The sequence below is a fragment of the Nocardia acididurans genome, assembly GCF_016741815.1.
Taxonomy (GTDB): Bacteria; Actinomycetota; Actinomycetes; order Mycobacteriales; family Mycobacteriaceae; genus Nocardia; species Nocardia acididurans.
On the sequence record NZ_JAERRJ010000009.1, the window covers coordinates 400,847 to 442,192 of the forward strand.

Consider the following 41,346-nt stretch of genomic DNA (forward strand, 5'->3'; position numbering starts at 1 on the left):
GCAGGGCGACGAAGGCCGCCACCACGATGCCCGAGGCCCACGGGGTGGGCTCGGAGTAGCCGTATCCGTACGGTCCGTCCGGCGGATGGGTCACTGTGCTGGTCCTTTGCTGGCGCGGGTCCGCGATCACTGCGCGCGCACCCGTTCGTAGAAGGCCATGGCGGCTGCGGTGGCTACGTTAAGCGAATCGGTGCCCGGTGTCATGGGGATGCGGGCGCGGATGTCGCTGGCCGACATGGTCTCCTCGGTGAGGCCGGGGCCCTCCGCGCCGAGCAGCAGCGCCACCCTCTCGCCGGTCATGGCGGTGGCGAGGGTGTCCGCCTTCGGGTTCGGGGTCAGCGCGATGATCTGGAAACCGTTGTCGCGCAACAGGTTCAGACCCTCCGGGAATGGTGGCAGGGTGGCGAAGGGGATCCGCAGCACATGTCCCATGGACACCCGCACGGCGCGCCGGTACAGCGGGTCCGAGCAGCGGTCCCCGAACAGCACCGCGTCCGCGCCGAGCCCGGCCGCGTTGCGGAAGATCGAGCCGATGTTCTCGTGATCGTTCACGCCCTCCAGCACCGCGACGGTCCGCGCGCCGGTGAGCACCTGCGCGGCGGAGAGCTCGGCGGGGCGGCGCGCCGCGGCCAGCACGCCGCGATTCAGATGGAATCCGACGATCTCGGCCATCACCTCGGCGCTCGCGCGGTAGTACGGCAGGTCGACGCCCGCGAGGTCGTCGGTCAGCTGCTCATAGCGTTTGCCGACCCCGAGCAGTGCGGACGGGGTGAATCGCGAGGTCAGCATGCGTTGCACCACCACCACGCCCTCGGCGATCACCAATCCTTTTCCGCCCGGCAGGTCGGGTCGGCGGTCGGCGTTGTTGAGGTCGCGGAAGTCGGCGACCCGCGGGTCGGCGGGGTCGTCGATGTCGATCACTACAGCCACGAACATCCATCCTGCCGTTGTCGCCGTGCACGCCCCGCCCCGGGCTGTGCCACGCTGCGAGATTGCAGGGCCTAAGGTGATCTCGACCCGATTCCCGTAATCGAAGGACAGCGAGGACAGCCCATGACCAAGCCCGTGATCGAGATTTCCGAGGGCCCCGCCCCCACCGAGCTGGTGGTCGAGGACATCATCGTCGGCGACGGCGCCGAGGCCAAGCCGGGCGATCGCGTCGAGGTCCACTACGTGGGCGTCGAGTACGGCACCACCGATGAGTTCGACTCCTCGTGGAAGCGCGGCGAGTCCATCACCTTCCCGCTGAGCGGCCTCATCCAGGGCTGGCAGGACGGCATCCCCGGCATGAAGGTCGGCGGCCGCCGCAAGCTCACCATCCCGCCGCTGCAGGCCTACGGCCCCGCCGGCGCCGGCCACCCCCTCTCCGGCCGCACCCTGGTCTTCGTCATCGACCTGATCAACGTGGGCTGACGAAGCCCCACTCTCGGGAGGGCTCTCAGGGGCTCCGCCCCCGAACCCCCGTGACCCGGGCGGGTTCGGGGCAGAGCCCCATCCTCCGAAGACACGTGCCCGCCGCGCGATTCGCGCGGCGGGCACGGTCGTTTCCGGGTGTTCTAGGTTCGCACCACGATGGTGTTCATGATCTTGTCGGCGAAGGTCTGCTTCTTCGCGTCCCAGATCGGCCAGAAGTAGCCGATGTAGCAGGGGAGACTGTCGACGATGTGGCAGAGGCGGCGCAGGAAGGCGTAGCCGAAGCCGAGGGGTTGGCCGTCGGCCTCGCGGACCAGGCGGATGTTGACGAACTTCTTGCCGGGCGTCTGGCCGGTCTTGCCTTCCAGGTAGATGAGGTAGAGGCCGCCGGCGAGCGCGACCAGAGCGCCCAGCGTGACCAGGAGGACGCCCGCGCCGGACAGCCCGCCCGAGCAAGAGGTGCTGGAGTAGCCGGGGCCGGAGTCGGTGACGCAGTCCATGTCCTCGGAGCCGACGATGAAGCCGAGGGCGTAGAGGATGCCGGCCGGTATGCCGACGATGACCGTGTCGATGAGGAAGGCGCCGACCCTGGTCAGCCAGCTCGCGTAGGGCGGGCTGACATAGGGGTGCATGGGCGCCTGGTAGCCGCCGGGAATATTGGAACCAGGCGGTGGCGTGGGGTATCCGGGTGGTGTCTGTGGGTAACCACCCGGGTTCGGGTATTCGGGCGGTCGCTGCTGCGAGTACGGATCGTTCGGGTTGCTCATGGTTTTCTCCGATGCGAACTCGGGTGTTCTGCTTCCCGATTGTCCGCGTGACCCATCGAATTCGGGCTGGAAACGGGCTAACCCACCACGGCGTTCATGATCGTGCCCGCACTGGTCGCCGTCGCGCCGCCGATCATGGCGTTGGCCACCATCTTGGGTGAAGCGGACCCGCCGCCCCATTTCTCCCAGGCGAACCGCCCGCCGCCGTAGGTGATGGCCGCGATGCCGGACATCTGGGCGAACCAGGTGAAGTACCGGAACATCTTCATCATTTTGTCGGCCATGGGCGGTGTTTCCGCGGTGGGGTTGCCGATCTGGGCCAGAACCGTGCCATACATGTCGTGCGCGGCCAGCATCATGCTCACGATCGTTTCCTCTCCCGTACCGAAGGTCGCAGATGGTGAAAACGGGTCGATTAGAGCAATTCGGGCATCATTTTATCCCGGCGAACCGCCGATTGTTGCTGATTATTTGCGAACGATGTCGACCGGATCCGTCAGCGCCGTCGCGATCACCGACTGCTGCGCCACCCCGCGCTGCGGGATCGTATTGAGCGCCTGCGTGGCCTGCTGCCCCAGCGTCGTGGTCACCGACTGCAACTGCGACACGCCCGAGGTGAGCGCCGTCATGGCCGCCAGCAACTGCGTGCTCGCCTGATCCGCGATGCTCGGAATGCTCTCCGCCAGCGCCGCACCCTGATTCAGCTGCGCCGCCGCGTCCCCGAGCCGGCTCGCGGCGTCCCGCAGCAACTGCCCGATCTGCGTGTCGTCGGTGACCACGGTCCCGGTCAGCTCCCCGAACCCGGCCAGCTGCGAGGTGGCCTGATTCGCCACGACCTGCAAGCCCTCCAGCTGCCCGATGGCATTGGCGAGCTGCGGATCACCCGCGAACGGCAGCCCGCGCAGCAGCGGCAGCACGATATTCAGCCCGCTGCTCAATCCGTTCGCCGCCTGCGAGACCTGCCCGATCGTCACCCCGGTCGAATCCAGCGCCGTGGCAAGCTCGTTCGCCTGCGTGGTGGCCGCCGTCAGCGTCGCGTTCAGCGCGTCGATCCCCGAAGTCAACTGGCTCGCACCGGATTTCGCCGATTCCAGGAAGGCCAGCATCTGATCGGCCCCGGACTCGAACTGCCCCGCCCCCTCGGCGGCCGCGTTCACGCCCGCGCTGAGCAGTTGCGAGGTGAACGCCACCTGCGAGATCGACCCGCGCGCCGAATTCATGGTGGCGAACAGCGAATCCAGTCCGGCCGCGCTGATCCGCCGGGTCACCTCGTTGACCGCGTCGTTCACCAGGTACGGGTCGGCCCGGTCGTTGGTGGCGACGGTGACCTGCGCCCGCTGCGGCTGGTCGGTGGCGAGCGAGGTGATGGAGCTGGACAGGTCGGTGGGCAGGGTGATGACCGCGGCGTAGTCGGCGGTGCTCGCCTCGTCGACCGCCTCCCACTCCCGGCTTCCGCTGTCCTGCAACGCGGTCACGATCTTCGCCCCCATGGGCCCGGTGTCGCCGTTGATGAGGGCGATACCGGTCGGCGCGTCGGCCGCCCACCGCAGATAACCGACGGCGCCCGCGCCGACCGCGGCCGCGAGCAGCAGAACGAACAGGGCCCAGCGGGTACGTTTTCCGGTCACCCCACAGACCGTACGGGTACGGATTGACGTGGGCGTTGGCGTTTCTCTGAGAGTTCGATAAAGAGCGGGGCGGTCGGACTCAGTGCTGCCGCAGGTCGAGCGGTTCGGTCACAGGCGCGCTGCGATCCGGCAGCACCAGTACCAGTCGCACGCCGCCGAGCTGCCCGTCGTCGAAATAGGCGCGGCCGCCGTGCAATTGAGCCTGCTGCGCCACCAGCGCCAGGCCCAGTCCGGAGCCGCCCTTGCTGGCCCGGCTGCCCCGGAAGAACCGCTCGAACACCGCGCGCCGCTCCCCGGGCGGGATGCCCGCGCCGTTGTCGTCGATGGATATCACTATGTACCCGTTGGGATCTCGATGCGCGGACACCAGCGCCTCGGTGGCCTTGCCGTGCCGCGCGGAGTTGGTGAGCGCGTTGTCCACGGCCAGCCGCAGCCCGGTGGGCAGCCCGCGCGTGACCAGTTCGCCCTCGACGTTCAACCGCACCTTCAGCTCCGGGAAGTGCCGCATGGCGTCGTGCGCGGCGGCATCGCAGAGTTCGGCCACATCGGTGTCCACGTGATCGCGTTCGCTGGTGAGGTCCCCGCGCGCCAGGCGTTCCAGCGCCGAGAGGGTGGACTCCACGCGATTCTGGCTGCGATGCAGGTCGGCCAGGATTTCGGTGCGCTGCGCCTCGTCCAGGTCCAGGGTGCGCAGCACCTCGAGATCGGTGCGCATGGCGGTGAGCGGGGTGCGCAGTTCGTGTGCGGAGACGGCGGCGAAATCCCGCGCGGTCTCCAGCGCGGCCGCGGTCTGCGCCTGCGCGCGGTCGAGCCGCTCCAGCATCATATTGACGGCCTCGGCGAGTTTCTCCGCCTCCATGACGCCTGAACCGTCAACGGGCAGTGGGGTTCCCGAGTCCTCGGTGGGATCGCGCCGGTCCACCTGGCGGGTGAGGTGCACGATGGGGCGGACGGCCCGGCCGCCGAACAGCCAGCCGAGTCCGGCCGCCGCGGCCACCGCCGCAACCGCCGACAGCAGCACGAAGCGCCGCTGCGCCGCGGTCTGCTCCTCGGTCTGCGTCATCGAAATACCCATGGACACAACACGTCCCGCGGGCTGGTTCTCGCTGGTGGTGAGAACCCGGTAGGTGTCCCCGTCCACCGTGACGGTGTGGTTTCCCTCCGGAAGCACCGGCAGCTGCACCGAGGTGCTCGCCATGGAGCCGTCCGCGTTGCGCACGGTCATGGCCATGCTCTTGTGCGGCACCACGCCGAGCACGGTCACCGAGATCACCGGCTCGATGAGCGCGATCTGTGAGGCGACCCGGAGCTGCTGGTCGGCCTGGGTCAGATTGTTGCGTTCGATGGCGTAGATGGTGATCCAACTCAGTACGGCCACAATGATTGTCGCGCCCAGCGCGGCCGCGGCCGCGACGCGCGTGCGCAGTGAATAGGAGCGCCGCCGCCTGGATTCTTCGCGAGCGTTCATGGCCGCGTCTCCCTCGGTGTGAAATCACCTGCGGTGTAAGTCATTTGGGTGCGCGCAAAACGAATCCCACGCCGCGGATGGTGTGCAGCAGGCGCGGCGTTCCATCCGTCTCGAGTTTGCGGCGCAGATAGCCGACGAATACGTCGACCACATTCGTATCGGCGGCGAAGTCGTAACCCCACACCAATTCGAGCAGCCGTTCCCGGCTCAACACCACTCCGGCACTGCGCGCGAGAGTGGAGAGGAGTTCGAATTCCCTTTTGGTGAGCTCGATTTCGCGTCCGTGCAACAGTGCGCGATATCCGGCGACATCGACGTCGAGCGGTCCGACGCTGATCGCGCCCGGAATGGCGGTCGCGGGTGTGTCGGTGCGTCGCCGCAGCAGCGCCTTGATCCGCGCCACCAGTTCCGCGAGGACGAACGGCTTCACCAGATAGTCGTCGGCCCCGGATTCGAGTCCGGCGATCCGGTCGTCCACCGAACTGCGCGCCGACAGCACACAGATGGGCACCTCGTTGCCCATGGCCCGCAGCGCGGTCACCACGCCCGCCCCGTCCAGGACGGGCATATTCATATCGAGGACCACCGCGTCCGGCGACTGTTCACTCACACAGCGCAGTGCCGCACCGCCGTCGCGGGCGATCAGAACCTTGAAACCGGACAGCCGGAGCCCGCGCTCAACCGACGCGAGCACATCCTCGTCATCATCGACGACGAGGACAGTGGGTAGCGCTGTGTCCAATGTGCCCTCCGCTTCGCTCCGGTCAGGTTCGCGGCCCTGCAAGCTCGGTCTTCCCTCCTCCGCTCCTCCGCTTCGCTCCCCCGCTCCGTCAGTCCAGACCGAGCCGGGCCGCGAACTTGGGAGTTGTCCTCCCAAGTATCGCGCTACCTCCGTCAGTAGTTGTGGCAGGAGTCGGCGACCTGCTGGATGGCCGCGGCGATTCCATTGGCGTTCGGGTTCGTGTTGGCCTGGTCGGCGACGCCCGGGTTGTCGCGCAGGTAGGCCTGGAATTCGGCCTGGCGCTGTTCGACGGGCTGATCGAACTTCGCCTTCAGTTCGGCCTTCTGATCCGGGTTCTGGTCGAGGATCGACGCGAGCGCCGGGGCCTTGTCGTGCAGTGCGGCGTCGACCTGCGCGAAGCTGCACGTCGAATTGAGCAGCGGCGCGGCCAGATCCAGCGGTCCGGCGGAGGCGGTGGCGGGGACCAGCGCGAATGCGATGGTGGCGAGGGCACCGGCTCCGAGAGCGGTGGCGATCCGGCGATTACGGACGAGACTCATGCATCGGCCTTTCATCAGGGGACCCAGTCGAGTGGGTGGCGCGGAATCCGCGCCCGCCCGACGCTAAAGCACCCGCATGGGATACCCGTGTGTGATGTCTGAGAGTTCTTTGAGGGTGGCCCGACTCGGCCGCGATGCCGGAGATATCAGTCGGTGGCGGCGGGGTCGCCGGTGACCTTGGGGATCGATCCGGTCGGCGGCTCGATGCGCCGGATCGGCATGGTGGGGACCGACGCGGCCTCGGCGGCGGCGATCCTCTCCTTATCTTCTATGAGGGTGACCGCGTCGCGGATCTGTTTCTCCAGGGTGGGCAGCATGCCCGCGTCCTCGATGGTGGGCGGCACCTCGAAGGCCTCACCCGCGGCGATCTGACGCATGGTGCGGCGCAGGATCTTTCCGGAGCGGGTCTTGGGCAGCGCGGTCACCGCGACCACGTCGTAGAGGGTGGCGATGGCGCCGACCCGTTCGCGCACCCGCTGGATGACCTCACTGCGCAGCTGTTCGGCGTCCATGTCGATGCCCGCCTTGAGCACCACGTATCCGATGGGCCGTTGGCCCTTCAGTTCATCGGGGATGCCGATGACCGCGGTTTCGGCGACCGCCGGATGCCCGGAGATGGCGGCTTCGATTCCGCCGGCCGAGAGCCGGTGCCCGGCCATATTGATGACGTCGTCGCTGCGCCCGAGGACATAGAGGTACCCGTCCTCGTCGAAGTATCCGGAGTCGCCGGTCAGGTAGTGGCCCGGATAGGCGGAGAGATAGGACCTTTCGAACCGTTCGTCGTCGCGCCACAGTGTGGTCAGCGTGCCGGGCGGCAGCGGCAGCCCGATGACGATATTGCCCTCGGTATTGGGCGCGACCGCATTGCCCTCCGAATCCAGCACCCGCAGCCGGTAGCCCGGCACGGGCACCGAGGCGGATCCGGGCTTGATCGGAAGTTGTTGCAGCCCCAGCGGGTTCGCGCAGATCGGCCAGCCGGTCTCGGTCTGCCACCAGTGGTCGACCACCGGGCAGTCGGCGCGGTCGGCGAGCAGGGTGCCGGTGGCCCACTCGTAGGTGGCCGGATCGAGGCGTTCGCCCGCGCAGAACAGTGCGCGCAGGCTCGAAAGATCGTGGCGGCGTGCGGTTTCGGCCTGCGGGTCGGCGCGGCGGATGGCGCGCAGGGCGGTCGGCGCGGTGAACATGACGTGCACCTTGTAGTCGTCGATCAGCCGCCAGAAGGTGCCGGCGTCGGGGGTGCCGATCGGCTTGCCCTCGTAGAGAACTGTCGTCGCGCCCACCAGCAGTGGCGCGTACACGATGTAGGAGTGCCCGACGACCCAGCCGATATCGGAGGTCGTGCACATGACCTGTCCGGGGCCGACGTCGTAGATATTGCGCATGGACCAGGCCATGGACACCGCGTGCCCGCCGTTGTCGCGCACCACGCCCTTGGGTTTCCCGGTGGTGCCGGACGTATAGAGGATGTACAGCGGATCGGTGGCGGCCAGCGAGACCGGGTCGGCGGGTTCGGCGTCGCGGACGGCGTCGTCCCAGTCGAGCCAGCGGGCGGCCACGGTCGCCGAGGAGGCGGGCAGGATCTCGGTGGCGGGCTGTTCGGCGGAGAAGCGGATGGCCGGAAAGCCGTCGCGCTGTTTCACCAGGACCGTGCGGGGTGCGGTGGTGGTGGCGAGGTCGAGGGCGGCCAGCACGATGGGCGGGTATTCGATGCGGCGTCCGGGTTCGAGGCCGCCGGAGGCTGTGATTATCAGCACGGGCTGGGCGTCGTCGATGCGGGCGGCGAGTTCGTGGGCGGCGAATCCACCGAAGACGACGGAGTGCACGGCGCCGATGCGGGCGCAGGCGAGCATGGCGATGACGGCTTCGGGAATCATCGGCATATATATGACGACGCGATCACCGGTCTTGACGCCCAATCGCACCATGGATCCGGCAAATCGGGCGACTTCGTCCAGCAACTGGCGATATGTGTAGATCCGCCTGGCGCCCGTCATAGCCGAGTCGTATATTAGGGCGGGCTGATCGGCGCGACCCCCCTCTTGACCGGTGGATCGGTCCTCCGGGGATGTGATCTCGCGCACATGGCGATCCAGTGCGTTGTAGGAGGTGTTGAGGCGAGCATCCGGAAACCAGCGAGCAGTCGGGCGCGGCGCGGGGTCGAGAATCTGGGTCGGAGGCACGTCCCAGCTGATGTATTCGGCCGCGGTGCGCCAGAACTCCGAGGGATCGACCAGGCTCAGTTGATACGCCGGTCGGTACTCCTGCTTCGCGTTCAACCCGGTGACTCCCTAGCTCCGCATCGATGCCCGCCTCGATAGATCAGCCTGATTGTGGCAGACTTCACGCGACGTCCGGGCGGACGCCGCGACCTTTGATTTTGCCTGGAATTGGCAGGTCAGCGACCGGTGGTTGCCAAGAAGTCACACAAGAAGTTATTGATCCGTTAGAATCGCATGTCACATATTTCGGCCGTCATGGACGCAATTTCTCGGCCAGCCGCAGTTCTCGGTCAGCTCTGCCTGTCGAGCCCCGCGTGCGATCGCGGAGGCTCGCTGTTGGTTCGTGGCTGGGGCCAGTTTGGAAAGTGAGTGGGAGATGCGTGACGCCGCTAGGTCCGGCAGCACGAAGCGCTGGGCGCTGAGCAATTGGGACCTGCGATGGAAGGTGACGGCGGTTCTCGCCGTGCCGCTGCTGGTCGCCGTCGTGCTGGGTGCGTCCAGGATCTCGGCCGAGTTCGCGGAGTCGAGCCGTTTGTCGACCGCGGTCGACCATGTCGGGGTGATCCCGGCGATCACCGGTCTGTCCGCCGCGGCCGCCCAGGTCGCCTCGGGTCAGTCGGTCATGCTCGGCCCGACCCAGTCGATCACCTCCGAACCGGAGCTCGCCAAGCTCGACTCCGCCATCGGATTCGCCGAGAAGGCCGCACCGCGGCTGAGCGATATCCCGAGCGCGCGCGCCGCGCTGGACAAGATGATCGTCACCGCCAAGGCCATCCGGGCACAGGGGCTGGCCCCGTCCAAGACGGTCGCCGACGCGATCAATCAGGTCGAGGACATCCGCAGCAACTCGGTCCGCACCGTGGAACAGATCGTCGCCACCGTGTCCGACCGCCAGGTCGACGCCTCCAAGCTGAAGATGGTCGACTCGCTCAACACCCGTGCGGTGATGGTGAGCGAGATCGGTGGTTTCGCCGAGGCGCTACGCGGCAACGCGAAGGACGGTATTCGCGAGATCCAGATCGCGGTGGCCGCCGAGCGTCAGATGCTGGGCGTGCTGCAGCACCGCTTCAACGACGGTGACCCGATCATCGCCGAGCTGTTCCGTCAGGTGGACACCCGTATCCAGCTGACCTCGGGCGCGCAGTCGAGCGCCGGCGCGCTGCCGGTCTCGGAGTTGAAGGACTCGCTCGAGGCGAGCCTGAACAAGTACCAGTCGATCGTGAACGACACCACCAAGGAGATCACCGGCCGGGTGGACGATCTGGCGAGCACCGCTCGCTCGGACGCGATCCGCTACTCGATCATCGTGGTGGCCACCATCCTGGGCGCGCTCGCACTCGCCGTGCTGATCGCGCGCGCCATGATCGTGCCGCTGCGCCGCCTGCGCCTTGCCGCGCTGCGCGTCGCCGAATACGACCTCGCGCAGGAGGTCTCCGCGCTGCGTGACGGCGCCGACCCCGAAGACGTGCCGCTGGAACCGATGCCGGTGCACACCGAGGAGGAGATCGGCCAGCTCGCCCGCGCCGTCGACGACATCCACGGGCAGGCGCTGCGCCTGGCCGCCGACCAGGCCGCCATGCGTAGCCAGGTCAACGACATGTTCGAGACCCTGGCCCGGCGCTCGAAGTCCCTTGTCGACCATCAGCTCTCGCTCATCGAGGCGATGGAGTACGACGAGAAGGACCCGCGCCTGCTCGAAAACCTGTTCCGCCTGGACCATCTCGCCGCGCGTATGCGCCGTAACGGTGACAACCTGCTGATTCTGGCCGGTACCACCAAGCAGCGCCGCGGTAAGGCCGCGCCGGTCGAGATCGCCGACGTGCTGCGCGCCGCCATCTCCGAGGTGGAGGACTACGAACGCGTCAAACTGGGTGCGACCCCGCGTGGTTCGCTGGTCGAGCCCGCCGCCTCCGATCTCGCGCACCTGTTCGCCGAGCTCCTCGACAACGCGCTCCGGGCCTCTCCGCCGGAGACGGACGTGAAGTTCACCTTCGCGCAGGCGCACGATCAGGGTCTGCTGATCGAGGTCTCCGATCGCGGTATCGGTATGCCGCCGGCCGAGATGGCCGAGATCAACCGCAAGCTGGAATCCGCCGCCGAGGTCGGTCCGGACACCGCCCGCCACATGGGTCTGTTCGTGGTCGGCCGCCTCGCGGAGCGGCACGGTCTGACGGTGCGGCTGCGGCCGACCCTGGACTCGGCCCGCGATCCCGGCGTCACCGTGACGGTGCACGTGCCCAAGCCGCTGATCGTCGCCGCGGGCGGCGGTCTGTCGGTGCCGCCGCAGGCGGCCCCGCCCGCTCCGGCGCCGCAGGGCGCTCCGCAGGGTGCGGGCACGCAGGCCGGTGCGCCGTCCTCCATGCAGATGCGTGCGGTCACCCGCACCGCCACCGGCAATGTCATGGTCACCGTGGATCCGGGTGTGAGCGGGCCGATTCCGGCTCCGGGCACCCCGGGTGCGCCGTCCGCGCCCGCTCCGGCGGCCGCGAGCGCCGCCACCGGTCTGCCCCAGCGGCAGGCGGGCGGGGCAGCGCCCACCGGTCTGCCGCAGCGGTCGCCGGGTGATGCCGCGGCCCAGAGTGGTCTGCCGGTGCGGCAGCCGGGTGTGAACGGTCCGACCGTCAAGCACACGGTGGCCGGTCCGGGTGGGGCTCGTCCGGGCCTACCCCAGCGGGATCCGGGTGCGAATCAGCCGGTCGCCCTGCAGGGGCAGCCGGGTGGCGGTGGTCTGCCGCAGCGTGCGCCGGGCGAGGGCCCGGCCCAGCCTCGGGGCGGTCTGGCCGCCAATATGTTGAAGCGTCAGCAGGGTCAGGGTGGCGGTCTGCCGCCACGGCCGGGTGCGCCCGAGCCGGGTCTGCCCCCGCGTGGTCCGGGCGGTCTGCCGCCGCGCGATCCGTCGGGTGCGCTGCCGCAGCGTGATGCCGCCGAGGGCGGTCTGCCCTCGCGTGATGGCGCCAATGGTCTTCCCGCACGCGGTGATTCGGCGGCCGGTGGCCTGCCGACCCGTCAGCCGGGCGCGAACGGCGCCCCGGGCCGCGAGCCGGGCGTGGGTCAGCCGCCGCGTGGCGGTTCGGCGCCGCGGACGGCCGCCGGTGGGCTGCCGACCCGCGAGCCGGGTGCCAATGGCGCTCCCGCGCGGGGCGACTCGGGCCGCAACGGCGTGCCGCCACGTGACGCGGGCGCTCCGGGTGAGGGCCTGCCGCAGCGCGGTGCCCTGCCGCAGCGTGGCGACGCTCCCGCGGGCGGTCTGCCGCCGCGCGGCGAGGACGCCGGTGGTCTGCCGCCGCGGGGCGCGGGTCGCGATGCCGCGGGTGGCGGTCTGCCGCAGCGGGATTCGGCCGGTGGCCTGCCGCAGCGCGGCGGCGCGGCGCAGTCGGGTGCCGCCTCGGGCGGTCTCCCGCAGCGCGGTGACGCCGCGAACGGTCTGCCGCAGCGTGACGGCGGCGCGGCCGGTGGTCTCCCGCAACGTGATTCGGCCGGTGGCTTGCCGCAGCGCGGCGATGCTCTGGGTGGTCTGCCCCAGCGTGGCGAGGCGGCCGGTGGTCTCCCGCAGCGTGGTGATGCCCTGGGTGGTCTGCCCCAGCGTGGCGAGGCCGCAGGCGGTCTGCCCCAGCGTGGTGAGGCCGCGGGCGGTCTGCCGCAGCGTGGTGACGCCGCGAACGGTCTGCCGCAGCGTGGTTCGGCTGCGAACGGTCTGCCGCAGCGTGGTGACGCCCCCAATGGTCTGCCGCAGCGGGATACGGGTCGGCACGGTTTGCCGCCGCGTGAGGGTGCCAATGGTCTGCCGCAGCGCGGTGAGGCCGCCGGTGGCCTGCCGCGTCGGGCGCCGGGTGGAAACGGTGCGCCGCAGCCGGATTCGGCGCTGGGTGGCGGTCTGCCGCAGCGCGGCGCGACCGGGCTGCCGCAGCGGGATCCGGGTGCGGGTCTGCCGCAGCGGCCCGAGCCGCTGCCGGGTGTCGGTCTGCCGCAGGGTGATTCGAGTGCCGGTGGTGACCCCCGTGATCGCGGGCGGCACAGCTTCCGCTCGAATCCGCAGAAGGCCGCGTCGTTCTTCCAGACCAGGCTGCAGCCGGCCGGTGAGTCGGAGGCCACTTTGGGCACACCGATTTTCGCTGAGATGATGTCGGCGTGGTTGTCCGATCCCAATGCCGACCGGTCCCAAGTGGCCGCTTCCTTCGAATCACCGGGAGATGAGGGCTGGCAGGCCGCGCAGCGGGTCAACGAGACGCGCGCCGAGAAGCGTACGGCGGCAGGTCTGCCGCAGCGCGATCCCGGTAACCGACTTGTGCCCGGCGGTGTGACCGGTTCGGCTGACAGAACACCCGCTCGCGACCCAGAATCCATCAGGTCGAGTTTGAGTCGCCATCAGCAGGGCGTCCGGGACGGCCGCGCAATGAAAGCTATGAACCTAACCGGAGATAAAGGAGACCGATGAACCCCGATCTAGGTGGTACGAAGCGTCAGCTGGATTGGCTGGTTTCGAATTTCGCCAATGAGGTTCCCGGCGTCGCGCACGCCGTGCTCGTTTCGGCGGACGGCCTTTTGATGGCCGCGAGCGCACAGCTTCCCGTTGACCGTGCAGAGCAGCTGTCCGCGGTGACCGCGGGCCTGGCGAGCCTGTCCGTCGGTGTCTCGAACCTGTTCGAGGGCGGCACCGTCCTGCAGTCGGTGGTCGAGATGGAACACGGCTACCTACTGCTGATGGCGGTCGGCGACGGCTCCTACCTCGCGGTGCTCACCAACACGTCCTGCGATATCGGACAGGTGGGCTACGAAATGGCGTTGTTGGTCGAGCGAGTGGGCCAGACAGTTCAGGCCACACCTCGCGTCACGATGGGTTCCTGATGGCGGGATGGACATAGACAACGAACGCGTTGGGAGCGCTGAACCCAGCCTGGTTCGCCCGTATTCACTGACGGCCGGTCGGACCCGGCCGAAGGTGGAGCTGGCGTTGGAGGCGCTCGTCGCATCGCATCCGGTCGCCCTCGAGCGGCAGTTCGAACTCACCAACATCGAGACGTCCATCGTTGAGTTGTGCAGAGAATCGCCGTCTGTCGCCGAGGTCGCCGCGCGCCTGGGCATCCCGATCGGGGTGGCTCGGGTGCTGGTCGCCGACTTGATCGAAGCCGGCCACGTGAGGGTTTCGGCGACTTTGAAAGACGATTCCAGCGACGATGAACGTCGCGAGCTGATCGAAAGGGTTCTCAGTGGACTCCGGCGTATTTGATTCGACGACACAGGTCGACACACGCACGAGCAAGCCGACTTCGGCGAAGATCGTGGTGGCCGGTGGCTTCGGTGTAGGCAAGACCACGTTGGTCGGTGCCGTCTCGGAGATCGTCCCGCTGCGCACCGAAGCTTTGGTGACCAATGCCAGTGTCGGCGTGGACTCCCTCACGGGAGTTCCGTCGAAGGCCACCACCACGGTGGCCATGGACTTCGGCCGTATCAGCCTGGCCGATGATCTGGTGCTGTACCTGTTCGGCACCCCGGGTCAGTACCGCTTCTGGTTCATGTGGGACGACCTGATCCGGGGCGCCATCGGCGCGGTGGTGCTGGTCGACACCCGCCGGTTGGAGGACAGTTTCGCCGCCGTCGATTACTTCGAGGCGCGGAACCTACCCTTCCTGGTGGCCATCAACGAATTCGATGATGCGCCACGGTATCCGGTCGAGGACATCCGCCAGGCCCTGGCCATTCCGGCCGATGTCCCGATCATGTCGATCGACGCCCGCCGCCGGGATCCGGTGAAGCAGGCGCTGGTCGCGGTAACCGAGTACGCGCTGCGCAAGGTTGTGCAGGGCTACTGAGTTGAATTGCGGCGGCTTCGCCGCCGCGGTTCGCGGCCCTGTAACCTCGGTTCTTCCCTCCTCCGCTCCTCCGCTTCGCTCCCCCGCTCCGTCAGTCCAGAACCGAGGGCGGGCCGCGAACTCGAAGGTGGATCGGTCCGACGCGTGAGCGCGGCGGGAGTGCCGAAGGTACAGGCCGGATAAGCTCGCGCCCGTGAAGATGTCGGCGCGTGAGCTGTTGGGCGAATTGCTCGATCCCGGTTCCTTCGTGAGCTGGGATCGCCCCCCGGTCGCTGTCGACGCGGATCCCGAGTACGCGGCGGAGTTGATGGTCGCCGCGACAGCGGCGGGCACCGACGAGTCGGTGCTCACCGGTGCGGGTCTGCTGCGCGGGCGGCGGGTTGCCGTCATCGCGTGTGAATTCGCTTTTCTCGCAGGATCGGTGGGCGTGGCCGCCGCGGAGCGCATCGTCGCCGCGGTCGAGCGCGCCACCGAACTGGGTTTGCCCCTGCTCGCGTCGCCGACCTCCGGCGGTACCCGAATGCAGGAGGGCACAGTCGCTTTCGTGCAGATGGTGAAGATCGCCGGTGCGGTGGCCGCGCACCGGGCAGCCGGGCATCCGTATCTGGTGTACCTGCGCAATCCGACCATGGGTGGGGTGTTCGCCTCGTGGGGTTCGTTGGGGCACATGACCTTTGCCGAGCCCGGCGCGTTGATCGGATTCCTGGGTCCGCGGGTCTACCGGGCGCTGTACGGCCGAGATTTTCCGGAGGGCGTGCAGACCGCCGAAAACCTTTACGCGAGTGGGGTTATCGACGGCGTGGTGCCCGTGCCGGTGTTCCGTCGCATCGCGCACCGGGCGCTCAACGTGCTCTGCGGGTCGCCCGCGGAGCCGCCGATGGCCGAGCGTGATCCCAAGGAATTCGGCAGGGGCACAGGAGTATTCGCTGCCGGTCACGAACTGTATGGGCCTGCCCTGCGAGAGGGCGGCGATGTTCCGGCGTGGCAGTCGGTTCTGATCTCCCGGCGTGCCGACCGCCCCGGTATCCGCGAGCTGCTGCGCCATGTCACCGATCGAGTCCCGTTGTCCGGCACCGGTCAGGGCGAATCCGATCGCACCGTGGTGCATGCCCTGGCCATGCTGCGCGGTCAGCCCTGCGTGGTATTCGGTCACGACCGGGCGGGCCAGTCGCCCGACAACACCATGGGCCCGGCCGCCCTGCGCGAGGCCCGCCGCGCCATGGCGCTGGCCGCCGAGCTGCACGTTCCCCTGGTCCTGGTGATCGATACCGCCGGGGCCGCGCTCTCGCGCGAAGCGGAGGAGCGGGGTCTGGCTCCCGAGATCGCCCGCTGCATAGCCGATCTCGTCACCCTGGACACCCCCACGGTCTCGGTCCTCCTCGGCCAGGGCACCGGCGGCGGCGCGCTCGCCCTGCTCCCCGCCGACCGCGTGCTGGCCGCCGCCAACGGCTGGCTGGCCCCGCTCCCGCCCGAGGGTGCGAGCGCGATCGTCCACCGCGACACCGGGCACGCCCCGAAACTGGCCGCGTCGCAGCGTATTCGTGCGGTGGATCTCCAGGAGGACGGCATCGTCGATCGCATCGTCCCCGAGTATCCGGACGCCGCCGACGAGCCCATCGACTTCGCCCGCCGCATGGTGGCCGCGATCGCCGCCGAGGTGGCGACCCTGCGCACAGAGCCTGCCGAGACCCTGCGCGCCGCCCGGCACCTGCGCTATCGCCGTCTCGGCCTGAACTGATCGGTCCTATTGCCCACCGGCCGGTTCACGCCTTCGGATCGGGCGGGCAGAGCTCGAGCACCAGCCCCGGCATCTCGGTGAAGGCGTGGGTGCCCTCCTGCGTGCGCAGTGCGGCGATGAGTTCACGCATGGCCGGCCCGCCGGGCACGCCCACCTCCAGCAGGGTGTCCTGCATCAGTGCGGGCCGCCGGAACTGGGTGACCGCCACGAAAAGCACGGCGTGATCCCCGGATTGAACGACGAGGGGTTCGCTGTGTGGGAGCCGCCCGGGCAGCACGTCGGCGATGGCGGTCGCCCGCCGTGCGTCCAGGCGCAGCACGGTCGAGTCCGATTCGAGCTCCCATTCGACCAGGGACACACCGACCCAGCCCGTGCTGGACCCGTCACGTTCGCTTCCGGCCGCCACCGCGGCGGCCGTCTCCGGATCGTCCAGCAGGGATGCCCGCTCGATATCGCTGACGTACAACGGAATTCGCGGCGCGAGGGTTTCGAGCAGCCGTTCGGTGTTCCACAGGCTCGCGGCCCGGTGTTCGTCGGTGGTGAGCCCGACCACCTGAAGGAACCGCACATAGCCGTGCGGCGTCGCGATGGTGCCCAGTTCGGGATCCCGCGTGAAGGCGATGGGCTGCACTGCCGGGTCCTCGGCGGCGTGCGGCCCGTTCACGGTCATGATCTGGCCCGGCTCGAACTGGTGGCCGGTGCGGCACGTATGCCATCCCAGGTCCTGCAGCATGGTCATCGCCCACTCGGGCGGGGTGGTCTCGTCCGCAGCCCGGGCGAGCCGGAAGGTGAATTCGTATCCCCACCCGGACCATTCCGGGTTCCGGGATCGCTTGTCGTACAGCTCGCTCATGCCGTACGAGACGAAATGCCAGTGCGGTACCGGTTCGGTGCGGGCGTACACGCTGATCCCGTCGAGCGGATCCGGCCCGCGGTCCCTCCACTTCACCTCCGCCCGCCACCGGTGCGGTTCGGCGTCCCCGTAGATCTGTGCCAGCGCGTTGTCGATGGCCGCCCAGCCGGGCGCGTCGTACTGGATGGTCTCTTCTCTCCCCATGGTTGAAAGTTATCCGATTCACAGCGGATTGACCTCGGTCGATGGTGGTCCGGTGCAGGTTGACGTGCCCGTCGTGCGCTTCTACTTTCGATGTAGTGACCTACCGCCAAGAATCCAGCGATATTCCAGCAATCGTCCTAGGTGACGGACATGTCATGCCCAAGCTCGGATTCGGCGCGTACAAGGTTGCCGGTGCGCAGGCCGAGGGGATCATCACCAAAGCGTTGGAGGTCGGGTACCGGAGTATCGATACGGCGTCGCTGTACGAGAACGAGGAGGAAGTGGGGCGGGCCATCCGGGAATCGGGGTTGCCGCGCGATGAGGTTTTCGTCACCACCAAGCTGTGGAATTCGGATCATGGCTACGACTCGGCAATGCGTGCTTTCGATGCCAGTCTGAAGCGGCTGGGGCTGGATTTCGTGGATCTGTATCTGATCCACTGGCCGCTGCCCGCGACCGATCTGTATGTCGACACGTTCCGGGCGTTGCAGTCCCTCAAGCGGCAGGGACGGGTGGTGTCGATCGGTGTCTCGAACTTCAATCGCTCGCATCTGGAGCGGGTGATCGGTGAGACCGGGGAGATCCCGGTGGTCAATCAGATCGAGTTGCACCCGTATTTCGCGCAGAACGAGCTACGCGCCTTCCACGCCGCGCACGGCATCGTCACCGAGGCATGGAGTCCGCTGGGCCGCGGCGCGGAGTTCAACGACTCCGTAATCATCGCTCTCGCGGACAAACTCGGCCGCACCCCGGCACAGATCATTCTCCGCTGGCATATGCAGCTCGGCAACGTCGCAATTCCCAAGTCCGCCACGCCTTCTCGGATGAAGGAGAATCTCGCGGTCTTCGATTTCGAGCTCACCGGCCGCGAGATGACCCAGATCACCACCCTGGACAAGGGCGCCCGGCAGGGCGGTGACCCGGACACCCTCGATCTGGACGCGCCGGCCTGAGGCCCGGTCTCAGCCGATGATCTCGCCGGTTTCCTCGCCGTACTGATCGCGCATGGCGGTGGGCTGGATGTCCACCGTCAGCGCGGGCAGGGCGCGGAAGGTTCGCCGTCCTGCCACGGAGGTCAGCGCGGCGGTGAACTCTTCGATCGCGGCGGCGGGAATACCGAGTTCCAGCGCGTGGTCCTCGACGAGGGTCGAGTGGAATTCGGCCGCGGGGACGAAGCGGAGCAGCCGGTCCTCGCCCTCGAGCACCAGTGGTTTGCCGTGCGGGAGTCGCCCGCGCAGGGTGTCGGCGATGGCGGGAGCCTGAAGGGCGCCCAGCCGCAGGATGGTGTGGTCGCCGGTGCGTTCCCACTCGACATTCGGCACGTAGAGCAGTCCCGCGCTGGACCCGTCCCGCTCGACGCCGGCGTGCACCGCTGCGGCGACGGCCGGGTCCGCGAGCAGGGACTCGCGGTGAATATCGGTGACGTACAGCGGGATTCGCGGTCCCAGCACCTCCAGCAGCTGCTCGGTGCGCCATTGCCGGGCGGCTTCGTACTCGTCGAAGGTGAGTCCGGCGATCTGCAGGAATTCGACGCGCCCGTGCGGTGTCTCGATGGCGCCGAGTTCGGGGTCGGTGAGGAAGGCGAGGGCGCGGATCGTGCAGTCCTCGCGGTCGGCGGCGATGGGGCCGTTGGTGTTGATGTGGTGTCCGGCTTCGAACCAGTTGCCGGAGTTGAAGACGTAGCGGGCGAGGTTCTGCAGCATACTGGCGGCCCAGACCGGCGGCGTCTGTTCCTCGGGATCGCGGGCCAGCCGGAAGGTGAATTCGAAGCCCCAGCCGGACTCGTCCGGGTTCTCCGATTCCTTGCTGTACAGCTCGCTCATGCCGTAGGACACGTAGTGCCAGTGCGGTACCGGTTCGGTGCGCTCGTAGGCGCTCACGCCGTCGAGGGGGTCGGGTCCGCCCAGCGCGAAGCTGATCATGGTGCCCCAGTGGTAGGGCTCGGCGTCGCCGTAGAGGCGGGCGAGCGCGGTGTCGATCGCCGTCCAGCCGGGGGACTCGTCTTCGATCAGTTCGTCTGTAGCCATGGAAACCGACCCTAGGGTGGCCCAAACACCTTGTCATCCTTGATTTTCGGGACGAGGCCCTCGGGTGGCGCGCAGGCCGAGGTGGGTGGCGAGTTCGACGGCGGCGGCGCGGCCTGCCCGGTTCGCGCCGATGGTGCTGGAGGACGGGCCGTAGCCGATCAGATGGATGCGGGGGTCGGCGGCGACCTGGGTGGCGAGCTGTCCGGTCATGGTGATGCCGCCGCCGGGGCCGCGCAGGCGGAGCGGGGCGAGGTGGTCGAGGGAGCTGCGGAAGCCGGTGGCCCAGAGGATGACGTCGGCGGGCTGGAAGCTGCCATCGGCCCAGCGGATGCCGTCGGGTTCGATGTGGTCGAACATGGGTTTGCGGTCGAGGACGCCGCGCGCGCGGGCGGCTTTGACGCGGTCGTCGTTGCTCAGGCCGGTCACCGAGACCACCGAGCCGGGGGGCAGGCCGCGCCGGACGCGGTCTTCGACGATGGCGACCGCCGCGCGGCCGTCCTCGGGCGCGAATTGCCCGTCGCGGAAGAGGGGTTCGCGCCTGGTCACCCAGGTTGTGGTGGTCACCTTGGATATCTCGTCCAGGAGTTGGATCGCGGTGATGCCGCCGCCGACCACGACCACGTGCCTGCCCGCGAACTCGGCTGCCGTGCGGTAGTCGTGCGCGTGCAGTTGCCGTCCGGCGAAGGTGTCCGCGCCGCGGTAGTACGGGATGAATGGTTTGTCCCAGGTGCCGGTCGCGTTGATCAATCCGCGCACGCGGTAGGTCTCGCCCGGCCCCGTGGCAGGCGTGGGCTCGGCCTCCCCGTTGGCGGCGGCGTTGCTGTCGGGCCGGGTTTCGGCGTGCAGCAGCCCGTCGACGGCTTCGTTGGGGCAGGTGGCGGGGGTGGCGCGGTCGCAGACCACGGTGACCGATACCGGCCGCTGCACGCGCAGGTCGAAGCGTTTCTCGTAGAGGTCGAAGTAGTGCGGGACCGCGGTGGCGGCCTGCGCCTGCTCGGATCCGGGCGGCAGGGTTTCGGCGAATTCCATGCCGGGCAGGTCGTGGATCCGGTTGACGGTGTCCAAAGTCAGTGAGGGCCAGCGGAATTGCCAGGCGCCGCCGGGTGCGGGGGAGTGGTCGAGGATGAGGAAGTCGCGTTCGGGTTCGAGCCCGAGGCGGCGCAGGTGGTAGCCGACGGAGAGGCCGGCCTGGCCCGCTCCGATGACGAGGATGTCCACATCGGGTGTCGCACTCACGTGGCCGACAGTACCCAGCGTGCACCGGGGTATTTGTTGACCGGTCGGTAGGGAACGCCGCGTCGGATCGGGAGGTCCTGGTCGGTCGCGCTTACAGTGAATGCCGACAATCAGCACGGTGGAGGGGCAGGGACATGCTCGGAGTGAGCCGCGATGGCGATGTGGTCACCATCGAACTACAGCGTCCGGAGCGCCGGAACGCGCTGAACGACCAGATGGTCGTGCGGATCAAGGGAGCGGTCGAGGAGGCCGCCGCGTCGGCGCGGGCGATCGTGCTCACCGGTCAGGGCCCGATCTTCAGCGCGGGCGCGGACCTGGACGGCATCTATTCGGACAATTTCCTCGAAGCGCTGCTCAGCATGCTGCGCACCATCGAGGAGGCCCCGGTGCCGGTGATCGCCGCCGTCAACGGCGGCGCGCTGGGCGCGGGCGTACAGCTGACCCTGGCCGCCGACCTGCGCGTCATGGAGGAGGACTCCTTCCTCGCCATCCCCGCCGCGAAACTCGGTGTCACCGTTGACCCTTGGACGGTCCGCCGCCTCTCCGCCCTGATCGGCGCGGGCCCCGCCCGCACCATTCTCCTGGGCGCCGAACGGGTTTCCGCCAAGGACGCCTACTCCTACGGTTTCGCCAACAAGATCGGCGACCTGGCCGACGCCCAAGCCTGGGCCGCCCAGATCGCCCAGCTGGCCCCCCTCACCCTGAAGCACCTCAAACTGGTCTTCAACGACGACGGTTCCCGGGGCACCGAAACCCCTGCCCAGCAGGCGGCCCTGGCCGCCGCCTGGTCCAGCGCGGATGCCCAGGAGGCCCGGGTCGCCCGCCAGGAGAAGCGAACCCCCAGGTTCGTGGGACGATGAAGAACACACGGCGCGCGTCCGCGATTTCGCGGAAACTGGTGGGTATGGGAGCTGGTGCGTTCGGAATTTCCTGGGTGGTGCGGGCGGCGTGGGGCATCCCGTCCGCGATGGGCGCGTCGATTTCGGCGATCGCGCCTACCGCCAGAGGTGCCACCACGTATCGGAACAAGCAGTTTCACAACACCGAGCCGAGTAGTCAGATCGCTGCCGGGTCGGGGGCGGGGCTGCTGTATCAGCTGGTGACGCAGCGGAACAATGGGCGGCCGCCGGGGCCGATTCCGCTGGAGACGCCGGTGCTGCCGGAGCAGGCGGCGGATCTGGCGGTCACCTGGTACGGGCATGCGTCCTGTCTGGTGGAGGTGGACGGGTATCGGGTGCTGACCGATCCGGTGTGGAGCGAGCGGGTTTCGCCGTCGCCGCTGGTGGGTCCGGCCCGGTTGCATCCGGTGCCGACGCCGTTGGACGCGCTGCCGTCGATCGACGCGGTGCTCATCTCGCACGATCACTACGACCATCTGGATCGCGACACCGTCACCGAGCTGGTGCGGTTGCAGGAGTGCGTGTTCATCGTGCCGATCGGGATCGGCGCGCATCTGCGGCACTGGGATGTCCCGGTCGAGCGGATCGTCGAATTGGATTGGGCCGCTTCGGTTTCGCTGTCCGAGCTGGAGCGCGATCGCGGTGACGGCACCGATCTGGTGATCACCTGTTCGGAGGCCAGGCATTTCTCCGGGCGCGGTCTGGTGCGCAACACCACGCTGTGGGCGTCCTGGTCCATCACGGGTCCGACGCGGCGGGTGTACTTCGGCGGCGACACCGGCTACACCAAGGCGTTCGCGGAGGCGGGTGCGCGGCTGGGCCCGTTCGATCTGACGCTGCTGCCCATCGGCGCGTACGACAAGGCGTGGCCGGATGTGCACATGAATCCGGAGGAGGCGGTGCGCGCACACGCCGATCTGTGTGTCGGCGACGCGGGGTACGGCCTGCTGGTGCCGATTCACTGGGCCACCTTCAATCTGGCCTTCCACGGCTGGTCGGAGCCGGTGCGCCGGATGGTGGCGGCGGCGCGCGAGGCGGGCACCGAGGTCGCCGTGCCGAAGCCGGGACAGCGGATCGACCCGATTGGCCTCCCACCACGGGATACGTGGTGGGAAGATGTTCGCCATTGACCGAGGACCGAGTGTGAAGGAGCACGGCTGTGAGCTTGTTGGACACGCTCAAGGGATTGGTTGGCAAGGGCAAGGATGTCGCGGCCCAGAACGCCGAGAAGATTGAGCAGGCGGTAGACAAGGCCGGATCGGTCATCGACCAGAAGACCGGCGGGAAGTACTCGTCCCAGATCGAGAAGGGCACCGAGGCGGTCAAGAACGCCATTCCGGAGAACACCCCCGCCGCTGCGGCTCCGGCGGAGGCGGCCCCGGCCGAGCCCGCGCCCGCGGAACCGGCCCCCGCGCCGGAGCCCGCTCCGGCGGAAGCCGTGGCCGAGCCCGCCCCGGAGCCGGCTCCCGAGCCGGCCCCGAATCCGGAGGACAAGCCGCAGGCCTGATCTCGTATCGTCGGCGCGGGCCGTCCGGTCCGGTGGATTTCCGCCGGTCGCCGGGTGGCCCGCTCTTCTTTTGGGGGACCGGGTATTTCGGTGGATGCGCCGAGCTCCCGGAAGTTGTCGGCGCTCGCAACTAGACTGCTGTCATGAGTTCCCGGCGTAGTTTCGGGGGTATCGAGGTTGGGCTCACCAACCTCGACAAGGTGCTGTATCCCGCCACGGGAACCACCAAAGGTGAAGTGATCGACTATTTCACGGCCATCGGCCCGGCCCTGCTGCCGCATATCGCGCAGCGCCCGGTGACGCGCAAACGCTGGCCGAATGGTGTCGAGGAGTCCTCGTTCTTCGAGAAGCATCTGCCCGATCACGCGCCGAAGTGGCTGGCGCGCCGCACCATTGAACATTCCGACCGGACGGTGGTGTACCCCCTCATCGACAACGAGGCGGGTATGGCCTGGCTCGGCCAGCAGGCGGCACTGGAACTGCATGTGCCGCAATGGCGTTTCGACGGCGCGGAGATGGGGCCGATCACCCGCCTGGTCTTCGATCTGGATCCCGGTCCGGGCGCGGGTCTGCCGCAGTGCGCGGAGGTGGCGCTCATCCTGCGCGATGTGGTGCGCGAGGTGGGGTTGGAGGCGTATCCGGTCACCAGTGGCAGCAAGGGAATTCACGTCTACGTCCGGCTCGATCGGGAACTCGGCCCGAACGGCGCGTCCGCCATCGCCAAGCAGGTGGCCACCAGCCTGCAGACCTTGCACCCCGAGCTGGTCACGGCCACCATGGCGAAATCCGCTCGCACCAACAAGGTTTTCCTGGACTGGAGCCAGAACAACCCCGCCAAGACCACCATCGCCCCGTACTCCCTGCGCGGCCGCGCCGAACCGTGGGTGGCGGCCCCGCGCACCTGGGACGAGATCGAGTCCCGGAAGAAGCTGCGGCACTTGCACTTCGAGGAGGTGCTGCGGCGCTGGCACGAGCAGGGCGATCTGCTCGCGGGGTTGGACGAGCCGCTGCCCGAGCCGAAAGAGGCTGAGCCGGAAGAGGCTGAGCAGGCCGGGGCCGAGCAGGGGACGGACGGATCCCGGGCCGGGCCGGATCGCCTCGACACCTACCGCGCCAAGCGGGACGCGGGCCGCACACCCGAACCCGTTCCGGCCACCGCGCCCACCCCCGGGCCGGGCAATCGCTATGTGGTGCAGCAGCATCGGGCGCGCCGCCTGCACTGGGATGTGCGTCTGGAGCGCGACGGCGTCCTGGTGTCCTGGGCCGTGCCGAAGGGTCCGCCCACCGACACCCACGAGAACCGCCTGGCCGTGCACACCGAGGATCATCCGCTGGAATACCTGGAGTTCCACGGCACGATTCCCAAGGGCGAGTACGGCGCCGGTGAGATGACCATCTGGGATTCCGGCACCTACGACACCGAGAAGTGGCGCGACGACGAGGTCATCGTGCGCTTCCACGGCGAGCGGCTGGACGGTCGCTACGCGCTCATCCAGACCAATGGCAATCAGTGGCTCATGCACCTGATGAAGGACCAGTCGGTTCCGGAAGGCAATGGCGCGCAGACCTATTCGGCGTCGAAGGGGAATGCGCCGTTCCCGCACGGGCTGAGCCCCATGCTCGCGACGCCCGGCGACGTCTCCACCCTGTCCGCCGACGACTGGGCCTTCGAGACCAAGTGGGACGGCTTCCGCCTGATCGCCGAGATCGAGGGCGGCGCGGTCACCCTGCACAGTCGCGCCGGTCATGTGGTGACGGGCCGCTATCCCGGCGTCGCGAGCCTGGGCGAGGAGCTGTCGGATCACCGTGTCGTGCTCGACGGCGAAGCGGTGGTGTTCGACGATCACGGCGGCGCGAATCTCGGTCTGCTGCGCGCGGATTCGAACAATGCGGTGTTCGTGGCCTTCGACATCCTCTATCTGGACGGCACCTCGCTGGTGCGCAAGCGCTACGAGGACCGCCGCCGGGTGCTCGAGGCCCTGGCCGCGCGCGCCCCGTCGCTGGAAGTGCCCGCGCGCCTGGAGGGTTCGGGCGCGCAGGCGCTGCGCTTCAGCCAGGAGCACGGCATGGAGGGCGTGGTCGCGAAACGCCGCGACTCGGTGTACCTGCCGGGTAAGCGCGGTCAATCCTGGCTCAAGACCCGCAACTGGCGCACCCTGCAGGTGGTGGTGGGCGGCTACCGCAGTTCGCGGAATCGGCAGTTCGCCTCGCTGCTGGTGGGTGTGCCGCACGATGGCGAGCTGTACTACCTCGGCCGGGTCGGCACCGGTTTCAGCGAGCAGGAGATGACCGAGCTGTCCTCGCGACTACGCCGCTTGGAACGTAAGACCAGCCCGTTCGGCAACGAGCTCAGCGTCGAGGAGCGCAAGGAGGCGGTGTGGGTGACGCCCAAACTCACCGGCACCGTGCGCTTCATGAACTGGACCGAGGCCGGACGCCTCTGGCATCCGGCGTGGATTCCGGCCTCGGACTGAGGGTTTCGGCTAGGCGGGCTTCTCCAGCAGCGGCGTGATGGTGTCCACGTCGGTGACCAGGGTGTGCCCCTGGAAGGCGAAATCGTCCCAGGCGCGGGCCATCGCGGGTTCGTCGCGGCCACCGACGGCGTCGCGCACCACGATCGGAATGAACCCCAGATCGGTGCCGTGGGTGACAGTCGGCGCGATGCCGATCTCTAGTGCGACGCCGGTGATGGCGTACGCCCCGATGCCCAGATCGCGCAGGGTGGAGGCGAGCGGTGTGCCCTCGAAAGCCGACATGGACGTCTTGTCGAAGACGATCTCGCCTTCCTGCGGCTGGAGTTCGGGCACCAGCTGGAACCCGGGCGTATCCCGCTGCAGGATGGGATGCACGGCCTCTACGGAGTCCACGCCCTGCCAGCTCATGGCCATCCGCAGCGCGAACGTGCCCATGAGCCGCTTGGGCAGGAACATGTGCCGCAGGAAGATGATCGGGTACCCGCCGCGCCGCGCGGCCTCCACCACTTTGACGACCTGCTCGATGATCTGCGGCCCATGCTCGAGCTGCCCGAGTACCCCGACCTGCATGTCATAGACGATCAGTGCCATGCGCCCCGGCGCACACACATCCTCGAGCGTTTCCGGAATGTCCAGTCCGTTTCCGCGCCGCATCACACGCTCCTCCGCCTCTCCGTGACTTCAGCGCACAGCTGAGAGCCGTTCACCGCCATGCACGCGTGCCGCGGGCATCGACCTGATCCATTCAGGGGGTACCCGGCGAGTTACCCGGATCCATGCGGAGATCAGTCGTCACCTTCCCGAATCCGAGCACGGTGGTCGTACCGGCATATCCTATGTCCGATTTTCATTGCGCGGCAGTCGGTTTCGCCCGCAACGCTCCGGCTACGACACGCGCAGGGCGTTGACCTGGAGTGATAGCCGCAGTAACTTGGGTGATCCGATGCGCCGGAGTAGAGGTCGGCGCGATCTGCGAGCCCGTAGTGCCTGGAGCGTCGGTGATAGGACGCTGGAGGCGTGATGCGGCGGGATGGCGCATGGTTCGGGGGATTCGCATGGAATTTTGCGGGAGGTTCGCCGAATTTCGGAGTGCAGCCGACCCTTCGATCCCGCTGGCGCATAGGGCTCATCGCGCTGGTGATGCTGGCCGCGGCGGTGCTCGTCATTCCGGTGACCCGGGCCGACATCCCCTATCCCGACGATGACCCGTTCTACGCGCAGCCCGCGAATCTGAGCGCGTACGCCGAGGGCGCGGTGCTGAATTCGCGTCCCATCTCGGTGCTGGGGTTGCCGCTGCCGGTGGCGGGCTGGCAGGTGCAGTACCGCACCACGGATTCGGCGGGCGATCCTGTCGCCGATATGACCACCGTGCTGTCCCCGCTGCTGCCGTGGCTGGGTCCGGGTACCCGGCCGCTGGTCACCTATCAGGTGGCCGAGGACAGTCTGGGCACCCGCTGCGCGCCGTCGTTCGCGCTGCGCGGCGGCCGCGACTGGTCCATTGTGAACACCCTGCTGGATGTGCCGTTCCTGGCGGAGATGCTGCGTCGCGGCTGGGCGGTGGTGGTCTCCGACTACGAGGGCCCGCAGTCGCGTTTCTTCGACGGCGTGAATTCCGGCCGGGCCGTGCTGGACGGGGTGCGGGCCGCGAAATCCTTCCCGCCGCTGGGGATCACGGATTCCAGCCCGCTGGGCGCGTGGGGGTATTCGGGTGGCGCGTTCGCCACGCTGTGGGCCATGCAGCTGCGGGAGGACTACGCGCCGGAGCTGTGGTTCGCGGGTGTGGCCTCCGGCGGGGTGCCGTCCGATATCCCCGCCATCGCCCGGGGCGCGGACGGCAGTGTGCAGGCGGGGCTGACCATGCTGATGGTCATCGCCATGGCGCGCAACGAATATGGCGTCGGCATTCCGGATCTGCTCAACGATGCCGGACGCGAGATGCTGGTTCGGGAGTCCGCGGCCTGCGGCTCGGATCTGGTGGCGCGCTACGCCTATCGGCAGGTGGACGAGTTCGCGGTGGATCCGGGCCTGCTGTGGCATCCGGTGTTCACCGCCGCCGTGGCGCGGCAGGAGTTGGGCGGCAATGCCCCCGATGTGCCGCTGTACCTGTATCACAGCACCACCGACGACGTCATTCCCATCGCGGGTTACGACGGTCTGGTGGCGCGCTATTGCGCTCTGGGAGCGAATGTTTCGGCGCTGCGTTCGGCGGTGCCGGGGCACAATCCGGCCGCGGTGCTGGAGTCGGTGGGCGCGATGAACTATCTGGGTGATCGGTTCGCGGGTGTGCCCGCGCCGTCCGGCTGCACCGTGCGGTAGTCGCAAGGGGGCGCGTCATCCCACTGCTGGGATGCGCGCCCCGCTTATGGCAACCGATTGGCTACCTTACTATTTGGCCCACTGGGTGGTTCCCGGCGCGGCCAGCAGCGTGCCGATGAGGCCGAAGCCCGCGATGACCAGAGCCGGGCCGCCGACCACGAGGGTGCCGATGATGCCGCCGAGGGTGGCGCCGGCGATGACGGTTCCGATTCCGGCGGGTCCGCCCGCGAAGCCGAGCAGCCCGACCACCGCGCCGATGCCGAGGCCGAGCAGGCTGCCGATGGCGGTGGCGATGCCGAACTGGCTGGCGAAGTTCTCCTGTGCGGCGAGATTCTCGGCGGGCGAGGCGACCTCGCGCACGGCCGGGCGCGCGGTGGAGGCGTCGCGGACGGCGGTGATCTCGAGCGTGCTGCCGTCACCGCTGACCGCGTACGGCAGCGCGTACTCCAGGTCGCCGTCGCGCAGCGACAGCGGCAGGGTGACCAGGGTGTTGCCGGCGTTGTCGTTGACGCTCACGGCGCCGCCGGAGACGGCGAAGCTACCGTTGGTGAGCTTGGTGACCACGGTGTTTCCGACGAGCTTCGATTCGTAGCTCACGTCCGGGGTTTCGGCGTGTGCGGTGCCCGCACCGGCGATTGCCACGGCCGTGACGACGGGCGCGGCAATGGCAGTGATCTTGCGCAGCATGGTGTTTCCAATCTTCATCAGGTTTCCGGCGCAACGCATTGCTCACACGAGCGATTCCCTCCCTGTGAGCCGTGTCGGCCGGATGAGGAAAGGCTGCTTGACCCCCTCGACCACATACGTTAGCGCCAGGTACCGACTTGTCGGAAAATTTTCGACTCGAGTGTCGATCAAATCAGCAGGTCGACACCGACGCCCAGCACGCACACCAGCGCCACCACGGTGAGCGCCACCGCATCGCGCCGGCCGGGCGACCACGGGCGTGCTGTCAGTTCGCCGGTGCCGCCGCGGGTGGTGATGGCCTCGCCGAGTTCGCCCGCCCGCCGGGTGGATACGGCCATGGCGGCGGTGAGGATGTCCACGAGCGGGTTCTCGGTGGCGAGCGCGAGCAGTGAGTCCTTCGGCCGCAGTTTGCGGGCGGCGCGCAGGATCCGCATCTCCTCGAGCAGCAGCGGCAGCCCGCGCAGGGTCAGCGCCACCACCACCGCCCATTCGTCCACCGGAATCCGATGCCGGACGCCGTTGCGCGTCCACCCGATTCGCTTCAGCGGCGCGGCGAGCTTGGCCAGCGCGGGCGCGACCTCGCCCATGGGGGTGGTCCACGCGATCAGGAAGGAGGCGAACAGCAGCACGAAGCCGAACAGCACCACGCGCGCGTACCGATCCAGCGCGGACGGGCCCACCGGCAGGTTGATCAGCGCCCCGATGAGGATGCCCAGCCACACCCACCACGGAAACCGCGGCATGGTGCCCAGGGGAAGCCGGGCCAGCAACCACACGGCGACCAGCAGGGCGATGCTGAATCCGATCATCCACCAGGACGGCCAGAACATCAGCAGCACGCTCACGGCGAAGGCCGAGATCATCTTGGTGCCCGCCCACAGCCGGTGCACGACACTGTCGACCGGAACCTCGCGCAGGATCACGGCGCTCATCGGTTGCCGCCCTTCAGGAGAATCGAGTGCTGTTCTGGCGCAAGGCGGTTCATCGCGACCCTCCATTGACGCCGGGCACGGGTACGACAGCCGCGGGCGCGGTGGCTGTTTCGAGGATGCGACCCTCGCGCAGGTGGACGGTCCGGTCGCACACCGCGGCCATATCCGAGACATCGTGCGATATGACGATCAGCGTGAGCCCGGAATCGCGTAGTCGCGCAAGGAGTTCCACCACGCCCGCGCGGCCCTCCGGATCCAGTCCGGCGAGCGGTTCGTCCAGCACCACCACCTGCGGGCGGCTCGCGACGATGGCCGCGAGCACCACGCGCTTGGCCTGCCCGCCGGACAGCGATTCGATGGAGCGTGACGCCAGCGCCCGGTCCAGGCCGACCGCGTCGAGGGCGCGGGCGACGGCGGTGGAACCGCGCCCGCCCCAGTCCTCGATCTCCTCGCCGACGGTCTGGCGCTGCAATTGCAGCCGGGAGTGCTGGAAGGCCAGCTGCACGGACCCGATTCGCTTGTGCGCCGGGTGTTTTCCGGTGAGCTCGTGCAGTTCGCACGCGCCCGCGGTGGGGGTGATCAGGCCGGCCATGATCCAGGCCAGCGTGGACTTGCCGGATCCGTTGCCGCCCACCACGAGCAGCGCCTCACCCTTGCGCACGGTCAGGTCGACGCCGTGCAGGGCGGGCGCCTCCCACGGGGTGCCCCGGTTGTAGGTGTGCCGGACGTCGCGCAGTTCCAGCACGGTGTCGCCCATGGGCCGCCGCCGCGCGTCGCGCACCGGGCGCGGCCACGCGGGCAGGTGGTCGACCGAGCGTCCGCGTTCCAGGTGCACGACGCGATCCGCCGCCACGGCATCGGCTTCGTGATGGGTGACCAGCACGACGGCCATGGCGTGCCGGCGCGGCAGATCCGCCAGCAGCGCCACCAGATCTCGCCGTCCCTCGGGATCGATCATGGAGGTGGCCTCGTCGGCGAGGAGCAGGGTGGGTTGCCGGGCCAGGGCGGCGGCCACCGCGAGCCGCTGCTGCTGGCCGCCGGACAGGGTGGCGGTCTCGCGGCCGCCCATGCCGCCGAGCCCGACTTCGTCGAGGAGCCCGTCGATGTCGACCTGTGCGGCGTCCGCGGTGGGCAGGCCCCACACCACGTCGTCGGCGACGAGGACGCCCAGGGTCTGACTTTCCGGGCGCTGCAACACCATCGCGGTGCCGCCGCGCAGCCCGAGTCCGGCCGAACCGGGGCGGGCGACGCTGCCGTAGGTGGGCGCGCGGCCGGCGAGAAGTCGTGTGAGCGTGGACTTTCCGGAGCCGTTGTGGCCCACCACCGCCACGAATTCGCCGACCTCGACGGTCAGGTCGATGCCCGAGAGCGCGTCGGCGCGCGCCCCGGGATAGCGAAAGGTGGCCTCCCGCAACGTGACCGGCAGCGGTGCGACCGGGCGGTCGTCGGGTGGCGCGTCGAGCAGATCGTCACGGCCGGGCAGCCAGGTGAGCCGGTCCAGCACCGATCCGAGCACGTACCAGGACACGATTCCGCTGAGCACGACCAGCACGACCACGCCGCCGCCGATCCACACCCACCACCAGTCCAGCATGCGTTCGGTGAAGTCGGCGACCGCCCGCCCCAGTGATTCGGTCGCGCCGTAACTCGCCGCGATCTCCTCGACGCCGCGCGCGGTATTCCGGATACTGTCGAACAGCAGTTGGCGTGACCGGGAGAACAGCAGCAGCATTCCGACGGAGACCAATGCCCCCAGCAGTCCGGCCAGCACAGACAGACCGAGCACCGCGAGGATTCCGCCGTGCCGCCGCTTGACCACGCCGATGATCCCGCCGACCACGGCGATGCCCACCACATTGGCCGCCGGCACCAGTCCCGCGGCCACGAAGGTGACCATCGTCCCGGCCACCGTCGCGGTCACCATGGACCGCACCCGCTGCCGGTAGGCCAGCAGCCCCATCGGCACCGCCGCCACGAACTGCAGGGCCGCCGCGAACGGCACCAGCGACCCCACCGTCACCAGTGCGACGGTCGCCCCGCCCAGCACGGCGCCATTGGCCAACTCGATCGGCCGCAATGGCCCGCGCTCGAAAACGGTCACGCGTACCAGTCTGCCGTGTGCGCACCCGAAGGTGCGTACACCGCACTACTCCGACAGTTCGGGAACGTGCGCCCGGTCCGCCTCCCGGGGTTCAGGGGCCAAGCCCCTGCGAGCCCGAGAGTTCCGTCTCCCTTCAGCTTGCAATCATGCGCAACTATGCATAGGTTTGTTCCTCGTGGGACATGATCATTCGCACGGCATCGCTCCTGAGAGCGCGTCCGGCAAATACCTGAGCCGGCTCGTGATGTCGCTGGGCATCGCGGTCGTCTTCATGGCGACCGAATTCATCGTCGCCTTCGTCACCGGCTCGCTCGCGCTGCTCTCCGACGCCGCGCACATGCTCACCGACGTGGTCGGCATCGCCATGGCCCTGTCGGCCATCCTGCTGGCCAAGCGCAGCCGCCCCACCTACACCCGCACCTTCGGCTACTACCGCGCCGAAGTCCTTGCGGCCCTGGCGAATGCGGTCCTGCTCTTCGGCGTCGCCATCTACGTCCTCTACGAGGCCATCGCCCGCATCGGCGAGCCCCCGGAGGTCCCCGGCTGGCCCGTCCTGATCGTGGGCGCGCTGGGCCTGGTGGCCAATATCGTCTCCTTCCTGCTGCTGCGCTCCGGCGCGCAGGAGAGCCTGAACATCCGCGGCGCGTACCTGGAAGTGTTCGCCGACATGATCGGCTCGTTCGGCGTGCTGATCTCCGCGGCCATCACCCTCACCACGGGCTGGCGCTACGCCGACATGATCATCGGCGTCGCCATCGGCTTCTGGGTGCTGCCCCGCACCTGGGTGCTGGCGCGCCGCTCGCTGCGAATCCTGTTCCAGCACAGCCCCGAGGGCATGGACGTGGAGCAGATCGCCACCGCCCTGCAGGCCGTCCCCGGCGTCTCCGACGTCCACGACCTGCACGTCTGGACCCTCACCTCCGGTATGGAGGTGGCCTCGGCGCACATCACCGTCATGAAGGACCACTCCGGTGACGAGGTGCTGCGCGCCGCCCAGCACGTACTGGCCCACGACTTCCACATCGAGCACGCGACCCTGCAGGTGGAGGGCGAGGATTCGGCCCGCCGCTGCGAGGAGCTCAGCTGGTAGCGCGCGGGCGCGTGGCGTGCGTACGCCACAGCCTCAGGGCGTGCGGGTCAGCTCGAAGTCGGTGAGCCGCACCTTGCGCGTGCGCCGCCGGTAACTGCGGGTGGTTCCCGGCCAGTTGTTGGTGATCCGCCCGGACGCCGTCCGATACCAGCTGGTGCAGAAGTTCCACGGTGTCTTGGCCAGTCGCTCCTGCAGCGCGGTGTTGAATGCCCGCTCGGTCCGCGCTTTCACCTCCAGCGTGTGCCCCGGGTGTTCGCCCAGCACCTGCACGGCATGCCGGATGTAGCGCGCCTGCGACTCGATCATGTAGATGATCGACCCCACACCGAGATTCGTGTTCGGCCCGTACACCAGGAACATATTCGGGAAGTGCGGCACCGTGATTCCGAGGTGCGCGTGCGCCCCGTCCGCCCACTCGTCGGCGAGAGTGCGCCCGCCTCGCCCGCGAATCTTCATGGGCCACAGGAATTCCGTGCCCTTGAACCCGGTCCCGTAGATGATCACGTCGACCTCGTGCACGACCCCGTCGGCGGTCCGCACCCCCTCCGGCACGATCTCGCTGATGGCGGTGGTCTCCACCCGCACGTTGGGCTCGGTGAGCGCCGGATAGTAGTCGTTGGAGAACAGCCCCCGCTTGCATCCGATCGGATAGTCGGGAGTCAGCTTGGCCCGCAACACCGGATCGGTGACCTGCTCCTCCAGATGCCGTTGCGCGATGCCCGACACCACCCGCACGATCCCCGGGAACTCCACCAGCCCCAGCGCCACCGTCTCCCCGATGCCCCACCACCAGAACCGTTCCGCCGCGGGCAATCCCGGAACGTGCAACAGCACCCGCTGATGCACGGGTTTGTAATCGGTGTCGAACTTCGGCAGCACCCAGGCGGCGGTCCGCTGAAACAGGGTGAGCCGCTCCACCTTCGGCTGGATCTCCGGCACGTACTGAATCGCGCTGGCCCCGGTGCCGATACAGGCCACCCGCTTGCCCGCGAGCTCCACCCCGTGATCCCACAGCGCCGAGTGGAACGAGTCTCCCGCGAAGCGCTCGATCCCCGCGATCGCGGGCATGGCGGGCCGCGACAGCTGCCCGACCGCCGAGATCAGCACATCGGCGGTCCGAGCGGACCCGTCGGCGGTCCGCACCGTCCACCGCCCACTCTCGTCCTCGAATTCGCATTCGACGACCTCGGCCCCGAACTCGATCGACTTCAACAGCCCGTGCCGCTCCGCCACCCCGCGCATGTACTCCCAGATGTCCTCCCGCCCCGAATACCGCTGCCGCCACTCGGGCTTCGGCTCCTTCGAGAACGAATACAGCGGCGAGGGCACATCACAGGCCGCCCCCGGGTACGTGTTCTCCCGCCACACCCCGCCCAGGTCCCCCGCCCGCTCCAGAATGGTGAATTCCCGGAACCCGTTGCGCTGCAATTCGATAGCCATTCCGAGGCCCCCGAACCCGGCCCCGATGATGATGATCGACGGCATGTGCTCCTCCTCGCAGCGGACACTGCTTCCACTGTAGGAGTGAGGGACCGGTCCTCACATCATCTCGGCCCGAATTCCGGTGACTACGCGAGCGGGGGAGCTGGTCCCGGCGAATCCGCACTGTTTCCAATTGAGGTTTTCGGCCATACTCTGGTGGTATGAGCAGGGTGCAGGAGGCGGGGATTCGCGACTGGGATTTCCCACGCGGAATCGCGAGTGTGGCGCTCATGGTGGGGTATGCGGGCGAGCAGGGGGTGCCCCAGGCGCGCATGCTCGAGGGGAGCGGGCTGGCCGCCGCGCAACTGGCGGATCCGGACGCGCAGATCGACGCGCGCACCGAATTGGCGGTGATCCGGAATCTGGTGCGGGAGTTGGGGGATCGGCCGAATCTGGGACTGCAGGTGGGGCGGCGGTATCGGATCACCACGTTCGGCATCTTCGGATTCGCCTGTGTCAGCAGTCCGACGCTGGGGGAGGCGATCGCGTTCGCTCTGCGGTATCTGGAGCTGAGTTTCACCTTCTGTATTCCGGTTGCCCGCTGGCGGCCGGGTGAGTTCGTCGCGCGGATTCATGATGAGCGCGTGCCGGCGGATGTGCGCCGATTTCTGGTGGAGCGGGACGTGTCGGCCATGCATCAGGTGCTGTGCGACCTCATGGGCCACCGGGTGGAATTGATCCGCGCCGACTTCGATTTCCCCGCGCCCGACGATATCGAGCCGTACCTCGAAATCTACGGCCTACGACCGCATTTCGAGCAGCCGCACAATCTGTTCACGCTGGATCCGATGGTGCTGGAGAAGCCGCTGCCGCAGGCCAACGAGCACACCTGGGCCATGTGCCTGGCGCAGTGCCGCGAGCTGGTGTCGCGGCGGCGGGCCCGCACGGGTATCGCGGCGGAGGTGCGCGGCCTGCTGGTGCCGCGCGGCGGTATCGACGGTTTCGCGCAGCCACCCGGAATCGATGCGGTGGCAAAGGATCTCAATATGAGCACGCGCACCCTGCGCAGGCATCTGGATGCGGCGGGGACCAGCTATCGCGCCCTGCTGGACGAGGTCCGCCGCGCGCTGGCGGAGGAGATGCTCACCGCCACACCGCTTTCGGTGAGCGATGTGGCCATCCGGCTCGGTTACGCGGAGGCGTCCACCTTCATCCACGCCTTCAAGAGGTGGACGGGCACAACGCCTTCCGCCTACCGCCGGGCCGCGGTCACTCCTGGGGTTCGCTGAGCCATCCGCCCATGGCGATGGGCCGGAACGTCGAGAGCAGCCGCCCGTCCCGCACGGAATGGAAGATCAGCGAGGGATCGGGCGCGAAGTCGATGGGCACGTGTCCCGGTGCGGCCGTTTCCCATTCGCAGCCGATGGTGGAGGAGACGCTGGGCGCGACGATCAGCGGCTTACCCGCGAAGCTGGTGACCAGGCCGGAGTGCACGTGCCCGGTGATCACCCCCGCGATGCGGTGATCGCCCGCCACGATGTCGGCCAGTCGTTCCGGATTGGTGAGCCGGATGTGGTCGACCACGGTGCTGTGCACGGGAACCGGCGGGTGATGCAGGCCGATCAGCACGGTCTCGTCCGCGGGCGCGGCGGCGAGCAGTTCGGCCAGGAAGTCGTAGGTCTCGTCCTCGAGCAGGCCCTCCGGCTTGCCGGGAATGCTGGAGTCGAGCAGGGCCAGGGTGAGCCCGTTGACGCTGTGCGACTGGTTGATGGGCGCGTAGGACGGCTCCTCGCCGTAGAGCACGGTGCGCATATTGCCGCGGTCGTCGTGATTGCCCGGCAGGATCAGCACCGGGATATCGGCGGTGAGCGCCGCGCGGGCCTGCCGGTACTCCTCGATCTCGCCCTCGTCGGCGATATCCCCGGTGACGACGATGACGTCGGGCCTGGTCGGCAGGTCTGCGATGAAGGCCATCACCCGTTCGGCGCGTTCCACATTGCGTGCGGCCATGTTGAAGTGGGTGTCACTGAGGTGTGCCAGCAGAACCATCGCTGTTCGCTTTCTGTGTAGGGCCGCATCGTTGCGCCCGAACGCGACCACGCGCCCCGCGGTCACGCCATCAGGCTAGATGACCTGCCCGTATGCGGTCTCGGTGAGACTCGCCACCGAATATAGCGATAGGGCATCAATGCCTGTCCGCGGTGGCGCGGCTCATGAGTTCGGATGCGGTGCCGAGTATTTGCCCGGGAGTGTCGGTCAGGGGTTCGCCGCCGATCTGCCAGAAGTCCGCGCCGGGCGCGGCCTCCAGATCCAGGACCGCGGGGGAGCGCCACGGTGCGTCGAGTCTCAGCCGCCACGAATGGAGATACGTGCGCTGGTGCGTTCCGGATCTGTCGAACAGCGGATCGCCCACGATGGCGTGCCCGATCCAGGCCAGGTGCACGCGAATCTGATGCCGGCGGCCGGTGATCGGGCGCAGTGCGAGCACGGTGTGGCCGGACGTGCGCGCCACGGTGACGAATTCGGTGACCGACGGATAGTTCTTGCCCGCCGCCACATCCGACTCGTCGACCCGCCAGGTGTCGCCGGCACGGCGAATGCTCTCGCGGGGCGCGGCGATCCGCACCCGATTCTTGCGCCCCACGCTCAGCGGCAGGTCGATGACGCCGCGTTCGGGCAGCTCACCCGCTTCGACGACCGCCAGATACGCCTTCTCGGCGGTCCGCTTGTTGAACTGCCGCGTCAGCTGTCCGTGCGCGGTCAGCTCCTTGGCGAGCAGCACCAGCCCGGAGGTCACCTTGTCGATGCGGTGCACCGGGTACAGCGTCTCGCCCTGCCCGGCGGCGAGCTCCACGATGTCGGTGTCGTGGCGCTCGCCGGTGACCGAGATTCCGGCGGGCTTGTTCAGGGCCAGCACCGCCTCGTCTTCGAGGAGCAGGCACTGTTTCCGCAGTTCGGGCCAACGCGATTCCACCCGGACCAGGGTAGTGAACGGCTAGGCGGTCGCTGCTTCCAGCTCGGCCAGGCCGGCCTCCAGCAGATCGGGGAACCGATCGAGATCGGGCACGGTGCGACGGCAGCCGACGAGACCGAAATCGAGGTGATCGCCATTGGTGGTGAGGGTGATGTTCATGGCCTGCGAGTCGAACGGAATCGACAGCGGATAGTTGGCGTCCAGCCGCGCGCCCTGCATATAGACCGGCTTGCGCGGCCCCGGCACGTTCGAGATCACCAGATTGAACGGCACCCGCGGCATCCCGTCGAGGCCCGGCAGCTGCGTCAGCCCCAGCGGCGACATGAGCAGCGCCGACAGCGCGATGGCCTCCAGCTTCGGCAGCTGCGTGAAGACCTGCTTGGTATCGCGCATGGAGGTGCTGATGGCCGTCAGCCGCCGCGCCGGATCCGCGATGTGCGTGTTCAGATTCGCCAGGCAGGCGGCCACCATATTGCCTTCGGAGCTGTCGGCCTCGGCGGCGCTGCGCACATTGACCGGCACCATGGCGATCAGCGGCTCGTCCGGCAGGGCGTCGTGTTCGAGCAGGTAAGCGCGCAGCGCGGCGGCGCTCATGGCCAGCACGACATCGTTGACGGTCGCCCCGGTGGCGCGCCGCACGGCATTGACCCGTTCGATCGGCCAGGACCGCACCGCGATACGCCGCGCCCCGCCGATGGGCACGTTGAACATGGTGCGCGGCGCGGACATCGGCAGCGTGAGCCTGCCGTCCACCGCGCCCCGCAGCGGCGCGGCGATCGATCGCGTGCTGCGCAGGATGCCCGGGACCGCCTTGCGTAGTTGCTGCCAAGGGTTTTCGGCTTCGGCGGGTTCGCGGTCGACGGGCGGCAGCCCCCACGGCACGCGGACCCGGGTGTCGAACGGGTCCTCGGTGAGGGTGCGCAGCAGCAGTCGCATGGCCGAGACGCCGTCGATGAGCGCGTGGTGCATCTTCATGTAGACGGCGAAGCGGCCGTCGTCCAGCCCCTCGATGAGCCGGCCCTCCCACAGCGGCCGGTGCCGGTCCAGCAGGGTGCCGTGCAGTCGTTCGGTGAGATCCAGCAGATCCGCCATGCCGCCCGGTGCGGGCAGGGCGCAGCGGCGCAGGTGGTACTGCAGATCCACTTTTTCGGCGTGCGACCAGGCGATGCTGGAGAAGCCGCCGAAGGTGCGGCTGGGGTGCCGCCGGTAGCGGGTGCGCACCTCGTCGACGGCGGCCATATCGCGGTACAGGGTGCGGGTGAAGTCGGGGGCGGCGTCGGCGGGAGGTTCGAACAGTTGCAGTCCGCCGACGTGCATGGGGTGTTCGCGGGATTCGAATGCCAGGAAGATCGCGTCGATCGGGTTCAGAAGATCCATCGGTTTCGCCTATGCCGGTGGGAGCAAGGATGCCCAGTTGTGTACGGTCCGGCGACGCTGCCCCCCGCGGCCTGAAATGTGAATCAGGTTATCACTCTGGGGGATACGAAGGACATGCTGATCGTGGTGCGGCGACCGTGCGTGAAGGGGTGCACCCGGTGCAGGGTGGTGGCGGCGCGCAGCAGATAGAGGTCGCCCGGGACGAGTTCCCAGGAGTGGATGGGGTTGCGGGTGAGGGTGCGGTACACACCGCCTTCGAGGGGCTGGTCCCGCCGGGTGTGCGCGACCGTCTGCACGAAGCCTCCGGCCGCCAGCTCCGGGCATTCGACGATCAGGACGAGTTCGAAAGGGTAATCGGCCCAACGCCATTGGTCGGGCGGGTCGTCGTGATGGCGGCGGCGCACCGCGTAGCCGTGCGGCGGCGGGCCGGGCCGGACCTCCTCGGCGGCTACGTCGGATAGCTTGTGCCACAACATTTCACAGTTGTAGAGCTGCGGTATCCAGTTGCCGTGCGCGGTGACCTCGCGATGCGACAGGTCGACGGAGTGGGGTGTTTCTCCCTCGGGCGGTGTGTTCCACTGCCGGTGCTGATCGATCAGGGCCAGCGCCTCGGCCGCGAGGCTGCGTTTCACCCGGTGCGGCAGCAGATAGCCGAGCCGCGCGATTCCGGTCTCGGCCAAGCGGTCTCGCCCGTGACGCAGGGCTGCGGGATCTACTGCGGCCAGGTGTTTGCGGGCCACGTCGAGTGTGCTGTGGAACTGCACGATCTCGATTGTAATCCCTTGTCGTACAACGATTGTGGATTCGATCACGGCATTCGATCACGATCGGGGCACGCCGCCCCCGGCGCCGGCTTCGATTCGAACCCGTGACCTGCTGTTTTCGGCGCGTCGGACGGCCGGTGCGACCCCCTGGGCGGTAGCTTGAAATTCGCTATGGGCGACTACGGGCATGAGCTGAGGTTCGGGATCTTCGTTCCGCCCGAGGCGGCGCGGGAACGGTCGCTGCTGCGGCTGATCCGGCTGTCCGACGAGATCGGGCTGGAAGTGCTGGCGGTACAGGATCATCCGTATCAACCCGCCTTCCTCGACACCTGGACCCTGCTGTCCTACGTCGCGGCGACCACCCGCAACATCACCCTGCTCCCGGCGGTAGCCAATCTGCCGCTGCGCCCGCCCGCCGTACTCGCGCGCAGTGTCACCACCCTCGACATCCTCAGCGGCGGCCGGATCGAACTCGGACTGGGCGCGGGCGCGTTCTGGGATGCCATCGACGCCATGGGTGGTGAGAAGCGCACCCCGGGGCAGGCTCTGCGGGCCTTGCGGGAGGCGATCACCGTCATCCGGGCGCTGTGGGGTGAGGGCCGGCCGGTCGTCGACGGTGAGTTCTATCGGCTGCGGGGCGCGAAAGCCGGTCCGCCGCCGCCCCGCCGGGTGGGCATCTGGCTGGGCGTGTACGGCCCGAAAGCCCTGCGCCTGGCGGGTGAGCTGGCCGACGGCTGGCTCGGCGGCTACACCTACGCGCCGCCCGACATGCTGTCGCGGCTGATGAACGGCATCGACACCGGCGCGCGGGAGGCCGGGCGGGTGCCGGGCCTGATCCGCCGCGCCTATGTCATCGACCCGTCCATGACCGTGCAGCAGTTGACCGAGGTCGCGCTCGCCGACGGCATCAGCGAATTCCTGCTGCCCGTGGCTCCGGACGGGGAGTGGGAGACGCAGCGGTACGCGGCCGAGACGGCTCCGGCGGTGCGCGCGGCCGTAGCCGCGGCGCGGGTGTGACCGTGCCCGGCGCGGAGGTGACGGCGCTGCTCACGCGGTATCCGGCGGTAATCCAGAGTCCTGGCTGTTCGGTTCGGAGTGTTCTCTGCCAGAATCGAATTGCTGTGAGTACGCTAGGCGCCGATCAACGCAGGTTCCGGAGCGGGTAACACGAGCTGCGGACCGTCTTCGAGGAGGATGTGGTGACTGCCGTAGCTCCCAAGCCGGAACCGGAATTGCAGGCCCAACGGCCTTATCCGCCCCGCCTGGGTCCCAAGGGCTCGTTCATCTACAAGGCCGTGACGACCACCGACCCCAAGGTGCTCGGCGTCATGTACCTGACCACCGCTATCTCGTTCTTCATGATCGGTGGCCTGATGGCCCTGCTCATGCGCGGCGAGCTGGCGCGCCCGGGTATGCAGTTCCTGTCCACGGAGCAGTTCAATCAGCTGTTCACCATGCACGGCACGATCATGCTGCTGTTCTACGCGACGGCCATCGTGTTCGGTTTCGCGAACCTGGTGCTGCCCTTGCAGATCGGCGCGCCCGACGTGGCGTTCCCGCGTCTGAACGCCTTCAGCTACTGGCTGTACCTGTTCGGCGCGACCATGGCGACGGCCGGTTTCATCACCCCCGGCGGCGCGGCCGACTTCGGCTGGACCGCCTACACCCCGCTGTCGGACATGGTGCATTCCCCGGGTGTCGGCGCTGATCTCTGGATTCTGGGCCTGGCGGTCTCGGGTCTGGGCACCATCCTCGGCGGCGTCAACATGATCACCACGGTGGTCTGCCTGCGCTGCCCGGGCATGACCCTGTTCCGGATGCCGATCTTCACCTGGAACATCATGATCACCAGCATCCTGGTGCTGCTGGCCTTCCCGATCCTCACGGCGGCCTTGTTCGCGCTGGCCTACGACCGGCATCTGGGCGGCCACATCTACGACCCGTCCAGCGGCGGCTCGCTCCTCTACCAGCATCTGTTCTGGTACTTCGGGCACCCCGAGGTGTACATCATCGCGCTGCCGTTCTTCGGCATCGTGTCGGAGATCTACCCGGTCTTCTCGCGCAAGCCGATCTTCGGCTACACCACGCTCGTTTACGCGACGATGGCCATCGCGGCGCTGTCGATCGCGGTGTGGGCGCATCACATGTACGCGACCGGT

The 41,346-nt window shown here is 68.4% G+C and carries 37 protein-coding genes (1 of these 37 running past the window's edge); 16 read left to right on the plus strand and 21 right to left on the minus strand.

Annotated elements, in window-relative coordinates:
- Both JK358_RS25020 and JK358_RS25025 read right to left on the minus strand, forming a co-directional pair.
- Nucleotides 1–94: the 5' end (the start) of a DUF2537 domain-containing protein gene (locus JK358_RS25020; RefSeq protein WP_201951250.1), read on the minus strand. 221 nt of this gene lie to the left of the window's left edge; 94 of the gene's 315 nt are visible here — the first part of the coding sequence; it begins with the start codon at nt 92–94; its stop codon lies beyond the left edge, outside the window.
- A gap of 32 nt (nt 95–126) precedes the next feature.
- Nucleotides 127–930 (minus strand): TrmH family RNA methyltransferase, encoded by an 804-nt coding sequence (locus JK358_RS25025; protein WP_201951253.1) that lies wholly within the window; start codon nt 928–930, stop codon nt 127–129.
- 123 nt (nt 931–1,053) lie between these two features.
- On the opposite strand from JK358_RS25025, the gene JK358_RS25030 reads away from it, so the two are divergent.
- Complete coding sequence (locus JK358_RS25030) at nt 1,054–1,413, plus strand: FKBP-type peptidyl-prolyl cis-trans isomerase (RefSeq protein WP_201951256.1); 360 nt, start codon at nt 1,054–1,056, stop codon at nt 1,411–1,413.
- 143 nt (nt 1,414–1,556) lie between these two features.
- Here JK358_RS25030 and JK358_RS25035 read toward each other — a convergent pair whose 3' ends face one another.
- The 7 genes from JK358_RS25035 to JK358_RS25065 all read right to left on the minus strand — a co-directional run bounded on the left by JK358_RS25035 (nt 1,557) and on the right by JK358_RS25065 (nt 8,833).
- Nucleotides 1,557–2,180: an RDD family protein gene (locus JK358_RS25035; RefSeq protein ID WP_201951260.1), complete on the minus strand. Its 624-nt coding sequence runs from the start codon at nt 2,178–2,180 to the stop codon at nt 1,557–1,559.
- Nucleotides 2,181–2,257: 77 nt separating this feature from the next.
- Complete coding sequence (locus tag JK358_RS25040; protein ID WP_181585304.1) at nt 2,258–2,539, minus strand: hypothetical protein; 282 nt, start codon at nt 2,537–2,539, stop codon at nt 2,258–2,260.
- 108 nt (nt 2,540–2,647) lie between these two features.
- Nucleotides 2,648–3,808 carry a YhgE/Pip domain-containing protein gene (locus JK358_RS25045; RefSeq protein WP_201951262.1) on the minus strand — a complete coding sequence of 387 codons (1,161 nt, stop codon included), beginning with the start codon at nt 3,806–3,808 and terminating at the stop codon, nt 2,648–2,650.
- 79 nt (nt 3,809–3,887) lie between these two features.
- On the minus strand, nt 3,888–5,276 hold the full coding sequence (locus JK358_RS25050) for a sensor histidine kinase (protein WP_201951264.1): 1,389 nt from the start codon (nt 5,274–5,276) through the stop codon (nt 3,888–3,890).
- A gap of 40 nt (nt 5,277–5,316) precedes the next feature.
- Complete coding sequence (locus JK358_RS25055) at nt 5,317–6,018, minus strand: response regulator transcription factor (RefSeq protein WP_201951267.1); 702 nt, start codon at nt 6,016–6,018, stop codon at nt 5,317–5,319.
- A gap of 152 nt (nt 6,019–6,170) precedes the next feature.
- On the minus strand, nt 6,171–6,557 hold the full coding sequence (locus tag JK358_RS25060; protein WP_201951275.1) for a hemophore-related protein: 387 nt from the start codon (nt 6,555–6,557) through the stop codon (nt 6,171–6,173).
- 146 nt (nt 6,558–6,703) lie between these two features.
- Nucleotides 6,704–8,833 carry an AMP-binding protein gene (locus JK358_RS25065; RefSeq protein ID WP_201951277.1) on the minus strand — a complete coding sequence of 710 codons (2,130 nt, stop codon included), beginning with the start codon at nt 8,831–8,833 and terminating at the stop codon, nt 6,704–6,706.
- 319 nt (nt 8,834–9,152) lie between these two features.
- On the opposite strand from JK358_RS25065, the gene JK358_RS25070 reads away from it, so the two are divergent.
- From JK358_RS25070 to JK358_RS25090, 5 genes are all read left to right on the plus strand, one after another.
- Nucleotides 9,153–13,211, plus strand: a complete 4,059-nt coding sequence (locus JK358_RS25070) for an ATP-binding protein (RefSeq protein WP_201951283.1) — start codon at nt 9,153–9,155, stop codon at nt 13,209–13,211.
- Nucleotides 13,208–13,621 (plus strand): roadblock/LC7 domain-containing protein, encoded by a 414-nt coding sequence (locus tag JK358_RS25075; RefSeq protein ID WP_029930951.1) that lies wholly within the window; start codon nt 13,208–13,210, stop codon nt 13,619–13,621. Before JK358_RS25070 ends, JK358_RS25075 begins: the two co-directional genes overlap by 4 nt.
- Before the next feature lie 7 nt (nt 13,622–13,628).
- A complete protein-coding gene (locus JK358_RS25080; protein ID WP_067531005.1) occupies nt 13,629–14,003 on the plus strand; it encodes a DUF742 domain-containing protein in 375 nt (124 codons plus the stop codon).
- Nucleotides 13,984–14,586 carry a GTP-binding protein gene (locus tag JK358_RS25085; RefSeq protein ID WP_181582868.1) on the plus strand — a complete coding sequence of 201 codons (603 nt, stop codon included), beginning with the start codon at nt 13,984–13,986 and terminating at the stop codon, nt 14,584–14,586. The genes JK358_RS25080 and JK358_RS25085 overlap by 20 nt, the downstream gene beginning before the upstream one ends.
- Before the next feature lie 199 nt (nt 14,587–14,785).
- The gene (locus tag JK358_RS25090; RefSeq protein ID WP_201951547.1) at nt 14,786–16,324 is read left to right on the plus strand and encodes an acetyl-coenzyme A carboxylase carboxyl transferase subunits beta/alpha; all 1,539 of its coding nucleotides are present in this window, start codon (nt 14,786–14,788) and stop codon (nt 16,322–16,324) included.
- A 25-nt stretch (nt 16,325–16,349) separates the two neighbouring features.
- Here the strand turns inward: JK358_RS25090 and JK358_RS25095 are convergent, their stop codons facing one another.
- Nucleotides 16,350–17,381, minus strand: coding sequence for a suppressor of fused domain protein (locus tag JK358_RS25095; RefSeq protein WP_201951284.1), 1,032 nt, complete (start codon nt 17,379–17,381; stop codon nt 16,350–16,352).
- A gap of 95 nt (nt 17,382–17,476) precedes the next feature.
- On the opposite strand from JK358_RS25095, the gene JK358_RS25100 reads away from it, so the two are divergent.
- Nucleotides 17,477–18,334, plus strand: a complete 858-nt coding sequence (locus tag JK358_RS25100; RefSeq protein ID WP_307817718.1) for an aldo/keto reductase — start codon at nt 17,477–17,479, stop codon at nt 18,332–18,334.
- Nucleotides 18,335–18,343: 9 nt separating this feature from the next.
- Here the strand turns inward: JK358_RS25100 and JK358_RS25105 are convergent, their stop codons facing one another.
- Both JK358_RS25105 and JK358_RS25110 read right to left on the minus strand, forming a co-directional pair.
- Nucleotides 18,344–19,408, minus strand: coding sequence for a suppressor of fused domain protein (locus JK358_RS25105; RefSeq protein WP_201951288.1), 1,065 nt, complete (start codon nt 19,406–19,408; stop codon nt 18,344–18,346).
- A gap of 33 nt (nt 19,409–19,441) precedes the next feature.
- A complete protein-coding gene (locus JK358_RS25110) occupies nt 19,442–20,644 on the minus strand; it encodes an FAD-dependent oxidoreductase (RefSeq protein ID WP_201951301.1) in 1,203 nt (400 codons plus the stop codon).
- A gap of 134 nt (nt 20,645–20,778) precedes the next feature.
- On the opposite strand from JK358_RS25110, the gene JK358_RS25115 reads away from it, so the two are divergent.
- The 4 genes from JK358_RS25115 (at nt 20,779) to JK358_RS25130 (ending at nt 25,524) form a co-directional block, all read left to right on the plus strand.
- On the plus strand, nt 20,779–21,504 hold the full coding sequence (locus JK358_RS25115; protein ID WP_201951303.1) for an enoyl-CoA hydratase: 726 nt from the start codon (nt 20,779–20,781) through the stop codon (nt 21,502–21,504).
- Nucleotides 21,505–21,548: 44 nt separating this feature from the next.
- A complete protein-coding gene (locus JK358_RS25120) occupies nt 21,549–22,673 on the plus strand; it encodes an MBL fold metallo-hydrolase (protein ID WP_232851796.1) in 1,125 nt (374 codons plus the stop codon).
- A 29-nt stretch (nt 22,674–22,702) separates the two neighbouring features.
- Nucleotides 22,703–23,050, plus strand: a complete 348-nt coding sequence (locus JK358_RS39440; RefSeq protein WP_307817719.1) for an antitoxin — start codon at nt 22,703–22,705, stop codon at nt 23,048–23,050.
- A gap of 143 nt (nt 23,051–23,193) precedes the next feature.
- Complete coding sequence (locus tag JK358_RS25130; protein WP_201951310.1) at nt 23,194–25,524, plus strand: ATP-dependent DNA ligase; 2,331 nt, start codon at nt 23,194–23,196, stop codon at nt 25,522–25,524.
- Nucleotides 25,525–25,533: 9 nt separating this feature from the next.
- On the opposite strand, the gene JK358_RS25135 is transcribed toward JK358_RS25130, so the two are convergent.
- The gene (locus tag JK358_RS25135) at nt 25,534–26,178 is read right to left on the minus strand and encodes a cysteine hydrolase family protein (protein WP_201951313.1); all 645 of its coding nucleotides are present in this window, start codon (nt 26,176–26,178) and stop codon (nt 25,534–25,536) included.
- 435 nt (nt 26,179–26,613) lie between these two features.
- On the opposite strand from JK358_RS25135, the gene JK358_RS39445 reads away from it, so the two are divergent.
- Nucleotides 26,614–27,840: a lipase family protein gene (locus JK358_RS39445; RefSeq protein WP_201951315.1), complete on the plus strand. Its 1,227-nt coding sequence runs from the start codon at nt 26,614–26,616 to the stop codon at nt 27,838–27,840.
- 69 nt (nt 27,841–27,909) lie between these two features.
- On the opposite strand, the gene JK358_RS25145 is transcribed toward JK358_RS39445, so the two are convergent.
- The 3 genes from JK358_RS25145 to JK358_RS25155 all read right to left on the minus strand — a co-directional run bounded on the left by JK358_RS25145 (nt 27,910) and on the right by JK358_RS25155 (nt 31,560).
- A complete protein-coding gene (locus JK358_RS25145) occupies nt 27,910–28,545 on the minus strand; it encodes a DUF8020 domain-containing protein (protein WP_232851797.1) in 636 nt (211 codons plus the stop codon).
- A 149-nt stretch (nt 28,546–28,694) separates the two neighbouring features.
- Nucleotides 28,695–29,459 (minus strand): CbiQ family ECF transporter T component, encoded by a 765-nt coding sequence (locus JK358_RS25150; RefSeq protein WP_201951318.1) that lies wholly within the window; start codon nt 29,457–29,459, stop codon nt 28,695–28,697.
- A 49-nt stretch (nt 29,460–29,508) separates the two neighbouring features.
- Nucleotides 29,509–31,560 (minus strand): ABC transporter ATP-binding protein, encoded by a 2,052-nt coding sequence (locus tag JK358_RS25155; protein ID WP_307817720.1) that lies wholly within the window; start codon nt 31,558–31,560, stop codon nt 29,509–29,511.
- A gap of 175 nt (nt 31,561–31,735) precedes the next feature.
- Here JK358_RS25155 and JK358_RS25160 point away from each other — a divergent pair, with 175 nt between their 5' ends.
- Complete coding sequence (locus JK358_RS25160) at nt 31,736–32,650, plus strand: cation diffusion facilitator family transporter (protein WP_201951321.1); 915 nt, start codon at nt 31,736–31,738, stop codon at nt 32,648–32,650.
- Nucleotides 32,651–32,683: 33 nt separating this feature from the next.
- Here the strand turns inward: JK358_RS25160 and JK358_RS25165 are convergent, their stop codons facing one another.
- Nucleotides 32,684–34,135, minus strand: a complete 1,452-nt coding sequence (locus JK358_RS25165; RefSeq protein ID WP_201951324.1) for a flavin-containing monooxygenase — start codon at nt 34,133–34,135, stop codon at nt 32,684–32,686.
- A gap of 158 nt (nt 34,136–34,293) precedes the next feature.
- Here JK358_RS25165 and JK358_RS25170 point away from each other — a divergent pair, with 158 nt between their 5' ends.
- Nucleotides 34,294–35,361, plus strand: coding sequence for an AraC family transcriptional regulator (locus JK358_RS25170; RefSeq protein WP_201951326.1), 1,068 nt, complete (start codon nt 34,294–34,296; stop codon nt 35,359–35,361).
- Here the strand turns inward: JK358_RS25170 and JK358_RS25175 are convergent.
- From JK358_RS25175 to JK358_RS25190, 4 genes are all read right to left on the minus strand, one after another.
- A complete protein-coding gene (locus JK358_RS25175) occupies nt 35,342–36,121 on the minus strand; it encodes a metallophosphoesterase (protein WP_201951328.1) in 780 nt (259 codons plus the stop codon). The two genes, JK358_RS25170 and JK358_RS25175, sit on opposite strands and share 20 nt — an antisense overlap.
- A gap of 136 nt (nt 36,122–36,257) precedes the next feature.
- A complete protein-coding gene (locus tag JK358_RS25180; protein ID WP_201951330.1) occupies nt 36,258–37,046 on the minus strand; it encodes an RluA family pseudouridine synthase in 789 nt (262 codons plus the stop codon).
- 21 nt (nt 37,047–37,067) lie between these two features.
- Nucleotides 37,068–38,423: a WS/DGAT/MGAT family O-acyltransferase gene (locus JK358_RS25185; RefSeq protein WP_201951331.1), complete on the minus strand. Its 1,356-nt coding sequence runs from the start codon at nt 38,421–38,423 to the stop codon at nt 37,068–37,070.
- Nucleotides 38,424–38,506: 83 nt separating this feature from the next.
- Entirely contained in the window at nt 38,507–39,187 is a 681-nt protein-coding gene (locus tag JK358_RS25190; RefSeq protein WP_201951333.1) for a HalD/BesD family halogenase, read from the minus strand.
- 159 nt (nt 39,188–39,346) lie between these two features.
- On the opposite strand from JK358_RS25190, the gene JK358_RS25195 reads away from it, so the two are divergent.
- Together JK358_RS25195 and JK358_RS25200 are read left to right on the plus strand one after the other, a co-directional pair.
- Entirely contained in the window at nt 39,347–40,204 is an 858-nt protein-coding gene (locus JK358_RS25195) for an LLM class flavin-dependent oxidoreductase (protein ID WP_307817721.1), read from the plus strand.
- Between the two features lie 182 nt (nt 40,205–40,386).
- The coding region (locus JK358_RS25200; protein ID WP_201951337.1) for a cbb3-type cytochrome c oxidase subunit I at nt 40,387–41,346 on the plus strand (960 nt) is incomplete at its 3' end.

Bases quoted from the DNA above. Each gene is read 5' to 3' on its own strand.
- JK358_RS25030 (WP_201951256.1), top strand. From the start codon at position 1,054: ATGACCAAGCCCGTGATCGAGATTTCCGAGGGCCCCGCCCCCACCGAG.
- JK358_RS25035 (WP_201951260.1), bottom strand. From the start codon at position 2,180: ATGAGCAACCCGAACGATCCGTACTCGCAGCAGCGACCGCCCGAATAC.
- JK358_RS25040 (WP_181585304.1), bottom strand. From the start codon at position 2,539: ATGATGCTGGCCGCGCACGACATGTATGGCACGGTTCTGGCCCAGATC.
- JK358_RS25050 (WP_201951264.1), bottom strand. From the start codon at position 5,276: ATGAACGCTCGCGAAGAATCCAGGCGGCGGCGCTCCTATTCACTGCGC.
- JK358_RS25060 (WP_201951275.1), bottom strand. From the start codon at position 6,557: ATGAGTCTCGTCCGTAATCGCCGGATCGCCACCGCTCTCGGAGCCGGT.
- JK358_RS25070 (WP_201951283.1), top strand. From the start codon at position 9,153: ATGCGTGACGCCGCTAGGTCCGGCAGCACGAAGCGCTGGGCGCTGAGC.
- JK358_RS25075 (WP_029930951.1), top strand. From the start codon at position 13,208: ATGAACCCCGATCTAGGTGGTACGAAGCGTCAGCTGGATTGGCTGGTT.
- JK358_RS25080 (WP_067531005.1), top strand. From the start codon at position 13,629: ATGGACATAGACAACGAACGCGTTGGGAGCGCTGAACCCAGCCTGGTT.
- JK358_RS25090 (WP_201951547.1), top strand. From the start codon at position 14,786: ATGTCGGCGCGTGAGCTGTTGGGCGAATTGCTCGATCCCGGTTCCTTC.
- JK358_RS25095 (WP_201951284.1), bottom strand. From the start codon at position 17,381: ATGGGGAGAGAAGAGACCATCCAGTACGACGCGCCCGGCTGGGCGGCC.
- JK358_RS25105 (WP_201951288.1), bottom strand. From the start codon at position 19,408: ATGGCTACAGACGAACTGATCGAAGACGAGTCCCCCGGCTGGACGGCG.
- JK358_RS25115 (WP_201951303.1), top strand. From the start codon at position 20,779: ATGCTCGGAGTGAGCCGCGATGGCGATGTGGTCACCATCGAACTACAG.
- JK358_RS25120 (WP_232851796.1), top strand. From the start codon at position 21,549: ATGGGAGCTGGTGCGTTCGGAATTTCCTGGGTGGTGCGGGCGGCGTGG.
- JK358_RS25130 (WP_201951310.1), top strand. From the start codon at position 23,194: ATGAGTTCCCGGCGTAGTTTCGGGGGTATCGAGGTTGGGCTCACCAAC.
- JK358_RS25135 (WP_201951313.1), bottom strand. From the start codon at position 26,178: ATGCGGCGCGGAAACGGACTGGACATTCCGGAAACGCTCGAGGATGTG.
- JK358_RS25145 (WP_232851797.1), bottom strand. From the start codon at position 28,545: ATGAAGATTGGAAACACCATGCTGCGCAAGATCACTGCCATTGCCGCG.
- JK358_RS25150 (WP_201951318.1), bottom strand. From the start codon at position 29,459: ATGAGCGCCGTGATCCTGCGCGAGGTTCCGGTCGACAGTGTCGTGCAC.
- JK358_RS25165 (WP_201951324.1), bottom strand. From the start codon at position 34,135: ATGCCGTCGATCATCATCATCGGGGCCGGGTTCGGGGGCCTCGGAATG.
- JK358_RS25170 (WP_201951326.1), top strand. From the start codon at position 34,294: ATGAGCAGGGTGCAGGAGGCGGGGATTCGCGACTGGGATTTCCCACGC.
- JK358_RS25175 (WP_201951328.1), bottom strand. From the start codon at position 36,121: ATGGTTCTGCTGGCACACCTCAGTGACACCCACTTCAACATGGCCGCA.
- JK358_RS25185 (WP_201951331.1), bottom strand. From the start codon at position 38,423: ATGGATCTTCTGAACCCGATCGACGCGATCTTCCTGGCATTCGAATCC.